Annotated in this window: 47 protein-coding genes and 1 pseudogene; 21 read left to right on the plus strand and 27 right to left on the minus strand. The window is 71.6% G+C overall.

What is annotated here, in order from left to right:
- Positions 1–188: 188 nt before the first annotated feature.
- The 7 genes from ACIQMX_RS01505 to ACIQMX_RS01535 form a co-directional block, all read right to left on the minus strand.
- Positions 189–1,835, minus strand: a complete 1,647-nt coding sequence (locus tag ACIQMX_RS01505; RefSeq protein WP_363066531.1) for an ABC transporter ATP-binding protein — start codon at positions 1,833–1,835, stop codon at positions 189–191.
- Positions 1,832–2,821 carry an ABC transporter permease gene (locus tag ACIQMX_RS01510; protein WP_402474328.1) on the minus strand — a complete coding sequence of 330 codons (990 nt, stop codon included), beginning with the start codon at positions 2,819–2,821 and terminating at the stop codon, positions 1,832–1,834. The genes ACIQMX_RS01505 and ACIQMX_RS01510 overlap by 4 nt, the downstream gene beginning before the upstream one ends.
- Positions 2,818–3,801, minus strand: coding sequence for an ABC transporter permease (locus ACIQMX_RS01515; RefSeq protein ID WP_402474329.1), 984 nt, complete (start codon positions 3,799–3,801; stop codon positions 2,818–2,820). The genes ACIQMX_RS01510 and ACIQMX_RS01515 overlap by 4 nt, the downstream gene beginning before the upstream one ends.
- 2 nt (positions 3,802–3,803) lie before the next feature.
- On the minus strand, positions 3,804–5,531 hold the full coding sequence (locus tag ACIQMX_RS01520) for an ABC transporter substrate-binding protein (RefSeq protein ID WP_402474331.1): 1,728 nt from the start codon (positions 5,529–5,531) through the stop codon (positions 3,804–3,806).
- Positions 5,532–5,758: 227 nt separating this feature from the next.
- Complete coding sequence (locus tag ACIQMX_RS01525; RefSeq protein ID WP_315986320.1) at positions 5,759–5,854, minus strand: Ms4533A family Cys-rich leader peptide; 96 nt, start codon at positions 5,852–5,854, stop codon at positions 5,759–5,761.
- Between the two features lie 146 nt (positions 5,855–6,000).
- Positions 6,001–7,509 (minus strand): DUF3152 domain-containing protein, encoded by a 1,509-nt coding sequence (locus ACIQMX_RS01530; protein ID WP_402474333.1) that lies wholly within the window; start codon positions 7,507–7,509, stop codon positions 6,001–6,003.
- Positions 7,494–8,459, minus strand: coding sequence for an alpha/beta fold hydrolase (locus ACIQMX_RS01535; RefSeq protein WP_402474335.1), 966 nt, complete (start codon positions 8,457–8,459; stop codon positions 7,494–7,496). The genes ACIQMX_RS01530 and ACIQMX_RS01535 overlap by 16 nt, the downstream gene beginning before the upstream one ends.
- A 109-nt stretch (positions 8,460–8,568) precedes the next feature.
- Between ACIQMX_RS01535 and ACIQMX_RS01540 the strand changes: the two genes are divergently transcribed.
- From ACIQMX_RS01540 to ACIQMX_RS01555, 4 genes are all read left to right on the plus strand, one after another.
- Complete coding sequence (locus tag ACIQMX_RS01540) at positions 8,569–8,784, plus strand: hypothetical protein (RefSeq protein WP_363066543.1); 216 nt, start codon at positions 8,569–8,571, stop codon at positions 8,782–8,784.
- 168 nt (positions 8,785–8,952) lie between these two features.
- On the plus strand, positions 8,953–9,594 hold the full coding sequence (locus ACIQMX_RS01545; protein ID WP_363066545.1) for a TetR/AcrR family transcriptional regulator: 642 nt from the start codon (positions 8,953–8,955) through the stop codon (positions 9,592–9,594).
- A gap of 132 nt (positions 9,595–9,726) precedes the next feature.
- On the plus strand, positions 9,727–9,954 hold the full coding sequence (locus ACIQMX_RS01550) for a DUF3107 domain-containing protein (protein ID WP_024490505.1): 228 nt from the start codon (positions 9,727–9,729) through the stop codon (positions 9,952–9,954).
- A 434-nt stretch (positions 9,955–10,388) separates the two neighbouring features.
- A complete protein-coding gene (locus ACIQMX_RS01555; RefSeq protein ID WP_363066547.1) occupies positions 10,389–10,658 on the plus strand; it encodes a hypothetical protein in 270 nt (89 codons plus the stop codon).
- 10 nt (positions 10,659–10,668) lie between these two features.
- Here the strand turns inward: ACIQMX_RS01555 and ACIQMX_RS01560 are convergent, their stop codons facing one another.
- Positions 10,669–11,403, minus strand: a complete 735-nt coding sequence (locus tag ACIQMX_RS01560; RefSeq protein ID WP_219572781.1) for a ferritin-like fold-containing protein — start codon at positions 11,401–11,403, stop codon at positions 10,669–10,671.
- 475 nt (positions 11,404–11,878) lie between these two features.
- Between ACIQMX_RS01560 and ACIQMX_RS01565 the strand changes: the two genes are divergently transcribed.
- On the plus strand, positions 11,879–13,792 hold the full coding sequence (locus ACIQMX_RS01565) for a DEAD/DEAH box helicase (RefSeq protein WP_363066548.1): 1,914 nt from the start codon (positions 11,879–11,881) through the stop codon (positions 13,790–13,792).
- A gap of 101 nt (positions 13,793–13,893) precedes the next feature.
- Positions 13,894–14,739, plus strand: a complete 846-nt coding sequence (locus tag ACIQMX_RS01570; RefSeq protein WP_363066549.1) for an alpha/beta hydrolase — start codon at positions 13,894–13,896, stop codon at positions 14,737–14,739.
- Positions 14,740–14,853: 114 nt separating this feature from the next.
- On the opposite strand, the gene ACIQMX_RS01575 is transcribed toward ACIQMX_RS01570, so the two are convergent.
- A complete protein-coding gene (locus tag ACIQMX_RS01575; RefSeq protein WP_363066550.1) occupies positions 14,854–15,741 on the minus strand; it encodes an NYN domain-containing protein in 888 nt (295 codons plus the stop codon).
- Positions 15,742–15,964: 223 nt separating this feature from the next.
- Between ACIQMX_RS01575 and ACIQMX_RS01580 the strand changes: the two genes are divergently transcribed.
- The gene (locus tag ACIQMX_RS01580) at positions 15,965–16,117 is read left to right on the plus strand and encodes a hypothetical protein (RefSeq protein WP_177328023.1); all 153 of its coding nucleotides are present in this window, start codon (positions 15,965–15,967) and stop codon (positions 16,115–16,117) included.
- Between the two features lie 93 nt (positions 16,118–16,210).
- On the opposite strand, the gene ACIQMX_RS01585 is transcribed toward ACIQMX_RS01580, so the two are convergent.
- The 3 genes from ACIQMX_RS01585 to ACIQMX_RS01595 all read right to left on the minus strand — a co-directional run bounded on the left by ACIQMX_RS01585 (position 16,211) and on the right by ACIQMX_RS01595 (position 18,559).
- Entirely contained in the window at positions 16,211–16,816 is a 606-nt protein-coding gene (locus tag ACIQMX_RS01585; RefSeq protein WP_402474338.1) for a MarC family protein, read from the minus strand.
- A gap of 157 nt (positions 16,817–16,973) precedes the next feature.
- Positions 16,974–17,840, minus strand: a complete 867-nt coding sequence (locus ACIQMX_RS01590) for a PHP domain-containing protein (protein WP_363066552.1) — start codon at positions 17,838–17,840, stop codon at positions 16,974–16,976.
- Positions 17,841–17,914: 74 nt separating this feature from the next.
- Positions 17,915–18,559, minus strand: a complete 645-nt coding sequence (locus ACIQMX_RS01595; RefSeq protein WP_363066553.1) for a DUF6758 family protein — start codon at positions 18,557–18,559, stop codon at positions 17,915–17,917.
- A 156-nt stretch (positions 18,560–18,715) separates the two neighbouring features.
- Here ACIQMX_RS01595 and ACIQMX_RS01600 point away from each other — a divergent pair, with 156 nt between their 5' ends.
- Complete coding sequence (locus ACIQMX_RS01600) at positions 18,716–19,948, plus strand: MFS transporter (protein WP_363066554.1); 1,233 nt, start codon at positions 18,716–18,718, stop codon at positions 19,946–19,948.
- Positions 19,949–20,017: 69 nt separating this feature from the next.
- Here the strand turns inward: ACIQMX_RS01600 and ACIQMX_RS01605 are convergent, their stop codons facing one another.
- A complete protein-coding gene (locus ACIQMX_RS01605; protein ID WP_363066555.1) occupies positions 20,018–20,602 on the minus strand; it encodes a suppressor of fused domain protein in 585 nt (194 codons plus the stop codon).
- Between the two features lie 411 nt (positions 20,603–21,013).
- Here ACIQMX_RS01605 and ACIQMX_RS01610 point away from each other — a divergent pair, with 411 nt between their 5' ends.
- Both ACIQMX_RS01610 and ACIQMX_RS01615 read left to right on the plus strand, forming a co-directional pair.
- Complete coding sequence (locus ACIQMX_RS01610; RefSeq protein WP_363066556.1) at positions 21,014–22,135, plus strand: magnesium and cobalt transport protein CorA; 1,122 nt, start codon at positions 21,014–21,016, stop codon at positions 22,133–22,135.
- A gap of 76 nt (positions 22,136–22,211) precedes the next feature.
- Complete coding sequence (locus tag ACIQMX_RS01615; protein WP_402474340.1) at positions 22,212–22,730, plus strand: hypothetical protein; 519 nt, start codon at positions 22,212–22,214, stop codon at positions 22,728–22,730.
- Here ACIQMX_RS01615 and ACIQMX_RS01620 read toward each other — a convergent pair whose 3' ends face one another.
- On the minus strand, positions 22,731–23,516 hold the full coding sequence (locus ACIQMX_RS01620; protein ID WP_402474341.1) for a hypothetical protein: 786 nt from the start codon (positions 23,514–23,516) through the stop codon (positions 22,731–22,733).
- Between the two features lie 204 nt (positions 23,517–23,720).
- On the opposite strand from ACIQMX_RS01620, the gene ACIQMX_RS01625 reads away from it, so the two are divergent.
- Genes ACIQMX_RS01625 through ACIQMX_RS01635 form a run of 3 tightly spaced genes read left to right on the plus strand, consistent with a single transcriptional unit; the run spans position 23,721 to position 26,717 of the window.
- Positions 23,721–24,995: a magnesium transporter MgtE N-terminal domain-containing protein gene (locus tag ACIQMX_RS01625; RefSeq protein ID WP_363066559.1), complete on the plus strand. Its 1,275-nt coding sequence runs from the start codon at positions 23,721–23,723 to the stop codon at positions 24,993–24,995.
- A complete protein-coding gene (locus ACIQMX_RS01630) occupies positions 24,985–25,539 on the plus strand; it encodes a DUF1003 domain-containing protein (protein WP_363066560.1) in 555 nt (184 codons plus the stop codon). Before ACIQMX_RS01625 ends, ACIQMX_RS01630 begins: the two co-directional genes overlap by 11 nt.
- Before the next feature lie 44 nt (positions 25,540–25,583).
- Positions 25,584–26,717, plus strand: a complete 1,134-nt coding sequence (locus tag ACIQMX_RS01635) for an Mrp/NBP35 family ATP-binding protein (protein ID WP_363066561.1) — start codon at positions 25,584–25,586, stop codon at positions 26,715–26,717.
- 278 nt (positions 26,718–26,995) lie between these two features.
- Here ACIQMX_RS01635 and ACIQMX_RS01640 read toward each other — a convergent pair whose 3' ends face one another.
- From ACIQMX_RS01640 to sigE, 5 genes are all read right to left on the minus strand, one after another.
- Positions 26,996–27,658: a hypothetical protein gene (locus ACIQMX_RS01640; protein WP_363066562.1), complete on the minus strand. Its 663-nt coding sequence runs from the start codon at positions 27,656–27,658 to the stop codon at positions 26,996–26,998.
- Positions 27,659–27,777: 119 nt separating this feature from the next.
- The gene (locus ACIQMX_RS01645) at positions 27,778–28,254 is read right to left on the minus strand and encodes a sec-independent translocase (protein WP_363066563.1); all 477 of its coding nucleotides are present in this window, start codon (positions 28,252–28,254) and stop codon (positions 27,778–27,780) included.
- Positions 28,255–28,354: 100 nt separating this feature from the next.
- Entirely contained in the window at positions 28,355–30,088 is a 1,734-nt protein-coding gene (locus ACIQMX_RS01650; RefSeq protein ID WP_402474342.1) for a S1C family serine protease, read from the minus strand.
- A 122-nt stretch (positions 30,089–30,210) separates the two neighbouring features.
- Positions 30,211–31,206: a zf-HC2 domain-containing protein gene (locus ACIQMX_RS01655; RefSeq protein ID WP_402474343.1), complete on the minus strand. Its 996-nt coding sequence runs from the start codon at positions 31,204–31,206 to the stop codon at positions 30,211–30,213.
- Positions 31,203–31,964, minus strand: a complete 762-nt coding sequence (sigE, locus tag ACIQMX_RS01660) for an RNA polymerase sigma factor SigE (RefSeq protein ID WP_363066566.1) — start codon at positions 31,962–31,964, stop codon at positions 31,203–31,205. Before sigE ends, ACIQMX_RS01655 begins: the two co-directional genes overlap by 4 nt.
- 182 nt (positions 31,965–32,146) lie before the next feature.
- On the opposite strand from sigE, the gene ACIQMX_RS01665 reads away from it, so the two are divergent.
- Positions 32,147–32,812: an O-methyltransferase gene (locus ACIQMX_RS01665; RefSeq protein ID WP_219574098.1), complete on the plus strand. Its 666-nt coding sequence runs from the start codon at positions 32,147–32,149 to the stop codon at positions 32,810–32,812.
- An 89-nt stretch (positions 32,813–32,901) separates the two neighbouring features.
- Here ACIQMX_RS01665 and ACIQMX_RS01670 read toward each other — a convergent pair whose 3' ends face one another.
- Positions 32,902–33,069 carry a DUF3117 domain-containing protein gene (locus tag ACIQMX_RS01670; protein ID WP_003966491.1) on the minus strand — a complete coding sequence of 56 codons (168 nt, stop codon included), beginning with the start codon at positions 33,067–33,069 and terminating at the stop codon, positions 32,902–32,904.
- 314 nt (positions 33,070–33,383) lie between these two features.
- On the opposite strand from ACIQMX_RS01670, the gene ACIQMX_RS01675 reads away from it, so the two are divergent.
- Positions 33,384–34,199, plus strand: a complete 816-nt coding sequence (locus ACIQMX_RS01675) for an enoyl-CoA hydratase-related protein (RefSeq protein ID WP_363066567.1) — start codon at positions 33,384–33,386, stop codon at positions 34,197–34,199.
- Positions 34,200–34,211: 12 nt separating this feature from the next.
- Here ACIQMX_RS01675 and ACIQMX_RS01680 read toward each other — a convergent pair whose 3' ends face one another.
- Positions 34,212–34,805: a DNA-3-methyladenine glycosylase I gene (locus ACIQMX_RS01680; protein ID WP_402474344.1), complete on the minus strand. Its 594-nt coding sequence runs from the start codon at positions 34,803–34,805 to the stop codon at positions 34,212–34,214.
- A complete protein-coding gene (locus ACIQMX_RS01685; protein ID WP_363066569.1) occupies positions 34,802–35,215 on the minus strand; it encodes a hypothetical protein in 414 nt (137 codons plus the stop codon). Before ACIQMX_RS01685 ends, ACIQMX_RS01680 begins: the two co-directional genes overlap by 4 nt.
- Positions 35,216–35,342: 127 nt before the next feature.
- Between ACIQMX_RS01685 and folP the strand changes: the two genes are divergently transcribed.
- On the plus strand, positions 35,343–36,215 hold the full coding sequence (folP, locus tag ACIQMX_RS01690; RefSeq protein WP_326658114.1) for a dihydropteroate synthase: 873 nt from the start codon (positions 35,343–35,345) through the stop codon (positions 36,213–36,215).
- A 76-nt stretch (positions 36,216–36,291) separates the two neighbouring features.
- Here folP and ACIQMX_RS01695 read toward each other — a convergent pair whose 3' ends face one another.
- Positions 36,292–37,077, minus strand: a complete 786-nt coding sequence (locus ACIQMX_RS01695) for a TIGR00730 family Rossman fold protein (RefSeq protein ID WP_363066570.1) — start codon at positions 37,075–37,077, stop codon at positions 36,292–36,294.
- A gap of 95 nt (positions 37,078–37,172) precedes the next feature.
- A complete protein-coding gene (gene dapE / locus ACIQMX_RS01700; RefSeq protein WP_363066571.1) occupies positions 37,173–38,252 on the minus strand; it encodes a succinyl-diaminopimelate desuccinylase in 1,080 nt (359 codons plus the stop codon).
- 142 nt (positions 38,253–38,394) lie between these two features.
- Here dapE and ACIQMX_RS01705 point away from each other — a divergent pair, with 142 nt between their 5' ends.
- Both ACIQMX_RS01705 and ACIQMX_RS01710 read left to right on the plus strand, forming a co-directional pair.
- Positions 38,395–39,339, plus strand: coding sequence for a hypothetical protein (locus tag ACIQMX_RS01705; RefSeq protein WP_402474346.1), 945 nt, complete (start codon positions 38,395–38,397; stop codon positions 39,337–39,339).
- Positions 39,340–39,624: 285 nt separating this feature from the next.
- Positions 39,625–40,029 (plus strand): ATP-binding protein, encoded by a 405-nt coding sequence (locus tag ACIQMX_RS01710; protein ID WP_363066573.1) that lies wholly within the window; start codon positions 39,625–39,627, stop codon positions 40,027–40,029.
- Positions 40,030–40,103: 74 nt separating this feature from the next.
- Here ACIQMX_RS01710 and dapC read toward each other — a convergent pair whose 3' ends face one another.
- Both dapC and fdxA read right to left on the minus strand, forming a co-directional pair.
- Positions 40,104–41,198, minus strand: coding sequence for a succinyldiaminopimelate transaminase (gene dapC, locus ACIQMX_RS01715; RefSeq protein WP_363066574.1), 1,095 nt, complete (start codon positions 41,196–41,198; stop codon positions 40,104–40,106).
- A 121-nt stretch (positions 41,199–41,319) separates the two neighbouring features.
- Positions 41,320–41,640 carry a ferredoxin gene (gene fdxA, locus ACIQMX_RS01720; protein WP_018956287.1) on the minus strand — a complete coding sequence of 107 codons (321 nt, stop codon included), beginning with the start codon at positions 41,638–41,640 and terminating at the stop codon, positions 41,320–41,322.
- A 117-nt stretch (positions 41,641–41,757) separates the two neighbouring features.
- Between fdxA and ACIQMX_RS01725 the strand changes: the two genes are divergently transcribed.
- Together ACIQMX_RS01725 and ACIQMX_RS01730 are read left to right on the plus strand one after the other, a co-directional pair.
- On the plus strand, positions 41,758–42,759 hold the full coding sequence (locus tag ACIQMX_RS01725) for a GNAT family N-acetyltransferase (RefSeq protein WP_402474348.1): 1,002 nt from the start codon (positions 41,758–41,760) through the stop codon (positions 42,757–42,759).
- A 4-nt stretch (positions 42,760–42,763) separates the two neighbouring features.
- The gene (locus tag ACIQMX_RS01730) at positions 42,764–43,603 is read left to right on the plus strand and encodes a tetratricopeptide repeat protein (RefSeq protein WP_402474349.1); all 840 of its coding nucleotides are present in this window, start codon (positions 42,764–42,766) and stop codon (positions 43,601–43,603) included.
- Positions 43,604–43,650: 47 nt separating this feature from the next.
- On the opposite strand, the gene ACIQMX_RS01735 is transcribed toward ACIQMX_RS01730, so the two are convergent.
- The gene (locus tag ACIQMX_RS01735) at positions 43,651–45,666 is read right to left on the minus strand and encodes a GTP-binding protein (protein ID WP_402474350.1); all 2,016 of its coding nucleotides are present in this window, start codon (positions 45,664–45,666) and stop codon (positions 43,651–43,653) included.
- 403 nt (positions 45,667–46,069) lie between these two features.
- On the opposite strand from ACIQMX_RS01735, the pseudogene ACIQMX_RS01740 reads away from it, so the two are divergent.
- Positions 46,070–46,435 (plus strand): annotated as a pseudogene (locus tag ACIQMX_RS01740) (hypothetical protein); the annotation flags it as partial.

Here is a 46,435-nt window from a genome sequence, read left to right on the forward strand (position 1 = left end):
CCCACCCCCCGCGCCCCCTGGGGCCGGCCCCGGGACGCCCCGCCTCCTCGCCGGGGCCCGCCGGTACGGGCTCCCGGCGGGGTGGCGGGGGCGGGTTGCCGGCCCCACCACCGAAAGGGGTGAACCGTCGTAACTTTCCAGCCCCGGTAGCGTTCTGTCGCGCTATAGAAGCAACCGGTCACACAGGGTCAGGCTGCGGCCAGCTCCTTGCGGGCCGCGCGGCGTACCGCCGCGAGCGCCGGATCGAGGGCGGGGACGGCCGCCAGCAACTGCCGGGTGTACGGATCGGCAGGGTCGTCGTACACCCGCTCCACCGGCCCCTCCTCGACGATCCGGCCCCGCCGCATGACGGCGACCCGGTCGCTGACCTGCCGGACCACGGCGAGATCGTGGGCGATGAACACCAGGGCGAGTCCCAGTTCCTGCTGGAGTTCGGCCAGCAGGGCGGTCACCTGGGCCTGGGTCGTCACGTCGAGGGCGGAGACCGCCTCGTCGCAGACGATGAGCTCCGGCTCGGCGGCCAGGGCCCGTGCGATCCCGACCCGTTGGCGCTGTCCGCCGCTGAACTCGTGCGGATAGCGGTCGTACTGCTCAGGGTCGAGCCCGACGCGCTCCAGCAGGTCGCGTACGCGTGCCCTGATCGCGCTCTCGTCGCGCTCCCCGCGCGCCCGCAGCGGGTCGGCGACGGACTCGCCGACGGAGCGTCGCGGATTGAGCGAGGAGACCGGGTCCTGGAAGACCATCTGCACCCGGGCCGCCCGGGCGATCCGGCCGGAGGTGGGCTCCAGCAGACCGACGAGCATCCGCCCGAGTGTGGTCTTGCCGCTGCCGCTCTCCCCGACGATGCCGAGCGTCTCGCCGCGGCGGACCGTGAGCGAGACCCCGTCGACGGCGGCCAGGGCGGACTTGCCCCGGCCGAACACCTGGCGTACGTCCGCGGCCTCGATCAGCACCTCGGCCTCTCCCGCGGTCCTCGTCGGCACCGCCGCCCGCGCCGCGGGAACGGCCCCCGAGCCCGCCGCCCCCGGCGTGGGAACGGTCCCCGATCCCGCCCGCGCCGCCGGAGCGATCCTCGGCACCGCCGCCAGCAGCGCCTTCGTGTACGGCTCGCGCGGCGCGCCGAGTACCTCGGCCACGGGTCCGCGTTCCACGGCGAGGCCCGACCGCATGACGAGCACGTCGTCCACCGATTCGGCCGCCACGCCCACGTCATGGGTGACCAGGAGCAGTCCCATGCCCGTCTCGCGGCGCAGCTCGTGCAGCAGGTCCAGGATCTGGGCCTGCACGGTGACGTCGAGCGCGGTCGTCGGCTCGTCGGCGATCAGCAGTTCCGGTTCGCAGGCGAGCGCCATCGCGATCAGCGCCCGCTGGCGCATCCCGCCCGAGAACTCGTGCGGCCGGGACCGGGAGCGGCGTACCGCGTCGGGGATCCCGACCCGGTCCAGCACCTCCACGGCCCGGGCCCGCGCGGCCCGTCGGGAGACGCGGTGGTGGACCCGGTACACCTGGGCGATCTGGTCGCCGACCGCGTCATAGGGGTCCAGCGAGGACAGCGGGTCCTGGAAGACCATCGCGGCCTTCGCCCCGCGCAGCGCCCGCAGTTCGGCGTCACCGGCGGCCTGGACGTCCACGCCGGCGACGCGTATCGAGCCGCCGACCTCCGCGCCGGTTCCCCGGTGCAGTCCGAGCAGGGCGTACGCGGAGGCGCTCTTGCCCGAGCCGGACTCGCCGACGACGCCGAGCGCGCCGCCCGCCTCCAGCGAGAAGGACAGTCCGCGCACCGCGTGCACGTCGCCGAACGAGATCGAGAGACCGGTGACCTCGACGAGACTCATGACAGCACCACCCGTCGGTCGGCCATCGCCTGGAGGATGTCCGCGACGGCATTGGCGAGGACGACGAAGAACCCGGTGACGAGCACCAGTCCGACGACGACCGGGAGATCCACCTGTTTGACGGCCTCGACGAGTTCACGGCCGACGCCGGGGATGCCGAAGAGGGATTCGGTCAGTACCGCGCCGCCGAACATCGAGCCGACGTCGAGTGCGCCCAGCGCGATCACCGGGGCCAGCGCGCCGCGCAGGGCGTGCCGTCCGACGATCGTCCGCTCGCCGACCCCGTACGCCCGGAACGTGCGCACATGGTCCTCGGCGAGCGTCTCCAGCATCGAGGCCCGGGTCATCCGGGCGTACGGGGCGGCGGAGATGAGCGCGAGCGAGATCCAGGGCAGCAGCAGGTTCCAGGCCCACTGCTCCGGGTTCTCGGTGAAGGCGACGTAGTCGGGGAACGGCAGGATCCGGAGCGCCGTGACGCAGATGATGATCAGCAGCAGCCCGATCACGAACACGGGCGTCGCCATGCCCGCCAGGGTGATCCCGGTGAGGACGCGTTCCGTGACGCGGCCGCGCCGCCATACCGAGAGCACCCCGGTGCCGACCCCGAGCACCATCCACAGCACGAAGGCGCCGACGGCGAGCGAGGCGGTGGCGGGCAGCTTGGCGACGATCAGCTGGGTGACCTGCTGACCGCTCTGGTACGAGAGTCCCAGGCACGGTGCCTGGCAGTGGACGACGCCGGTTCCGGTGGAGTAGTCGTGGCCTGCGACCAGGGCCTGGAGGAAGTGCGCGTACTGCACGTACACGGGGTCGCCGAGGTGGAGTTGTTCGCTGACCTGGGCGACCTGCGCGGGCGAGCAGCGCGGGCCGCAGGCGATCTGCGCGACGTCGCCGGGGGCGACGTAGAAGGCGGCGTAGACGACGACGCTGAGGGCGAGGAGGACGAAGAGCGCCCCGCCGAGGCGGCGCAGCAGGAACGGGATCATGCTCCGGCCTCCTTCTCGCGCCCGGTGCCGATCCGCAGCCGGGAGGCCGCGCGGGGGTCGAGCGCGGTGCGCACGCCCTCGCCGAGGACGGTGAGCGCCAGCACGGTGACGAAGAGCAGCAGGGCCGGGATGAGCAGATAGGTGGGTGCGGCCTGGTACCAGGTGTCGGCGTCGCTGAGCATCTGCCCCCAGGACGGTGTGGGCGGTTTGATGCCGACGCCGAGGAAGGACAGGGCCGCCTCGACGACGATGTTGCCGGGGAAGAGCAGGACGGCGTACGTGATGACGGGCGCGGCGAGCGACGGCAGCAGTTCGCGGCGGGCGATCTGCCAGGAGCCCCAGCCGCTGAGCCGGGCGGCCGCGACGTGGTCGCGCGACTTCAGGGACAGCGTCTGGGCGCGCACGATCTTCGAGATGCCGGACCAGCCGACCAGGCCGACGATCACGGCGATGAGTACCGGGCGGGGGAAGCCGGCCGGGACGACGGCGAGCGCGCCGAGCGCGGTCACCATGACCGGCAGAGCGACCACGACGTCGGTGACCCGGCTGAGCGCCTGGTCGACGAACCTGTTGCCGAGACCGGCCGAGAGGCCGACGACGACACCGATGGCCACCTGCAGCAGGGTCGCGCCGAGCGCGACACCGAGCGAGACCCGGGCACCGTACGCGACGCGGGCGAACAGGTCGCGGCCGGTGAGCGGTTCGACGCCGAGCCAGTGCTCGGCGCTGATGCCGCCGAAGGAACCGAGCGGGACCCCGCCGGTCGCGGAGTCGACGAGATCGGGGTGGTACGCGGTGGGGTTCTGGCCCTCGATGCCCGTGAGCAGCGGCGCGGCGAGCGCGAGGAGGACCAGCAGGGCGACGACGGCCGCCGCCACAAGGGCGGCGCGGCGGGCGCGCAGCCGCCGCCAGAACGGATGGGCCCCGGAGGCGGGGGCCCGGACGGCCCCCGCCTCCTTGACCAGCAGTGCTTCGGCCATGGTTACTTGACCGCGACCTGCGAGATGTCGAGCACGCCGGTCCAGTCGCTGATGACGACGTTCTTGACGGACTCGCCGTACAGGCGCTTGTACACGGGGTGGAACAGCGGCACGGTCAGCGCCTGCTCACCGACCTTCTTGTCGAGCGCGCCCCAGCGCTTCGCGGCCGCGCCGAGGTCGGTCAGCTTGTTGATCTCGTCGATCTCCTTGTTGACCGCGGGGTCGTTCAGCTGGGCCGAATTGAAGTTGTACCCGGCCTTGACGATCTGGCGTCCGTCGAAGATCGGGGCGAAGAACGGACCGCCGGAGGGCCAGTCGGCGCCCCAGCCGCCGAGGAAGAATCCGGGCTCGGTCTTCACGTTGTAGACGGTGTCCGAGTAGGCGTTGTCCTCCAGGCCCCGGAGTTTGACCGTGATGCCGGCCTGCTTCAGCGCCTCCTGGAGTGCGGTGGCGATCTCCGGGCTGGTGGCGAAGTTCTTGTCGTTGTTGTGTGTGAGGGTGACGGTCAGCCCGTCGGGGTAGCCGGCCTCCTTCAGCAGCTCCTTGGCCCTGGCCGCGTTGCCGTTCTTTCCTGCCGGGAAGGCGTCGTACGGCGTGTACCCGAAGGAGTCCTGGTCGGGCAGGAAGGTGGTGGCGGGCTCGGCGAGCGAGGAGCCGCCGGCGGCGTTGACCACGGAGGTGCGGTCGACCGCGTACGAGATGGCCTGGCGCACCTTCGGGTTGTCGAAGGGCTTCACCTTCGGGTTGAAGGCGATGTAGTTGGTGTAGCCGAAGTGGCCGGTGCCGACGCGGGCGGCGAGCTTCTTGTCGCCGGTGACCTTGGCGAGTTCCGCCGGGCCGAGGTTGGTGTCGGTGGTGACGGCCGCGGCGTCGGCGCCCTGGGAGGCGGACAGCCGCTGGTTGATGACGGCGGAGTCGAGCCCGGAGCGGACGTCGATCCGGTCGGGGTAGGCCTTGCGCTCCTCGTCGGTGGCGGCCGACCAGTGGGTGTTGCGCTCCAGGACCAGCCGCTCGCCGTCGCCCTCGTTCTTCACGACCTTGTACGGACCCGAGGAGAGCGGGTGCTCCTCGTACTTCGTACCGGTGTCCTTGGCCTTCGGCACGGGAGTGGTCTGCGTCTGGGTGGCCAGGTAGGGGAACTCGCCCTCGGGCTTGTTGAGGTGGAAGACGATGGTCTTCGCGTCGGGCGTCTCGATCGAGGCGAGGCCCTTCTTGTCCTTGTACGGGCCCTGGTAGCCGGCCCCGCCGATCAGCCAGTCGCGCAGGTAGGGCGCGCCGCCGGAGAGTTCGGCCGCGAAGGAGCGCTCGATGCCGTACTTGATGTCGGCGCTCGTGATCGCGGTGCCGTCCTCGTACTTCAGGTTGTCCTTGAGCGTGTACGTCCAGACGGTGGCGTTCTTGCTGGGCGTGCCGAGGTCGGTCGCCAGGTCGGGGACGACCTTCGAGCCGGCCGCGCCGTCCTCCCGGTTGCGGGTGGTGAGCGTACGGAAGACGAGGGAGGGGACGTTGCCGCCGCCGGAGGTGTAGAGCCGGGCGGGGTCGAAGTCCTCCTGCGGGCTGCTGTTCAGGACGGTGAGCGTGCCGCCCTTCTGGGGGGTGCCCGCCGCGCCGGAGGTGCCGGCGCTGTCCTTGCTGCTGCCCTCGGGGCCGCAGGCCGCGGCGCCCGCGGCCACGGCGAGGACTGCGGCGGCCGCTGCTGCGCGGCGCGATATGACGGACGGATGACGCATCGGAAGATGACCTCTCGGAGTACTGCCTGGATGAGGGAAACAGAAGTGATTCCGTGCAGGCGGCGACGCGAGAGGTGTGCACACGACCGGTCGGGACGGACAAAGGTGACCGGAACACTGGAACTGCCGCGCCTGCGGACGGATTACGCCCGGGCGCGGCAGTCGGGGAAGGGCGGTCCTGGCCCATCAGGGCTCGGACGGGGGGCCGACGTGCGCGCGGGCAGGCGTCAGCAACAGTCGATGTCGGCGACGCTGTGCCCGGTCACGCCGATGAGCGCCAGCTCGATGGCTGCGCGATCGGTGGTGACGGGGGTGCGTGACATGCCGAGAAATATGGGCGACGGCCTGCCCGATGTCAACGCGATATGAGACGACCGTCTCACCATCCGGACGATCGGCCCCGGAAGCCGCCGCCCGGGCCCGGCCCGGCGAGGCGCCCGGCCGGACGCCGCAGCCCTCCTTGCCGGGCTCAACCCTTGGGGTACACCCAGGCGTTGGGGAGGCACTTGATGCCGTTGAGGTCGAGCGACTTGGTCTGCTGCTGCATCACCGGAGCAAGCGCGCCCTTCGTGCCGCAGCTCACATGGTTGTGCCCCAGCCGGTGGCCGACCTCGTGGTTGATCAGCATCTGGCGGTAGGCGAAGAGCTTGTCCGGTCCGAAGGTGGACGATCCCTGGGCCCAGCGGTAGGCGTTGATCATCACCCGCTCGGTGGCGGCGGAATCACAGGAGACGTTGTCCTCCATCGTGTCCAGCCCCGACTTCTCGCACCATTCGCCCGTGGTCCCCGGACTCGCCAGCGTGATCACGAAATCCGGCTTTCCAGTGGAAATCCGTTCGAAGGTCATATCGCCGTCGTGGGCCCAACTCCGGTCATCATTCAGAGTTTTCTGGACCGCCTGGGCGAAGAGCGCGGAGTCGAGTCCGAGCCCGTACTCGACATCGATCCGATAGCGGTACTTGCGCCCCGTGCCCGGCGCCTTCGCCGTCCCGGCGACCGTCTGGAATTTCCCCGACGCGGTCAGCTTCGCGGCCAGCGGATAGGCCTTGGCCATTTTCTGCTCGTACGAAAGGGGCTTGGCCGCCATCTCGGGGCGAGGCGTCGTCCGGACGTCCGAACGCGAGGCGTCGCTCTCGCCCTCCCGGTCCACGCCCGCGGGCTGCGCGGCGGCGGACCGGCTGCCGCTGTCGTGGGCGACCTGGCCCGCCACGACCACCGCGAGCACCGTCGTCACGGCGGCCGCGGCGATCCCGGTAAAGGTGCGGCCCTTGCCGCCCCTGGCGCTCTTCGCGTCTCCGGGAGCCGCCGCGCGGTCGTCCACGTCCGGCGGGCGCTCGTCCCACTCGGTGACGGAGCGGTACGGGTCGGCCGGGCCGGAAGGAGTGCCGGCAGCCGGGCGACGGGGTGCGGGCGGGGCGTGCGGTTCGTCGAAGGCCTCGACGAACTCGCGCCGCGGTCCCGGTATCAGCGCCCCCACAGCGGTCTCCGGCGCACTCCGCGACGCCTGAGGCCCCCGCGAGCTCTGCGAGGCCTGCGGGTTCTGCGAGGCCTGCGGCCCTCCGGGCGCCTGGGACCGTGGCCCCTGCGGGTTCTGCGAGGCCTGCGGGTTCTGCGGCCGTCCGGGCGTCTGGGTCCGGGCCTGCGCCTGTGTCCGGCTGCCGGTGCGGCCCGGACCCTCGCCGTGCGGCGGGGCCGGGCGGTCGCCGTACCGTCCGAGGGAGCCGGTACCCCAGCCGCCGCCGGGTTCACGCTGTTCGGGATGGCCGCCGCGCACCTGGGGGGTGCCCTGGAACGGGGTGCCGCCGTCGGTGCCGGGAGCCGCTTCGCCCGGCCTTCTGCGCCGGCCGCTGCCGGCTGCGGGCCGGGCGTTCTCGCGCCCCGCTTCCGCGTTCGCCTCGGAGGGCCCGGTCTCGGGCGCGCTGGGCGCAGGGCCCCTTCGGCTGTGTCGTCCCACGCCCCGGATCAGCTCCCGCCGCATTCGTCGAGCAGTTCCCGGAACGCCTGGGCGACCGCCTCCGGGTACTCCATCATCGCCACGTGCCCGGCGTCGGGCAGTGTCAGCAGTCGCGCATCGCGGAAGGCCGCGGACGCCCTGCGTGCCATCCGGTACGAGACGAGCCGGTCCCGTCCGCCGTACACGAGCTGGACGGGTGCGAGCACCCGCTCGGCCTGACGCCACAGCCCGTGCTGCCCGCCCAGTGTGTAGGCGTCGACGATGCCACGTGCCGAGCGCGCCATCGCGTCCCAGAAGTACGGCAACGCCAGCCGCCGCTCCATTTCGGCCACCGCGTGACGGAAGGCGTCGGCGGAGACACGTGCCGGATCGCCGTAACAGAGTGCCATGACTCCGCGGGTGCGTTGTTCCGCAGTCCAGTCCCGGGTCATCCGGGCGAACAGGGACACGATCCCCGGAACGGCGAGCAGTGCCGTCGGGGCGGCCGACAGCTGCACCCGGATCTCGGGGAGCGCGGGCGAGATCAGGGTGAGGGTGCGCACGAGGTCCGGGCGGACCGCCGCGACCCGGGTCGCCACCGCGCCGCCCAGCGAGTTGCCGAACAGATGGACCGGGCCGCGGCCCCCGGCGTCGAGGAAGCGGATCACCGCACGCGCGTGGCCGGTGACCGAGTAGTTGCCGTCGTCCGGCGGCGGGGAGTCCCCGAAACCCGGCAGGTCGACCGCCTCGCTGTCCAGGACGTCCTGGAGCAGCGGCATCAGCGCCGACCAGTTCTGCGAGGAGCCGCCGAGTCCGTGCACGAAGAGCGCGGGCGGCAGTCCGGTCCGCTCCGGTGGCCGCGAACGGACGGCCAGCGTCAGCCCGGGCAGCGTGACGGAGCGAAGCCTCTCCCCCTCAGCGACCCTGACGGCGCTCACCGTGGGGGCCACCGCTGCGGCGGCGGCGCGGACTCCCGGCAGCTCGGTCGAAGACATGCGGCAATGTTACGAGACGATCACACCATGGTTCATGTGTTCGGCGTCACAGACCGCATGGCGGCTTCGGGGGGTACCTCCTAGGCTCGGAGCAAGGAAGGGAGTCACCATGACGGTCGACCCCGATGACCCGCAGACCTTCGAGGGCGTCCAGCCGGACGGCCCCGGCCCGGAGGTACCCGACGCCGACGCCGCCGAGCAGCAGGCGGATCTGCGCCCACAGGACGACGAACCGATGGCTGACGTCGACCGGGACGGTGCGAACGAGGCGGATGCGGCGGAACAGGCCCGTGTCGTCTCACAGGATGAGGACGATTACCGCTGATACGCCCTGCTATGAGCCAGGGCGTACGGAAACTGTGGCTACCGCAGCCGTCCGGTCCGTGAAATTCTGCGTCCGCGCCGCGCATACCCGGGTTACCCAAAAGTACGATGTCGGTATGGCGCAGCGTGCACCGAACTGCTGGGTCCGATCACAATTTTGGGAGGCGGCGTGACAGCCATCGAGCAGACCGAGGCGGCGCGCCCGCGGGGCACTCGCTTGCCCCGCCGCGCCCGACGCAACCAGCTCCTGGGTGCTGCGCAGGAGGTCTTCGTCGCGCAGGGCTACCACTCCGCCGCGATGGACGACATCGCGGAGCGGGCCGGGGTCAGCAAGCCGGTGCTCTACCAGCACTTCCCGGGCAAGCTGGAGCTCTACCTGGCCCTGCTCGACCAGCACTGCGAGGCGCTGCTCGTGGCGGTGCGCACGGCGCTGGCGTCGACGACCGACAACAAGCTGCGCGTGGCCGCGACGATGGACGCCTACTTCGCGTACGTCGAGGACGAGGGTGGCGCGTTCCGGCTGGTCTTCGAGTCGGACCTGACCAACGAGCCCGCCGTACGTGAGCGGGTCGACCGGGTCTCGCTGCAGTGCGCCGAGGCGATCTCGGACGTGATCGCGGGTGACACGGGGCTGTCCAAGGACGAGTCCATGCTGCTCGCGGTCGGGCTGGGCGGAGTGTCCCAGGTGGTCGCCCGTTACTGGCTCTCCAGCCGCTCCGCCATCCCGCGCGACACGGCGGTGCAGCTCCTCACCTCGCTGGCCTGGCGGGGTATCGCGGGCTTCCCGCTGCACGGCCTCGATCAGCACTGAGCGGGGCGGCCGGCTCCGGTGTTCGCTGCGGGCGTTTCCCGCGGCGCCCTGCCCGGTCCCTTCAGCGGGCTAATGTGTGCTGCGTACGGCGCGGTTCACCGCGCAGGGACTGACCGTCGGAGGGACATAGCCGTGGAGGTCAAGATCGGGGTGCAGCACACGCCCCGGGAGATCGTTCTGGAGAGCGGGCTTTCCGCCGAAGAGGTCGAGAGCGCGGTTTCCGAGGCTCTCGCCGGCAAGGCGCAGCTGCTCAGCCTCACGGACGAGAAGGGCCGCAAGGTCCTGGTGCCGGCCGACCGGATCGCCTACGTGGAGATCGGCGAGCCCAGCACACGACGGGTGGGGTTCGGCGCGCTGTAGCAGCACGCCCGGACGCACAGACCGCGGAAGCGGCCCGGTGGGAATTTCCTCCCCGCCGGGCCGCTTTTCGTTGCGCCCCGGGGCGGGGCGGCTGCCCGCAGGGAGTCTTCCCGGCCGCCGACCGCGCGCGCGGGCATCGAAGGGGCGGGGCACAGGAACCCGCCGAAGGGGCGGAGGCGCGGGGACCCGTCGAAGGGGGCGGAGGCGCGGGGACCCGTCGAAGGGGGCGAAGGCGCGGGCACTCCAGCCCACTCATGTGAGGAGGCTGGGCCCCGCTGGTGCGCGCCCGGGGCGGCCCGACGCCGTGCGCGCCGGCTCCGTTCCTGTGCGTCGGCTGAGCGAAGCCTGTCCCCGGGAGGGTTGCCTCGCGGCGGCCGGGGGTAGTACCGCCTACGACTGATTTGCCCGCCCTCCCACCTGCGAGGTGATCGTCTGTGATCTTGGAAACCCTGGGCTCCGTCGTGCTGGGACTCGCCCTCGCCTGGGCGGCCCTGCGCACCCTGTCACCCCGGCTCCCGTCCCGTCGCGCCGTGCTCGGCACCGGTGCGCTGGGAGCGCTGTTCGGTGCCGGTCTCACCCACTCGGTACTGGGGCCGGGCCACGCGGCGGCCACGCTGGTGGGCTCGGTGCTGATCTCCGCGGTGACGCTGTCCCTGCTGCTGAGGCCGCGCAGCCGCCGGCTGAGCCGGTCGGCGGCGGCCTGACGAAGCGCTCCTAGGCGGCCAGCCCCAGGGCGGCCATCCGCTTGGTGTGCGCCTCGGTGATCCGGGAGAACATCCGGCCGACCTCGGCCAGGTCGAATCCGTCGGCCACCCCGCCGACCAGCATGGTCGACAGCGCGTCACGGTCGGCCACCACCCGCTGCGCCTGCGAGAGCGCCTCACCCATCAGACGGCGCGCCCACAGGGCGAGCCGGCCGCCGAGCCGCGGGTCCGCCTCGATCGCGGCGCGCACCTTCTCGACCGCGAAGTTGCCGTGCCCCGTGTCGTCGAGCACGGCGAGGACGAGGGAACGGGTGTCCGAGTCGAGGCGGGCCGCGACCTCGCGGTAGAAGTCACTGGCGATCGAGTCGCCGACATAGGCCTTGACCAGGCCCTCCAGCCAGTCCGACGGCGCGGTCTGGCGGTGGAAGTCGTCGAGGGCCTTGGCGAACGGCTCCATGGCGCCGGTCGGCTCCACCTCGATCGCGGTCAGCCGGTCCGTGAGCCGCTCGAAGTGGTGGAACTCCGCGGACGCCATCTTGGCCAGCTCCGCCTTGTCGGCCAGCGTCGGCGCGAGTTTCGCGTCCTCGGCGAGCCGCTCGAAGGCCGCCAGCTCCCCGTAGGCGAGCGCTCCCAGCAGGTCGACGACAGCGGCCCGGTACTGCGGCTCGGCGGACGCGGTGGCCCAGTCCTGGTCGGCGATTCTGGTGGATGCGGGGGCTTCAGTGGCGTTGTCAGGCGTCTCCATGAACCGCAGAATAGCCCGCCCGCCGGGGGGCGGAAGGGTCCGGCCGCCGACTGACGTCACACCGTTCCGATGAATTCGCCCAACACAGATGCGCGAATCCGGGGTACAGTGGTATTGCGCCTACTGAGCATTTTGCAACTGCTCGTTGCGCGAAATTGAATGAGGATGCCCGGTCGGTGGCCCGATCGGCTCCGACCCGACAGCCCTCCACGCGGTGCGTGCGACACGTACGACCGCAGATGAGGGGCCCCCTCAGCGGCACGAGCGCTCGAGCGACGGCAGTGGTCCCGCGCCACCCGGCCCATCCACGGCCGGATGACCAACCCCGGCACGGTACGACCCCCTTCGTTCGCCTCGGACCGCGTTTCACAGAAGAGGCAGCACGCTGACTACGTTCCGAGACCTCGGGATCCTTTCCGAGACGGCCGAAGCCCTTGAGGCCGTCGGCATCACGTCCCCCTTCCCCATCCAGGAGATGACGCTCCCCGTAGCGCTCTCCGGCTCCGATGTCATCGGGCAGGCCAAGACCGGCACCGGCAAGACGCTCGGTTTCGGCCTGCCGCTGCTGGAGCGCGTCACCGTCCTCGCGGACGTCGAGGCGGGCCGGGCCCAGCCCGAGAAGCTGACCGACGCCCCGCAGGCGCTCATCGTCGTCCCCACCCGCGAGCTCTGCCAGCAGGTCACCAATGACCTGCAGACCGCCGGCAAGGTGCGTAACGTCCGCGTGCTCGCCATCTACGGCGGCCGGGCGTACGAGCCCCAGGTCGAGGCCCTCAAGAAGGGCGTCGACGTGATCGTCGGCACCCCGGGCCGCCTGCTCGACCTGGCCGGACAGCGCAAGCTGGACCTCTCGCGGGTCCGCGCCCTCGTCCTCGACGAGGCCGACGAGATGCTGGACCTGGGCTTCCTGCCCGACGTCGAGCGCATCATCACGATGCTGCCGGCGAAGCGCCAGACGATGCTGTTCTCGGCGACCATGCCGGGCGCGGTCATCAGCCTCGCGCGCCGCTACATGTCGCAGCCGACCCACATCAACGCCACGTCGCCCGACGACGAGGGCACGACGGTCAAGAACACCGAGCAGTTCGTCTACCGCGCGCACAACATGGACAAGCCCGAGATGGTCTCGCGCATCCTGCAGGCCAACGGCCGCGGACTCGCGATGATCTTCTGCCGCACCAAGCGCACCGCGGCCGACATCGCCGAGCAGCTGGAGAAGCGCGGTTTCGCCTCCGGCGCCGTCCACGGAGACCTCGGCCAGGGCGCCCGCGAGCAGGCGCTGCGCGCCTTCCGCAACGGCAAGGTCGACGTGCTCGTCTGCACCGACGTCGCGGCCCGCGGTATCGATGTCGAGGGTGTCACCCACGTCATCAACTACCAGTCGCCCGAGGACGAGAAGACCTACCTGCACCGGATCGGCCGGACCGGCCGCGCGGGTGCCAAGGGCATCGCGATCACTCTGGTCGACTGGGACGACATCCCGCGCTGGCAGCTGATCAACAAGGCCCTGGACCTGAAGTTCCCGGACCCGCCGGAGACGTACTCCACGTCGCCGCACCTGTACGAGCAGCTCGACATCCCGGCCGGCACCAAGGGTGTCCTGCCGCGTACGGAGCGGACCCGTGCGGGTCTGCGGGCCGAGGAGATCGAGGATCTCGGCGAGACGGGCGGCCGCGGCCGCAAGTCCGCCGCCGCGTCGGCCCCCGCGGTCCGCGAGGAGCGTCCCGCGCGTACGCCGCGCCAGCGCCGTCGCACCCGGGGCGGTTCGAGCGCGGAGGAGGGCGCCGTGACGGTGCCCGCACCCGCCGCGGAGATCGCCGAGGCCCCCGTGGCAACGGACGGCCCGTCCGAGCCCCGCACCCCGCGCCGTCGCCGGCGCAGCCGTGTCGGCGCCGCGGACATCGCCGCCGCCGAGGCAGCGGTCGCGGTGACGGAGGCTCCGGCCGTGGTCATCGACACCGAGCCCGAAGCCGCTCCCGAGCCGAAGAAGCGGACGAGGACCAGGGCCGCCAAGGCGGAGGTCGTGGTCGACACCGAGCCCGAGGCCGTTCCCGAGGCGAAGCCGCGCCGGCGCCGCGCCGCCCGGGTCGCCAAGCCCGCGGAGGAGGCCGACTTCCAGATCGCTCCCGTGGCCGAGCCCGCACCGGTCGCCGCGACGGTGACCAAGCCGCGCCGCCGCGCCCGGGTGATCAAGCCCGCCGAGGACGAGGTCGACTTCCAGATCGCCCCGATCTCCGAGCCCGAGCCGGACTCCCGCTCCCGCCGCCGCCCCCGTGCGGCAGCGAAGCCGAAGACGGAGGCCGTGGTTCAGGCACCGGCCGCCGAGGGCGAGGCCAAGCCGCGCCGCCGCCGGTCCCCCCGGACGGCTGCCGCCAAGTCCGAGGGCTGAGCACGCGTCGACGACCGCCCGGACGGGCCCGAGGGTTTCCCTCGGGCCCGTCCGGCGTTCCACGGCATGACGGAGCCCACGCACGGCCGTACCCTCGTGCCATGAGCAGGCCACCCACCTTCATCCCGCCGCCCTGCGCCCGCCCCCGCACCCTGCACACCGGGCGCGGGGACTTCGCCGTCCTGGACGCCGTCCCGCGTACGCGACCGCGGGGCACCGTACTCCTCCTGCCCGGGTTCACCGGCAGCAAGGAGGACTTCATCGCGCTGCTCCAGCCGCTGGCCGAGGCCGGCTACCGCGCCGTCACGATCGACGGGCGCGGCCAGTACGAGACGGACGGGACGGATCGTCAGGAGTCCTACGCTCAGGGTGAGTTGGCCCGGGATGTGCTCGCGCAGACGGCAGCGCTCGGTCTCGGCGAGAAAACGGCCGACCTGCTCGGCCACTCGCTCGGCGGGCAGATCGCGCGCGCTGCCGTACTGCTGGACCGCGCGCCGTTCCGTTCGCTCACCCTGATGTCCTCCGGTCCCGCCGAGGTCGTCGAGGCGCAGCAGGTCAAACTGAAGATCCTCGGTGACGCGCTCGCCACGATGAGCATGGACGACGTCTGGACCGCCATGCGCGCCCTCGACCCGCCGGCCGAGGCGGAGACGGGCGGCGAGGAACTGCGGCAGCGCTGGCTGCGCCACCGGCCGGCCCAGCTGATCGCCACCGGCCGGCAGCTGGCCACCGAGCCGGACCGGGTGGCCGAGCTCGCCGCCACGGGACTGCCGGTCCATGTGATCTCCGGCGAGCGCGACGACGTCTGGCCGGTGCCGCTGCTCGACGAGACGGCGGTACGTCTCGGGGCTCGCCGGACCCGGATCGAGGGCGCCGAGCACTCCCCCAACACGGACCGGCCGGAGCCGACGGCGGCCGCACTCGTCTCCTTCTGGGACAGCCTGTGAGGGACGCCCGGGACAGCGTCTGAGGGACGTCCGGGACCGCCTGCGAGCGGCGCCCGGGCCGGCCTGTGGGCGAGCGCGCGGACATGCGGGGCACCGCCCCCGGGCGGCCCGGCGTCAGTACTGCGCCTGGAGGTGCTGCCAGAAGCCGTCGCGCAGCGCCCGGCGCAGATGGGCGTGGCCGCGCAGCGAGTGCTGGAGCAGCCGCTCGGCCTCGACCAGCAGGTCCTGGTCGACGGAGCCCGGCAGATACGGGTGCCCGGGCAGCAGGTCGGCCAGGGACTCACGGCCGCGGGCGGAGAGCCAGGTGGCCGCGATCTGCGCCCCGACGAATCGGACGTCCTCGCGCGCGGGCGCCGGGCCGTCCTCCTCGTAGGTGGTGACGGGGCGTCTGGTCACGTACGGGCGGCAGAAGTCGAGGTCGAAGGTGCGCTGGCTGTCGACCTCCCAGAGCAGCGGTTCGGCCTGGTTGCGCCCTTCCCCGGCCTCGATGCCCCACAGGTGGACCCGGGCCCCGTATCCCTGCGCCGCCTCGACGGCCGACACCAGGTCCTCGTCGCCGCCGACCAGGGCGGCATCGCTGATGGCGCGGTGCCGGGCGAGGGATTCGAGGTCGGTGCGGATGAGTGAGTCGACGCCCTTCTGCTGGTTGTTGGCGTTGAGGTTGCCCAGCCTGACCTTGACGTCGGGGAGTTCGGCGATGGACTGCTGCTCGACGGTGTGGATGCGGCGCCTGGCTCCGTCGTACCAGTAGACGCGCAGCAGCCTGCTGTCCGCGAAGATGGTGCGGGCCTTGTCGATGAACGCCTCGATCAGCCCTTCGGCGTCGAGGTCGAAGGAGCGCCGGTCCTCGGTGCCGGTGACGAGCAGTCCGGCAGCGGCGTACACATAACCGGCGTCCACGAAGATCGCGTGGGTCGACGGGGTCTTCGACACCTCCGCGAGCACCCGCAGGAGCAGTTCGTTGGTGCGGTCCAGACGATCGGCGGTCTCTGCCTCGTTCATACGGACCTCGCCGCGGAGACCGTGGTCCGCGCCCGCTCGGTTACCTGCTGGTACTTAGACATCCAAAAAATTTCCTTAGCGTAGGGAATGATTGCAGGAGGCAAGCCGTTGTACCCACCGTGGGGCGCGGGACAGGGATGCCTGTGCGCTCCACATCCTTGCGGACGGGCCACCCGTCCTCCCAGTAGTTCTCCAGCAGGAGGATCAGACGAAGGGAAGCCGTATGCGCTTCGAGATCATGCGACTCGACGATGTCGACGGTACCGCCGTGGACAGCACCGTCGTGGACGCCGCCTCCGTCAACCGGATCGTGCAGCAGGCCGCAGCAATCGGCCAGCGCATCTATATCCGCCCGGCCGAAACCTCGGCTTCGTAACGCATTGCCGACGTAACAAAGACGCCGACGTACAAAGACGAAGCGCCCCCGCACGGAAGATCCGTGCGGGGGCGCTGTGGTGTCCGGGCCCGGTCAGGCGTCCTGGATGACCTGGGTGACGCCGTTGATGATCTGCTGGACGGCGATGGCGGACAGCATCATCCCGGCCAGCCTGGTGACCAGTACGACGCCGCCGTCCTTGATGACCCTGATGATCAGCAGCGAGTAGCGCATGGTCAGCCAGAGCACGACATGCATGACGATGATCGCCGTCCAGACCGAGACCTGGCCCGCGACGGTGTCGGCGTGCTGCACCGCGAGGATCACCGAGACGATCGCACCGGGACCGGCGAGCAGCGGCATCCCGAGGGGGACGAGTGCCACGTTGACGTCCTTGGTCTGCGTCGGCTCGTCGGTCTTGCCGGTCAGCAGGTCGAGCGCGATCAGCAGCAGGAGCAGTCCGCCCGCGATCATCAGCGCGGGAACGGAGACGTGGAGATAGTCCAGGATCTGCTGGCCGAGCAGACCGAAGACGGCGATGACACCGAAGGCGACGGCGACCGCCTGCAGCGCCATTCTGCGCTGCATCCGGGCGGGGCGGCCCGCGGTGAGTGCGAGGAAGATCGGGGTGATCCCGGGCGGATCCATAATCACAAAAAGGGTGAGAAAAAGGGATCCGAAGACAGCGACGTCGAACACAGTGAGCCTTGCGAGGAGAGAGCGGAAACGCGGTGGGGGGAGAGGCGCCGCACGACTGCCGGACCGGCCTTCGCGGCGCGGGGCGGGGACGAGCGGTGTCACGCGGACGCGGGGCAGCGCGGGCGTGAGCGGTGAAGGGTGGCGCGTGGGCCGTTGCTTACGGCGCGGCGGGTCCGCCGGCGCCCGGCACCGGGAAGGCTCCCGTGGCGCGCCGGGTGATCTCGCCGTAGATCTCCGGGTCGGTGGTGTACGCGCCGAGCGCCACGGTCTTGCGGCTGCCGTGGTAGTCGCTGGACCCGGTCGTGAGCAGGCCCAGCTCGCGGGCGAGTCCGCGCAGCCGGGCCCGGGTGGGCTCGTCGTGGTCCATGTGGTCGACCTCGATGCCGTCGAGCCCGGCGGCGGCGAGTTCCGCCATCGACGACTCGGGGACCACCTCACCGCGCTTGACGGCCGCCGGGTGAGCGAAGACGGTGACGCCACCGGCGGCCTTGACCAGCCGGATCGCGTCGAAGGGGTCGAGCTCGTGCTTCTCGGCGTACGCGCGTCCGCCGTCGGCGAGCCACTCGGGCGTGAAGGCGTCGGAGACGGTCTCCACGACGCCGAGCTCGACGAGCGCGGTGGCGATGTGAGGCCGCCCGACCGAGCCGTCGCCCGCGATCCGGGCGACCTGCTCCCATTCGACCGGGACGCCGAGCTCCTGGAGCTTGCGCACCATGGTCCGCGCGCGCGGCACCCGGTCGTCGCGCACCAGCTCGCGCTCGCGGGCCAGTTCGGGCTCGTCGGGATCGAAGAGGTACGCCAGCATGTGCAGCCCCACGCCGTCGATCCGGCACGAGAGCTCGGCGCCGGTGACCAGGGTGAGACCCTCGGGCAGTGCGGCCTTCGCCGCGGCGTGACCGCGGACGGTGTCGTGGTCGGTGAGAGCGACGACGTCGAGGCCTGCGGCGGCCGCGTTGCGCACCAGTTCCGCGGGGGTGTCCGTACCGTCCGACGCGGTGGAGTGGGTGTGCAGGTCGATGCGCACGACTCGTACTCCTGTGCTCGCGGCCGGGTGGGGGACGCTCAAGGATAACCGGCGCACCGGCCCGCCCCGGTCGCTCAGGGCCCCGTCAGCAGCCGGGGCGTGAGGGCGCCGCAGGGCACCAGGTCGACCTCTCCCCCGGCGTCGCGCAGGTCGGTCAGCACCAGCTCGTCGTACATCAGGAGTCCCGACTGCTCGGGCCAGACGATGGCCCACAGCCAGAGCCCTCGCGCCTCTCCGGCGAAGACCGCCCGGTCGGCGGGGGCGTCCTTCACGTGCCAGAGCGGGGTGGGGCGGCCGGCGGCGAGCACCTTGACGTCCGGCGGTCCGTCGACCCTCAGCAGCGGACCCGGATCCGGCCCGTCGATGCCCGCGTACCGCGCCCCGAGTCCGACACCGAGCTCCTCGGCGACGAGCAGCAGTTCACCGATCCCGCCGAGCGGCCCCGGTCCGGAACAGGCGACAGCGGTGGCCCGGCCGCCGCTGCGGTCGTCCCCGGCGGCCGCGACACCGGTGAAGAGCCAGCCCACCGGCAGCGGCCAGGGCATCCACACCGGCACCTGTGCGCGGTGGACCACCACCCCGAGCGCTTCGACGCTGGGCGGGATGACCGGCTGCATCGGGTGCACGCTGCCGTGTACGTCGCACTGCCAGGTGTCGTCGAAGAAACCGGGCGTCTTGACCCGGCCTCCGCACTTCGGGCAACTGGGTTCGCCCCTCATAGCGACCAACGGTCCTCCCCGGCCGCCCCCGCGTCAAGGACGATCACCCTTCCGCAGCGTGGCTCCGACCAGCAGATTTAGATGTAGTTTGCATTTATTAGACGCTCTAACTTATTCTGTGCACAACACACCGATCTAGTGGAGAGCGAGAGTCCCATGCAGGGAGAGGATCCGTTCGAACAGGGAACGGCGAGCATCCTGCGCCAGCCGAAGGCCGTCTGGGCCACAGCGGGCGCTTCCGTCGTCGCGTTCATGGGAATCGGCCTGGTGGACCCGATTCTCCCGTCCATCGCGAAGGGCCTCGAGGCGACGCCGAGCCAGGTGTCCCTGCTGTTCACCTCGTACTTCCTGATCACGGCCGTCGCGATGCTGGTCACCGGCTTCGTCTCCAGCCGCATCGGAGGACGCAAGACGCTGCTGGCCGGCCTCGCGCTCGTCGTGGTCTTCGCCGCGCTCTCCGGCACCTCGTCCTCCGTCGCCGAGCTCGTCGGCTTCCGGGCCGGCTGGGGCCTGGGCAACGCGCTCTTCGTCTCGACGGCACTCGCCGTGATCGTGGGGGCCGCCGCGGGCGGCAGCTCGGCGGCGATCCTGCTCTACGAGTCGGCGCTCGGCCTCGGCATGGCCTGCGGACCGCTGCTCGGGGCGCTGCTCGGTGACGCCAGCTGGCGCTACCCGTTCTTCGGCACGGCCGCGCTGATGGCGATCGGCTTCGTCTGCATCACGGCGTTCCTGAAGGAACAGCCCAGGCCGGCCCGCAAGACCTCGCTGCTCGACCCGCTCAAGGCCCTCGGCCACCGCGGGCTCGCCTCCGTCGCGACCTCGGCGTTCTTCTACAACTACGCGTTCTTCACGATCCTGGCGTTCACGCCGTTCGTACTGAACATGACGCCGTACAAGTCCGGCGCCGTCTTCTTCGCCTGGGGTCTGCTGCTGGCCGTCTTCTCGGTACTCGTCGCGCCGCGGCTGCAGAAGCGTTTCGGATCGCTCAAGGTGGTCGGCGCCTCCCTGGTGCTGCTCGCCGCGGACCTGGTGATCCTCGGGTACGGCAACCACACGACGGCGATCGTCTGCACCATCGTCTCCGGCGCCTTCATCGGCATGAACAACACCGTCTACACCGAACTGGCGCTCGGGGTCTCCGACGCGCCCCGCCCGGTGGCCAGCGCGGGCTACAACTTCGTCCGCTGGTTCGCGGCCGCCGCCGCGCCCTACCTGGCACCGAAGATCGAGGAGTGGAGCAACATCCACATCCCGTTCGTGGTCGCCGCCGTCGCCGCGGTCATCGGCGCGGTCGTCGTCTGGGCCCGGCGCTCGGCGCTGACGCACGAGGCGGAGGAGCTGGAGCCGGTCCACGCCACCGAGGACGGAGTCACGGTCTTCGCCGGCTGACCGCTCGCACCGCCCTCACGCCCCGCCCGCGGCCCCGGCCGCGGGCGGGGCCTTCGTGTTCCGTCCGTCTCAGTCCAGGGCGGCCGAGGCCCGCAGCGGATCACGCAGATCCGTCCCCTGCGACAGCCACCGCTCCTGGAGTTCCTGCGCCCCGCGGACCCGCTTCCAGGCCGCCTCGTTGTGCGTCATCGGCAGCAACGGCAGGAACCGGACGGGCTCCATGGGCTCGTCCAGTTCCAGATCCTCGACGAGCCCCCCGGGCTCGGCGACCAGCACCGAACCGAACGGCGCCCCGGGCCACAGGGGTTCGCCCACGTCCAGGGAGGCGCCCGGTGCCACGATCACCCCTTCCACCTGCGGAGAGGCCGCCAGCACCGCGAGCTTGCGCAGCACCTGGTCGGTGTCGGCGAGACCGACCCGCACCGAGAGGACCAGTTCGGCTCGCGGACCCTTCACCGGGTCCGCGAGCGTGGCCGTCGGATCGGCCATCGGCTGGGCGGACATCCCGAGGGTGGCGTACCTCACCACATCGCCGTCGATGAACCTGAGCACTTCGATCCGGTCCGTCCCGAGAAACGTCACTGCCGCGCGTGCGTCCGGTTCACCCAGGGCCGTCCGCAGACGTGCCTCGACCAGAGCAAGAATTTCTGCCATGCCGCGAGCATAGGACGCGTATGGAACGGGCAAAGTAAGGGATTGGCCCTGTACCGACTGCTAGCCTGGGGTGCCGGTCGGGACAGCACGCAGAAGCGTCGCTCTCAAGTCCCGACGAAACGTCATCCCCCACGGGGGACCGACCGGAGGAGGTGGGGCTGCGGTGGATCCAAGTCGACCGTGCAGTACCAACCGCTCTTCCGCTCGACACCTTTCCTCTGTGATCTGACGCCTTCTCGGTCAAGGCTCCTGGCATTTCGCACGACGGAAGAGCACTCCTTTTTTGCCTGTCTGTAGCGAACGCCGTCGTCGTGCCTCCGCGGTGCCGCCCGCTTTGCGGACGTGAGCCCACGTCCCCATTCCGGGCTGTTCCACGCCTGCGCAGACGGCCCCTCCGTGAAGGAGCCAGTCATGTCGATGATCCGTGACCTGCGCGCTGTGGTGCGCCCGTCCCTGCGCAAGACCAACCCCCTGCACAACGGTTACGACACCACGCGCGACCCGTCCGCCTCCAGCGCGGTCGTCGACTGCGCGGTCTACCGCGACGGCCGCCGCATCGCCGAGGAGGACGGCACCTGCCGTACGCCGCACGAGGCGATGCTGCGCGTCCGGGAGAAGGGCGGCTTCGCCTGGATCGGCCTCCATGAGCCGACCGAGGAGGAGTTCGCGGGGATCGCCCGGGAGTTCGGGCTGCACCCGCTCGCGGTGGAGGACGCCGTCCACGCCCACCAGCGGCCGAAGCTGGAGCGGTACGACGACACCCTGTTCACCGTCTTCAAGACGATCCACTACGTCGAGCACGCCGAGCTGACCGCGACCAGCGAGGTCGTCGAGACCGGCGAGGTGATGTGCTTCACCGGCCGGGACTTCGTCATCACGGTGCGGCACGGCGGCCACGGCTCGCTGCGCGCGCTGCGCCACCGGCTGCAGGACGACCCCGAGCTGCTCGCCAAGGGGCCGTCCGCGGTCCTGCACTCCATCGCCGACCATGTCGTCGACGGGTACATCGCGGTGGCGGGCGCGGTGCAGGACGACATCGACGAGGTGGAGATCGAGGTCTTCTCCACCCCGGACAAGGGCAGTCCCCGCGGTTCGGACGCCGGCCGGATCTACCAGCTCAAGCGCGAGGTGCTGGAGTTCAAGCGGGCCGTCTCGCCGCTGCTGCGCCCGATGCAGCTGCTCAGCGAGCGGCCGATGCGGCTGATCGACCCGGACATCCAGAAGTACTTCCGTGACGTGGCCGACCACCTGGTCCGGGTGCAGGAGGAGGTCATCGGCTTCGACGAACTGCTGAACTCGATCCTCCAGGCCAACCTGGCGCAGGCGACCGTCGCGCAGAACGAGGACATGCGCAAGATCACGTCCTGGGCGGCCATCATCGCCGTGCCGACGATGATCTGCGGGGTCTACGGCATGAACTTCAAGCACATGCCGGAGCTGCGCTGGACGTACGGGTACCCGATGGTGCTGGGCTTCATCGGCGTGGTCTGCTTCTCCATCCACCGCATGCTCAAGCGCAACGGCTGGCTCTGACCGCCCCGGGGCCGTCCTCCGGGCGACGGCGGAAGTGTGACGGCAGGGCTCGGCCGGCCGGTCTAAGCTCTGGCCCATGACTGCTGCTGACGCGCTGCTCGGACCCGCCCTCGTCGAGGAGGCCACCAAGAAGTCGGGCCTCATCTGGGTACGCGGCACCGGCCCCGCGCGGGCGTTGTGGCACGTGTGGCACGAGGGCGCGGCGCATCTCGTCGGGGACGGGCCCGGCGAGCAGCCGCTCCCGGCCGGGCTCGCCGACGGGGCCACCGCGGAGGTGACCGTACGCAGCAAGGACAAGGGTGGCCGGCTCGTCGCCTGGTCGGCCTCGGTGGCGCAGCTCGCCCCGCACTCCGAGGAGTGGGAGGCCTCGGTCGCCGAGCTCAAGGGCAAACGGCTCAACGCGCCGGATGCCGAGCAGATGCCCGGGCGCTGGGCGCGCGAGTGCCGGGTCCTCACGCTGACGCCGCTCGACTCCCGTACCGAACTGCCCGACACCTCGGGGGCGGCTGCCCCGCTGCCCACCACCGCGACCACCCGGCTGCCGGTGCCGGCCGGGCTGCCGCGGCTGCTGAAGAAGTCCCTGCGCGGGTCGTAGCTACGAGGAGGAGGAGGACGACTTCGGCAGCTGCTGCCCGTAGTCGACCGTCTCGTCCTCGGCCGGGGCAGCCAGAGCGAAGTCCTTGCCCCAGTCGGCGAGCGTGATGACGCCGCCCCCGCCACCGCGGGCGAAGCTCAGCGGGTACGGGGTGCCCTCCAGGGACACGTCCAGGGCGCCGCCCTCGCCCGCGCCGCCCAGGATCCGGATGGTGCGCACCCCGCCGGCCTTGTCGCGGTCGCCCTTGCCGACCTTGCCGTGCAGCGTGAGCAGCCCGTCGAGCAGCATCTTCTTGTCGGTGAAGCCGCGCAGCTGCTTGTACGTGGGGTCGTCCTCGGGGACCTTCACGTACTTGTCGTCCAGCTTGTCGGCGGCGGCTCCCCCCGCGTCGCCCGCCTGCCCGCCCGCCTTCTGGCCGTCGTCGTGGCTCCAGAAGCCGGCATCGGCCTTGAGATAGAGCTCGTCGCCGATCCGCAGCAGCTCGAAGGTGCTGTTCTTCGAGGTGACGGAGCCCACACCGCCCTTGTCCTTGAGCTTCATGTCGATCTTGTACGTGCCGCCCTTGCTCACCAGCGTGCCGGCCAGCCGGACCGCGTCCGCGGAGTCCGCCGCCGTCCGGGCCTTCTTCTCGATCTCCGGTCCGGTCAGTTTGCCTATGCCGTTGGTCCCCTTGTCCGGATCCTCACCCGCGCACGCGGTCAGGGCCGCGGTCAGCCCTGCGCAGAGCACGAGGGCGAGGGTGGCGGTCCGGCGGCGAGCCCGGACGGGCGGGACGGAAGAGGTCACAGGCGCACTGCCTCTCATCTGCATGGCGGGGGTGGCAGACGGCAGCGTACCCGTGTGGCCTACGTCTTCCGGCAGAGAGCCGTACGGACGGTTCGCCCGGGCGTCGCGGAGTGGTACGGGCTAGCCTGATCACGTCATAAGGGTGCAAGAGCTGTCGGAACAGACCGGTTGCGTACACGCGTCGGCGGAGAAGGAGGCGCACGCATGGCCCCAGGCACGCCCCGCGTCTTCGTCTCGCATCTGTCCGGCGTCCCCGTCTTCGACCCCAACGGCGACCAGGTGGGCCGGGTGCGTGACCTGGTCGCGATGCTCCGGGTCGGCGGCCGGCCGCCCCGGCTGCTCGGCATCGTCGTCGAGGTGGTGAGCCGGCGCCGGATCTTCCTTCCGATGACCCGGGTGACCGGCATCGAGTCGGGCCAGGTCATCACCACCGGCGTGGTCAACATGCGGCGGTTCGAACAGCGGCCCACCGAACGTCTGGTGCTCGGCGAGTTCCTCGACCGGCGGGTCAGTCTGGTGGAGACGGGCGAGGAGGTCACCATCCTGGACGTGGCCATCCAGCAGCTGCCGGCCCGTCGCGACTGGGAGATCGACAAGTACTTCGTCCGCAAGGGCCGAGGCGGGGCGCTGCGCCGCAAGGGCGAGACGCTGACCGTCGAGTGGTCGGCGGTCAGCGGATTCTCGCTGGAGGAGCACGGGCAGGGCGCGGAGTCGCTCGTCGCCACGTTCGAGAAGCTGCGCCCCACCGATGTGGCCAACGCCCTGCACCATCTGTCCCCCAAGCGCAGGGCGGAGGTCGCCGCCGCCCTGGACGACGACCGGCTCGCCGACGTCCTGGAGGAGCTCCCCGAGGACGACCAGGTGGAGATCATCGGCAAGCTGAAGGAGGAGCGCGCCGCGGACGTCCTGGAGGCGATGGACCCCGATGACGCGGCCGACCTGCTCTCCGAGCTGCCCGAGGCGGACAAGGAGCGGCTGCTGACACTGATGCGCCCGGACGACGCGGCCGATGTGCGGCGTCTCATGTCGTACGAGGAGCGGACCGCCGGCGGTCTGATGACCACCGAGCCGATCATCCTGCGCCCGGACGCGACGGTGGCCGACGCGCTCGCCCGGGTCCGCCAGTCCGACCTCTCCCCGGCGCTCGCCGCCCAGGTGTACGTGTGCCGGTCGCCGGACGAGACGCCCACGGGCAAGTACCTGGGCACGGTGCATTTCCAGCGGCTGCTGCGCGACCCGCCGTTCACCCTGGTCAGCTCGCTCGTCGACAGCGATCTGGTGGCGCTGCCCCCGGACACCCCGCTGTCGGTGGTGACGAGTTATCTGGCGGCGTACAACATGGTCTCGGTGCCCGTGGTGGACGAGAGCGGCTCGCTGCTGGGCGCGGTGACGGTCGACGACGTCCTGGACCACCTGCTGCCCGACGACTGGCGGGAGACCGACTTCCACGGCCGCGAGGGGGTGCCCGGTGACCGGTGAGGACCGCTCCAGGGCGTCGAACGGCTCGACGGCGCTGACCCGCACCCCCAGGAACCGGCTGGACCAGCCCAAGGCCCCACGCCGGCGGCTGCTGCCGGAGTACGACCCGGAGGCCTTCGGCCGGTTCTCGGAGCGCATCGCGCGCTTCCTGGGCACCGGCCGGTTCATCGTCTGGATGACGCTGATCATCATCCTGTGGGTGGTGTGGAACATCTTCGCGCCCGGGAACCTGCGGTTCGACGAGTACCCGTTCATCTTCCTGACCCTGATGCTGTCGCTCCAGGCCTCGTACGCGGCCCCGCTGATCCTGCTCGCGCAGAACCGGCAGGACGACCGCGACCGGGTCACCCACGAGCAGGACCGCAAGCAGAACGAGCGCTCCATCGCCGACACCGAGTACCTGACCAGGGAGATCGCCGCGCTGCGGATGGGCCTGGGCGAGGTCGCCACGCGCGACTGGATCCGGTCCGAACTGGAGGACCTGGTGAAGGACCTCGACGACCGGCGGGCCCTGTTCCCGGCCGAGAGTGACGAAGACCGCTGACAGGGCTACCCGCGCGTAGCGGCAAGCGCCGTAACATCGTCGGTATGGCTACGGAAGACGCGGTGCTTGAGGCACTGGCGACAGTGAACGACCCGGAGATCCACCGTCCGATCACCGAACTCGGCATGGTGAAATCGGTCGAGATCGATCCTGACGGTGTGGTCGCTGTCACGGTGTATCTCACCGTCTCCGGGTGTCCGATGCGCGAGACGATCACGAAGAACGTGACGGACGCGGTGGCCCGGGTCGAGGGGGTGTCCCGGGTCGAGGTCACGCTCGACGTCATGAGTGACGAGCAGCGCAAGGACCTGGCGGCCTCGCTGCGCGGCGGCACGGCCGAGCGCGAGGTGCCGTTCGCCAAGCCCGGTTCGCTGACCCGGGTCTACGCGGTGGCGTCCGGCAAGGGCGGCGTCGGCAAGTCCTCGGTGACGGTGAACCTCGCGGCCGCGATGGCGGCCGACGGGCTCAAGGTCGGGGTCGTGGACGCGGACATCTACGGGCACAGCGTGCCCCGGATGCTCGGTGCCGACGGCAAGCCGACCCAGGTCGAGAACATGATCATGCCGCCGTCCTCGCACGGCGTGAAGGTCATCTCCATCGGCATGTTCACCCCGGGCAACAGCCCGGTCGTGTGGCGCGGCCCGATGCTGCACCGCGCGCTCCAGCAGTTCCTCGCCGATGTGTACTGGGGCGACCTGGACGTCCTGCTGCTCGACCTGCCGCCGGGCACGGGTGACATCGCGATCTCCGTGGCCCAGCTGGTGCCGAACGCGGAGATCCTGGTCGTCACGACCCCGCAGCAGGCCGCCGCCGAGGTGGCCGAGCGGGCCGGCTCGATCGCCGTGCAGACCCATCAGAAGATCGTCGGTGTCGTCGAGAACATGTCGGGCATGCCGTGCCCGCACTGCGACGAGATGGTCGACGTGTTCGGCTCGGGCGGCGGCGCCCGGGTGGCCGAGGGCCTGACGAAGACGGTCGGTGCCGAGGTTCCGGTGCTCGGCTCCATCCCGATCGACGTACGGCTGCGCGAAGGCGGCGACGAGGGCAAGCCCGTCGTGCTCTCCGACCCCGACTCCCCGGCCGGCAAGGCCCTGCGCTCCATCGCCGACAAGCTGGGCGGCCGTCAGCGCGGCCTGTCCGGCATGTCACTGGGCATCACCCCGCGCAACAAGTTCTGAGAGTCCGGCCTCGCCGGCGTCGAGGCGGGGGTGGGGGGGGGCGCCCCCCCCCCCCCCCCCCCCCCCCCCCCCCCCCCCCCCCCACCCCCCCACCCCCCCCCCCCCCCCCCCCCCCACCCACCCACCCCCCCCCCCCCCCCCCCCCCCCCCCCCCGGGGCCCCCCCCCCCCCCCGCCCCCCCCCCCCGGGGGGGGCGCCCCCCCCCCCCCGCGGGGGGGGGGGGGGGCGGGCCCCCCCCCCCCCACCCCCGCACCTCGGACGCCCGCGGGACCTGAGATCTACGCGTCGTACGACGCGATGTCCTCGACGACCGAGAACCCCAGCCCGTACGCGCTCATCCCCCGCCCGTACGCCCCGATGTGCACGCCGTGCGCCGACCCCGCCAGTACCCAGCCGAACTCGGACTCGCGGTAGTGGAAGGGCACCGGCACACCGTCGACCGGCAGCGAGAGCGCGGACCACGCGGGGCCGTCCAGGTCGTCGGCGAGCTCGAACGCCGTCTCCGTCTGCTGGTCCAGCCAGTCGTCGCGCAGGGTGTGGTCCATCTGCGGGGGCCAGGTGTAGGCGAGCAGGCCGGAGCCGGCCAGCCAGGCCGCCGAGGAGACGGTCGTGGCGTCCAGGACCCCCGTGCCGTCACCGCTGCGCCGTACCGGGCTGCTGGCCACGGTGACGACCACCGCGAAGCGCTGTTTGTCCGCGCCCAAGTCGCCGCCCCGTACCGAGGGCTCGTCACCGTGACCGGTCGAACCGTGCTGCACGGTGCCGTCCGCCGCGGTGCCCACCTGCATCAGCCAGCGGCGCCCGGTGAAGGCCTCGTCCAGTCCGTACCACGGGAACGGCGCCTGCAGATAGCCGTCGACCGTGAGCCGGGCCGCCGGCACCCCCTCCGCCGTGGCTGTGTCCGGCGCACCATCCGCGCCCACCCGACTCGTTGTCTCCATCTGCCCGGCCGCCTCCTCGATCGTCAAGGTCCGGAGCGGCCCGCCCCCCGCGGGCGTAACTCACCACCGGACAGATGGAGAATAGCCATACCGTCCGGACGAGTCGGGATTGACGTGTGTCAGGTGGCGTCTGCGTCGAACGGCGGGTGGTCGGTCTTGGTGGGCTGCTCGCGCTTCTTGAGCAGGTCGGGAGCGCCTGCCGAGCCATTGGCCGCGGTGACCGCGGCAGCGCCCGACACGCCCGTCTTCGCCTCCGCGGCAGGAGTCTCGCGCCCGTTCACCGCGTCGGCGACCTCGGCGACCTCCTTGCGCAGGTCGAAGCTCTCCCGGATCTCCTTCAGCCCGAGGTCGTCGTTGCCGTCCATGAGCTGCTTGCGGACGAACGTCTTCGGGTTCAGGTCCTCGAACTCGAAGTCCTTGAACTCCGGGCCGAGCTCCGTACGGATGTCTTCCTTGGCGCTCTCCGAGAACTCCCGGATCTTGCGGATGAAACGCGAGGCGTCCTGGATGACCTTGGGGAGCTTGTCCGGGCCGAAGACGAGCACGCCGATGATGGCGAGCGCCACCAGCTCCAGTGGGCCTATGTCATTGAACACCTTGCGGCTCCTCGTGTTCTCCGCGACCAGGTCGGATGGGGGTCCGGACTCGGCCCACGGTACCCGGCGAAACTGTCCGGGCGGTAGCTCCTCGTGGCCGTCACGTGCCCGTTGCCGAGCCGAGTGTCAAAGTCATGGACAGGTCTTTACCACCGCGGGTCAGCTTGAGCTCCAACCGGTCGCCCGGCCGGTGCGAGCGGATCTTCACTATCAGCTCCTCGCCACTGTGCACCCGCCTGCCGTCCACTTCGGTGATGACGTCACCGGGCCGGATGCCCGCCTTCGCCCCGGGACCTCCCTCCGTGACCGAGGACTTGCCGTCGGCGCCCTCGGTCCCGACCTTGGCCCCGTCGCCCGTGTACTTCATGTCGAGGCTCACACCGATCACCGGGTGGGTGGCCTTCCCGGTGTTGATGAGTTCCTCGGCGACGCGCTTGCCCTGGTTGATCGGGATGGCGAAGCCGAGCCCGATGGAACCGGCCTGGCCGCCCTCCGTCGTCGAACCGCTGTCGGCGGCGCGGATGGCGCTGTTGATCCCGATCACGTGCGCGTCGGTGTCCACCAGCGGGCCGCCGGAGTTGCCCGGGTTGATCGGGGCGTCGGTCTGGAGCGCGTCGACGTAACTGATGTCGCTCCCGTCGCCCTTCTCACCGCCCGCGGTGATGGGCCGGTCCTTGGCGCTGATGATGCCGGAGGTGACGGTGTTGGACAGGTCGAAGGGTGCGCCGATGGCCACCACCGGGTCCCCGACCTGCACGTTGTCGGAGTTTCCCAGGGGCAGGGGCTTCAGCCCCGAGACCCCGCTGACCTTGACCACGGCCAGGTCGTAGCCGCTGTCCGTGCCGACGATCTCGGCGCTCGCCGTCTCGCCGCCGCTGAACGTCACGGTGATCTCGCCGGCGGAACCGGCCGGAGCGACCACGTGGTTGTTGGTCAGGATGTGGCCCCGGTCGTCCAGGACGAAGCCTGTTCCGGTGCCCGATTCGGTCGTGCCGCTGACGTGCAGGGTGACCACGCTGGGCAGGGCGCTCGCCGCTATGCCCGCGACGCTGTCGGGCGCGCGTCCGCCGCCGTTCCTCTCGTCCTGCGGCAGCTCGACCGCGGTGAAGCCGCCGTTGCGCTCGATGTAGGCGCCGATACCGCCGCCGATGCCGCCCGCCACCAGGGCGAGGAGCAGCGCACCGACGAGGACCGTCCCGCGCCGGCCCTGCCGCCGGCCTTCGGGGCCGAGCGGCGGCCCGGGCTGGGTGATGAGGGGCTGCCGGGGGGCGCCCCAGGGGTCGTACTGGAGCCACTGCGGCGACGAGGGCTGGGCGTGCTGCTGGGGCTGGGGGCCCTGGGGCTGCGGGGGCGGGGCCTGGAAGGCGGGTGCGGGAGCGGGCGGCAGCGTCATGCCGGAACCGTTCGTCCCCGCGTAGGGCGGGGGTACGGGGGTGCCGTGGGCCGGCGTCGGGCGCTGCACGGGAGGTGCGGGCGCCCACGGACCGGGGCCACCGTAGGGCGGGGTGCTGTACTGATCGGGCTCGTGGAGCGGCTGCGCGGCCTGCGGGGCGGGCGCCGGGGGCTCGGGGGTCCGGGCCGCGGGCAGCAGGGTCTCGGGCGATGGGATCTCGGGCGACGGGGCCTCGTGCGGCGCGGGCTCGGGTGCGGGGGCCTCGTACGGCGCGGGGGCCTCGTGCGGCGCGTCCTGGGGCGCCTCGTTCACGGCGGGTGCATCGGCCGGGGGCATCGCGTCCTGGACGGGCGGCTCCTGGGGCGCCGTGCGCGTACCGCGCCCCGGCGCGGGCCGGCTCCACCACTTCGCCTTCGGCGCGGTGGTCTTCCCGTCGTCCATGCTCTCCCCGCAACTGCCGTGACCGGCCTCTGCACGCCCCGACAGGAGCGTCCCTCCGGAAATCCTGCCGGAATTCAACCAGGTTTGCGGATGCCCTGCGCAGCCCCGTACGGAGACCTTCCTCAGCGACGGGGCGAAAGCGGCAGACCGTGCTGCGCGGGGGCCGGCACCGCGGCGGTCGTGGTGGGGCTCCGGGACGGGTCCGCGGAGGGCGCCGGGGTGGCCGGGGCCTGTCCGCTGCCGAGGGCCCGGGCGAACAGAGGGTTGCTTGCGTCGGGACGTATCAGGGACGGCGCGGACACGGTGGTGCGGCCGGTGAGCGCGAACAGGTTCTGGCCCGGAGCGCCGTTGCCGAGCAGGGCGGGCGTCGACGGGAACGCCAACGGCGCCGCGTTCACCGCGAGCGGGAACGGGCGGTCGGCGCCGGCCGCGGCGAGCGTGCCGTGGCTGCCGCCTCCGCGACGGCTGACGGTGCCTGCGGCCGCGCGGGCTTCGGCGTCGATCGGGGCCACGGCGCTGCCCGGGCCGTCGGCGCGCGTGGGGGTCTCGGTGCCGGAGTCCGTCGGCAGGGCGCCGCCGAGTGCGATGGCGGCCAGCGAGACGGCGCTGGCGGCGGCGAAGGCGAACCGTCGCCCGCGCCACGGTGAGCGCTCGCTCTCACGGCCGACCTCATGGATCCGGAAGACGGAACCGGCCGGAGCGGCGGGCATCACCGCCGTCGAGCCGTGCAGCGCCGGAAGGTAGCCGAAGGCGCCCGGCACGGGACCGTCCGAAGGTGATTCCGTGCGGCTGCCGTGGGGCTGCATCACGGGAAGAACACCGTCGCCGAAGAACCCCGGATCACCCAGGGGTCTTCCCCGACGGTCGTCGTCACCACCCGGTCCGCCGGGAAGGCCCTGGAGACGGGCAAGGAACCCCTCGGAGGGCGAGGGTGGGGCCGACTGTGCGAAGACACTCTTCAGGCGCCGCTGGGCGGCGGCCTCGGCCTTGCACTTGCCGCAGGTCGCGAGGTGGGCGAGCACCCGGTCGCGGGCGTCATGCTTCAGCTCGCCGTCGACAAGCGCGGCGAGGCGGTCCCCCAGGTGTTGTTCCGCGGAGGTCGGACCTGTGCCACTCACGCCGTTCCGCCCTCCCCTGCCACGAGGGCGCCCGCCAGGGAGCGCTGCTCGGCACGGGCCTCGGGCGAACGGTGCTGAAGCGCCTTGCGCAGGTGCGAGCGTCCGCGGTGGATACGGCTGCGCACGGTGCCGAGCTTCACGCCGAGTGTCGCGGCGATCTCCTCGTACGAGAGCCCCTCGATGTCGCACAGCACGACCGCGGCCCGGAATTCGGGCGCAAGGGTGTCCAGCGCCTGCTGGACGTCCGCGTCGAAGTGGGTGTCGTTGAAGACCTGCTGCGGCGACGGCTCACGGCTCGGCAGCCGCTCCGCGGCGTCGTCCCCGAGAGAGTCGAAACGGATGCGCTGCTTACGGCGGACCATGTCCAGGAACAGGTTGGTCGTGATGCGGTGCAGCCAGCCCTCGAAGGTGCCGGGCGTGTACGTCGAAAGCGAACGGAACACCCGGACGAAGACCTCCTGGGTGAGGTCCTCGGCGTCGTGCTGGTTACCCGTCAGTCGGTAGGCAAGGCGGTAGACACGACCGCTGTGCGTGCTGACGATCTCTTCCCATGTGGGCGGCGTCCACGCCTGGGATTCCGCATCCGAGGCGAAGGTCGCGGTCGTTGCGGAGGCGTTGGAAGAACGGTCAGCAATGTTGGTCACGGATTTCGGCTCACCCGCCGACCTGAGGAAGCGCCACAGCACTCCTCCCCGATCCACAGGCGCAGCCGCACCTCCCCTGTCGGCTCTGGTGGTGTCCAGTGGAGCCCCTACCATAGCCACCTCGCCCGTTAGCTCCGGATAAGCCTTTTTCCTGCTGGGGCCGGGGATCTCCCCGGGAACCGCCTGCCCGTCGGTCCCGGGCCCGGTCTGCGGGCCCGATCCACGTGCTCTCCCCTGTCCTTCCCTAACGCCCGGTCCCATCTGCGGGTTCCCGGGTGCAGCGGATACAGTCACCGTTGCGCCAACTACGGGGACAGGAGAGGGTCATCACCGCCAACCGGCAGACGAGCTGGGCGTTCGCCGACGCCTTTGTCGCCGAGGACGAAGCACTGCGCTGGGCCCGGGACCGGGCACGGGACGCGGGACTCCGCTCGGTGTCACCAGGCACCGGCGCAGCGCTGCGCCTTCTCGCTGCCACCACGGACGCCAAAGCGGTGGCCGAGATCGGTACCGGCACGGGCGTGTCCGGCCTCTACCTGCTGCACGGCATGCGCCCCGACGGGGTGCTGACCACGGTCGACCCGGAACCCGAGCGCCAGCAGTTCGCCCGCGAGGCGTTCCGGGCGGCGGGCTTCGCCGCCAACCGGGCCCGCTTCATCCCCGGCCGCGCCCTGGACGTACTTCCCCGGCTGGCGGACGGCGGTTACGACCTCGTGTTCTGCGACGGCGACCGGCTGGAGAGCCTGGACTGCCTCGCTGAATCGTTGCGCCTGCTGCGGCCCGGCGGCCTGGTCTGCTTCGAGGGCGTCTTCGCGGACGGCCGCACAGTCGACTCCGCCGCCCAGCCCGCCGAGGTGCTGCGCCTGCGCGAGCTGCTGCGGGCGGTCCGCGAGAGCCAGGAGCTGATGGCCACTCTGCTGCCGGTGGGCGACGGCCTCCTCTGCGCGGTACGCCGGGGCTGAGCCCCACCGGCACCGCGGCGCACCCCGGACGCACCACTGCCCCGGCACGGAGACCGTGACGGGGCAGTGGTGAAGTGTGGGCGCCTCTGTTAGCCGACGACCTTCTTGAGGGCATCGCCGAGTGCATCGGCCTCGTCCGGAGTCAGCTCCACGACAAGCCGACCGCCGCCTTCGAGCGGAACGCGCATGACGATGCCCCGCCCCTCCTTTGTCACCTCGAGCGGGCCGTCGCCCGTCCGCGGCTTCATGGCCGCCATGCTCGTTCCCCTTCCTGAAACCAGCTCATCGCAACCGGCGGCCCCATGACAGGCGCTGCCTCACCGGCATCGAACACATTGCTTCCAGGCCATTATCCCGCATCACAGACCCCGATGACCAACATCGCTCTGCATCGCTTGCGCAACGCGCTCTCTCAAAACCACCCAATTCGGCGATCCGACTGCGATACTCCGTCCCCGCGCCCCCCTCATCGCGGCGGAATCGTTAGACGCAGGTCACATGTTGGCCCTCGCCGAAGTCGGCCATGCTTGCCTGGACAGGCATGTTGAACGAGGTGCAAAGGGGACCGCACATGGCCGATCACGACGACTCCGTGCTCTACGAGGTGAGCGACGGGCTCGCGACGATCACGATCAACCGTCCGGACGCGATGAACGCCATGGACACCGCGGCCAAGGTGGGGCTGCGTGACGCCGTGCAGTCGGCCGGCGCCGACCCCGCCGTGCGGGCGGTGCTGCTCACCGCGGTCGGCGGGCGCGCCTTCTGTGTCGGCCAGGATCTGAAGGAGCACCTCTCCAAGCTGTCCGAGGTCCGCGCATCGGGCGGCGGCAACGCGCTCAGCACGGTGCGCGATCACTACAACCCCATCGTGCGGGCGCTGACGGAGATGCCCAAGCCGGTCGTCGCCGGGATCAACGGCGCCGCGGCCGGAGCGGGCTTCGGCTTCGCGCTCGCCTGCGACTACCGGGTCGCCGCCGACACCGCCTCGTTCAACACCTCGTTCGCCGGCGTCGCGCTCACGGCCGACTCGGGTGTGTCGTGGACGCTGCCCCGGCTGATCGGCCACAGCCGCGCCGCCGATCTCCTGCTCTTCCCGCGCTCCATCTCCGCGCAGGACGCCCACGACCTCGGCATCGTGAACAAGCTGGTGCCCGCCGCCGACCTCGCCGCCGAGGCCGCCGCGGTGGCCCGCGCCCTCGCGGACGGCCCGACGGTCGCGTACGCGGCGCTCAAGGAGTCCCTCGCGTACGGCGCCGGTCACACCCTGGGCGAGGCGCTGGAGAAGGAGGACGAACTCCAGACGAGGGCGGGCACGTCGCAGGACCACTGGATCGCGGTGCAGGCGTTCCTCGACAAGAACAAGTGGCCGAAGTACGTCGGGCGGTAGTCCGGCTCCCGGCTACGCCGCACGACCGCCGCCGCGGGCCACGCAGTCGGCGAGATGGTCGTCGACCAGGCCGCACGCCTGCATCAGGGCGTAGGCCGTGGTCGGACCGATGAACCGCAGCCCGCGCTTCTTGAGGTCCTTCGACAGTGCCGTGGACTCCGCGGTGACGGCCGCCACGTCCCCGAGGACTCGGGGGGCGGGGCGGCTCGCGGGATCGGGGGCGTACGACCAGATCAGTTCGTCCAGCTCGCCCTCCCGCCAGCCCGTCAGCACCTGGGCGTTGGCGAGGGTGGCGTCGATCTTCGCCCGGTTGCGGATGATGCCCGCGTCGGCGAGAAGCCGTTCCCGGTCCGCGTCGGTGAACGCCGCGACCTTCGCGATGGAGAACCCGGAGAACGCGCTGCGGAAGCCCTCGCGGCGGCGCAGGATCGTCAGCCAGGACAGCCCGGACTGGAACGCCTCCAGGCACAGCCGTTCGAAGAGGGCGTCGTCGCCGTGGACCGGGCGGCCCCACTCGGTGTCGTGATAGACGAGGTAGTCCTCGGTGGACAGGCCCCACGGGCAGCGCAGGCCGCCGTCCGCCGCCGCCTCGGCGCCGCCGCTCATCGTCCGGTCTCCTCGTCGGGCCGCGGGGCGTCGCCCGGCTGCTCCGGAGCCTCCCAGGGCGCGTGGGGGCGGTCCTCGGGCTGCTTCAGGAGATCGGCGCGGCCGGCTCTCGTGGCCTGGGCGCCGGCGAGCGCCGACTCCAGCTCCGCGATCCGGGCGTCCCGCTCGGCCAGCTCGGCACCGAGCCGGCCCAGCGCGTCGTCCACATCGGCCATCCGGTAGCCGCGCGCGGCCACCGGCAGCCGGAGCGCCTCGACATCCGCGCGGCCGACCGGGCGCGTCGCGGGCAGCGGATCCGTCAGTTGCTCGGGCGCCACGTCCTGCAGGATGGCGCTCTTCCCTCCGCCGACCACGGCAAGCGTGACCGCGGCAACCACCACCACCATCGCGAGCAGCAAGAACCAGAACACGCGTATCTCCCCGGGAGCGGAATTCGTCCGGGTCCGATCGTGCCATGCGGCACTGACAGTTAGGGTCGCAGTCGGCTCCGGCGGAGATCTGCTGGGCGGATTCAAAGGTTCGAAGGAGAGACACGGGATGCGAAGCGGTGCGCTCAGGCTGGGCCGGCGCGAGTTCGGTGCGCACGAGCCGGTGATCATGGCGATCGTGAACCGCACCCCGGACTCCTTCTACGACCAGGGCGCCACCTTCCTCGACGAACCCGCGCTCTCCCGGGTCGAGCAGGCGGTGGCCGACGGCGCCGCGATCATCGACATCGGCGGGGTGAAGGCAGGCCCCGGCGAGGAGGTCACCGCCGAGGAGGAGGCCCGTCGCACCGTCGGGTTCGTCGCCGAGGTGCGCCGCCGCCACCCGGACGTGGTGATCAGCGTCGACACCTGGCGCCACGACGTCGGCGAGGCCGTCTGCGAGGCCGGCGCCGACCTGCTGAACGACGCGTGGGGCGGGGTCGACCCGAAGCTTGCGGAGGTCGCCGCGCGGTACGGGGCCGGTCTGGTCTGCACGCACGCGGGCGGCGCCGAGCCGCGGACCCGGCCGCACCGGGCCGGGTACGAGGACGTGATGGCCGACATCCTGCGGGTGACCGTGGGGCTGGCCGAGCGGGCCGTGGAACTGGGGGTCCGGCCGGACGGGATCATGATCGACCCCGGTCACGACTTCGGGAAGAACACCCGGCACTCGCTGGAGGCGACGCGGCGGCTCGGCGAGATGGCGGAGACGGGTTGGCCGGTGCTCGTGTCGCTGTCCAACAAGGACTTCGTCGGCGAGACGCTCGACCGGCCGGTGAAGGAACGGCTGCTCGGCACGCTGGCGACGACCGCGGTGTCGGCGTGGCTGGGGGCGCGGGTGTACCGGGTGCACGAGGTGGCGGAGACGCGGGACGTCCTGGACATGGTGGCGTCGATCGCGGGGCACCGGGCGCCTGCGGTGGCGCGGCGGGGGCTGGCGTAGCCGAGGACGTGGGCGGACGGGTTGCGCCCGAAGAGGCGGGCTGTTCCCTGCCCGCCTCTTCGGGCGAGGCCGGGAGTCAGCGCCCGACCTCCTTCGTCACCAGGTTCACCGCCTCGTCCACGTCGTCCGTGACGTGGAACAGCAGCAGGTCCTTCGCCGACGCCTTGCCCTGGGCCACCACCGTGTCCCGCAGCCAGTCCACCAGGCCGCCCCAGTACTCCGTACCGAACAGCACGATCGGGAAGCGGGTGACCTTGCCCGTCTGGACGAGGGTGAGGGCCTCGAAGAGCTCGTCCAGGGTGCCGAGGCCGCCGGGCAGGACGACGAAGCCCTGTGCGTACTTCACGAACATCGTCTTGCGGACGAAGAAGTAGCGGAAGTTGACGCCGATGTCGACGTGCGGGTTGAGGCCCGACTCGAAGGGCAGCTCGATGCCGAGGCCCACCGAGACGCCCTTCGCCTCCCGGGCCCCCCTGTTCGCCGCCTCCATCGCTCCGGGCCCGCCCCCGGTGATCACCGCGAAGCCTGCCTCGACGAGCGCCCGGCCGATGCGCACACCCGCCTCGTACTCCGGCGCACCGGCCGGTGTGCGGGCGGATCCGAAGACGCTGATGGCACTCGGCAGTTCGGCGAGCGCGCCGAAGCCCTCGACGAACTCCGACTGGATGCGCATGACCCGCCACGGATCGGTGTGCACCCACTCGGAGTCGCCCTCGGAGTCCAGCAGCCGCTGATCGGTCGTGCCGGGCTGCACCTGGTCCCTGCGGCGCAGCACCGGGCCGAGCCGCTGTTCCTCGGGCCTGACCGCTCCCTCGGGGACCTCCGTGCCCTCAGGGATCCTTGCGTCCTCCGCGTTGCCCATGACTGCTCCCTACGCCGACGTCAGAGCCGCCCTGCGGCGCCCTGTCCCAGGCCAGCGTAGATCTCCGCAGGTTACGGACAGGGGAATGCCAGGGGTCAGGTCGTGAGCCAGGAGCGGAGCCGGTCCTCGCAGTGGGTGATCCGTTCGACCTTCACGTGCTCGTTGCGCTTGTGGGCGAGGACCGGGTCGCCGGGGCCGTAGTTCACCGCGGGAACGCCGAGGCCGCCGAAGCGTGCCACGTCCGTCCAGCCGAACTTGGGCCTGGCGGTGCCGCCGACCGCGTCCATGAAGGCCTTCGCCGCGGGATGGGACAGGCCCGGCATGGCCGCGCCGGAGTGGTCGTCGACGATGAATTCGGCGACGCCGCAGTCGGCGAAGACCTCGTGCACATGGGCGACGGCCTGCTCGGCACTGAGGTCGGGGGCGTAGCGGTAGTTCACGACGACGGTGCAGGCGTCGGGGATGACGTTGTTGGCGACGCCGCCCTCGATCCGTACGGCGTTGAGGCCCTCGTGGTACTCCAGTCCGTCGATCACCGGCTTGCGCGGTTCGTACGCGGCGAGCCTTTCGAGGACGGGCGCGGCGGCGTGGACGGCGTTGGACCCCATCCAGCTGCGGGCGGAGTGCGCCCGCTCGCCCTCCAGGCGCAGGAAGACGCGCAGGGTGCCCTGGCAGCCGCCCTCGACCTCTCCGTTGGAGCCCTCCAGGAGGACGGCGAAATCGGCCTTCAGCCAGTCGGGGTGGGCGGCGGCGATGTGCCCGAGGCCGTTGAGGTCGGCGGCGACCTCTTCGTTGTCGTAGAAGACGAAGGTGAGGTCGCGGTTGGGCTCGGGCACGGTGGCGGCGATCCTCAGCTGGACAGCGACGCCCGACTTCATGTCGGAGCTGCCGCAGCCCCACAGCAGGCCGTCCTCGTCGAGGCGCGAAGGCACGTTGTCGGCGATCGGCACGGTGTCGATGTGACCCGCCAGTACGACGCGCTCGGCACGTCCCAGGTTCGTCCGCGCCACGACGTTGTTGCCGTGCCGGTCGACGGTCAGGTGCGGAAGGGTCCGCAGCGCCGACTCGACTGCGTCGGCGAGGTCCTTCTCCTCCCCGCTGACCGAGGGGAAGTCGACGAGCCATGCGGTGAGCGCGGGTCCGTCCAGTGTCAGGTCAAGCGTGCTTTCGGCCATGGCTACGACCCTAGTGCCTGTCCGGAGCCCCCCGTCTGCGTCCCGACGCCCGGCACGCACGCACCGACCGCCGCTGCGCCCGCGCTCCGCGCGAACGACGGGGGACTCCGGACGGGCACCGTGCCTCGCGTACGGTGGCCCCGTGCCCCGGACCGTTGCCCCTGCCCGCCGACACACCGCCCGCAGCCGCCGTCTGCGCCTCACGGCGGCCTTTGCCGTGCTCATGGCAGTGGCCGGTTATCTGACCGTGCAGTACGTGACCGGCGGCAAGAGTTCCGACCAGTGCACCGTGGAGTCCGCCGACGGTTCGTCCGGCGAGGGACGGACGTACCGGCTGACCTCGGAGCAGGCGGCGAACGCCGCGACGATCTCCGCGGTCGGCACCACCCGCGGGATGCCGGAGCGCGCGGTGACCATCGCGCTGGCGACGGCACTGCAGGAGTCCGCGCTGCGGAACATCGAGCACGGCGACCGGGACTCGCTGGGCCTCTTCCAGCAGCGTCCTTCACAGGGCTGGGGCACCGAGAAGCAGATCATGGACCCCGTCTACTCGGCCGGGAAGTTCTACGAGCGCCTGGCCGAGGTGCCCGGCTACTCACGGCTGCCGCTCACCGTGGCAGCGCAGCGGGTCCAGCGCAGCGGCTTCCCGCAGGCGTACGCGAAGCACGAGCCGGATGCCGCGCTGCTGGCGGCGGCGCTGACCGGCCGGGCGCCGGCGGCCCTGAACTGCGATCCGCCGCGGAGCACGGCCGCGACGGGCGGGAGGGCGAAGGTCCGGGCCGCGCTGGTGCGCTCCTTCGGCAAGGACGTGCTGCCTTCCGAGGACGCGGCGGCGCAGCCCCCGGCCGCCGGTGCGGCAGCGGGCACGGGAAGCCTCTCGGTTCCGGTGCAGGCGGCCCGGAGGGCCGGCCAGGACGGTGTTCCGCAGCGCGGCTGGGAGCTCGCGCACTGGGCGGTCGCGCAGTCCGAGGCACTCGGCATCGACGAGGTCGCGTACGCCGGCAAGAAGTGGGCCTCCGGGGCGGGCTGGCGGACGGAGCGCAAGGAATCGGGCACGACCGCGGTCCGCATACGCCTCGCGCAGTAGTACGACCCATCACCCGCGCAGGGGGTCTGCCCCTTCGCTCCACGGGCTCCGCACAGGGGCCCGCGCACTGGTTTCCGTACGCACCCGTCCCCTTGCGGCCCAAGGGAAGTGACGGTTCGGCACAGGACCGTTCCCTGCCTGGTCCGCCCGGGTTTCTCCGTTGCGGATTATGTGACCCATGACCCGATCTTTACCTCGGCACACCGCAACCTCCCCCTCCCCCAAGACGGTTGTCATGGCGTCCCCCACGGACACCAGGTTTCCCCACCCCGTCGAAGGAGCATCATGTCCCTCCCCCTGACCCGTCGGATCGCCCGTACCGCGCTGCTGATCGCGGCGGGTGTGGCCCCCGTGGTCGGTGCGGCCGGTGCCGCGAGTGCCGCGGAGCTCTCGCAGGCTCCGGAGCTCGGCGGTCTCACCACCGTCGAGGGCGCCGGACTCGGCCAGGCCGTCGACGCGGCCCAGCCGGCCGCCGACACCGCGGGCAAGGCCGGCGGCAAGGTCGTCGGGACCACGCTGCCGGTGGCGGCCAAGACCCTCGGCGAGGCGGGCGGCAAGGCCGCGCCCGCGGCGAAGGGTGTCAGCAAGACCGCCAAGGGCGGCGCGAGCGACACCCTCGGCGACGCGACCGGTGCCGTGACCAAGGGCGGTCTGCCCACCGACAGCCTCGGCGGGCTGCCGATCGGCTGATCCGCACCACGCCCGTACGCGTGGAGGGGCCCCGGGAGTGCGCACTCCCGGGGCCCCTCCATGCGTACGGCGGCTCAGCCCAGTCGCTTGACCGCTGCCGCCACGCGCTCGTCGGTCGCCGTGAACGCCACGCGCACGAAGCGGTCGCCCGCCGGCCCGTAGAAGTCCCCGGGCGCCACCAGGATGCCCAGCTCCGCCAGGTACGCCACGGTGTCCCAGCAGGGCTCGTCGCGCGTCGCCCAGAGGTAGAGGCTCGCCTCGCTGTGCTCGATGCGGAACCCGTGGGCCTCCAGCGCCGTGCGCAGGGCCGTGCGCCGGTCCGCGTACCGGGTGCGCTGCTCGGCCACGTGCGCGTCGTCGCCGAGCGCGGCGACGGTCGCCGCCTGGACGGGGGCCGGCGTCATCATCCCGCCGTGCTTGCGGATCAGCAGCAGCTCGCTCAGCACGGCCGCGTCGCCCGCGATGAAGGCGGCGCGGTAGCCGGCGAGGTTGGAGCGCTTGGAGAGCGAGTGGACGGCGACGACGCCCTCGTACGTACCGCCGCAGACGTCCGGGTGGAGCACGGAGACCGGCTCGGCCTCCCAGCCCAGTTCCAGGTAGCACTCGTCGCTGAAGACCAGCACGTCGTGCTCGCGCGCCCAGGCCACGATCCGGGTCAGCTCGTCCTTGGCCAGGACGCGGCCGGTCGGGTTGGACGGCGAGTTGAGCCAGAGCAGCTTCAGTCCGGCCGGGTCGAGGTCGGTCGGGTCGTCGTAGACGACGGGCTCGGCACCGCACAGCCGGGCACCGACCTCGTACGTCGGGTAGGCGAGCCGCGGGTAGGCGACCCTGTCACCGGCGCCGAGGCCGAGCTGGGTCGGAAGCCAGGCCACCAGCTCCTTGGAGCCGACGACGGGCAGCACGTTCTCGTGCGTCACCGAGACGGCGCCCAGACGGCGTTCCACCCAGCCGGTCAGGGCGTCACGCAGCGCGGCCGTCCCCCACACCGTCGGATAGCCGGGGCTGTCCGCCGCGGCGACGAGCGCCTGCTGGATCAGCTCGGGCACCGGGTCGACGGGCGTGCCGACGGACAGGTCCACGATGCCGTCCGGGTGGCCCTGGGCCGTCGACTTGTAGGGCGCGAGCCTGTCCCAGGGAAAGACCGGGAGACGGGAGGAGACTGCGGACACGGATCTCTGCTTTCTCGTACGGGGTTCACGCAGGCGGCCCGGAGGAGCCGCGGGAAAACACCTCGGTCCCGCACGGTGACGAGCCGTACGGGACCGGGGCCACACAGGTGCCGGAGCGCTGCTACTGGTTCTGCGGCGGCAGCGCGGCGATGAACGCGTGGTCGCGCTCGATCAGACCCAGCTTGGAGGCTCCACCCGGCGACCCGAGGTCGTCGAAGAACTCGACGTTCGCCTTGTAGTAGTCCTTCCACTCCTCCGGGGTGTCGTCCTCGTAGAAGATCGCCTCCACCGGGCAGACCGGCTCGCAGGCTCCACAGTCGACGCACTCGTCCGGGTGGATGTACAAGGACCGCTGGCCCTCATAGATACAGTCGACGGGGCACTCTTCGATGCAGGCCTTGTCCTTCACGTCGACACAAGGCTGCGCGATGACGTAGGTCACGCTGTCGTTCCTCCTCGGTAGGGCGTTGGCTCTCGCGCGGGAGCGCGGCGTCGTCGATGCCCGCACCTAGTATCTCCGTTCCCGGGCACGATCCGAACAGGAGGGGCGGACAGAGCTGTGGAATTCACCATGGGCGGACGGCTGGAGGTCCGAATTGCACCGGCTGACGTGGGCAAACGGGTATCAGTCCGGCGTCTGACCGAGGACGGTCCCCAAGGCCCGAAATTCACCGACACGGTCGGTGTTCTCACATCCTGGGACACGGGTGTGCTGTCGGTCACACCGAAGAGCGGTGACTCCGTGCGGATCCCGGAATCGGCCCTGGTGGCGGGCAAGGTCGTGCCGGCCGCTCCGGCCCGCAGGCGCGGACCCGCCGCCTCCTTCACCGAACTCGCCCGGGTGTACGCCCGCGCCTGGCAGCCGGTGGAGAGCGAACCACTGGGCGACTGGCGGCTGCGCGCCGCCGGCGGGTTCACCCGGCGCGCCAACTCCGTGCTGCCGCTCGGCGATCCGGGCGTGCCGCTCGACGCGGCGCTCGGCCGGATCAGCCAGTGGTACGCCGACCGGGGCCTGCCCGCGTACATCCAGACCGCGACCGGTGCCGAGGGGGCGCAGGAGGAGTTGTGCGCGGCGCTGGAGGGCCACGGGTGGCGGCGGGAGGTGACGGCGGAGGTACGGATCGCCGCGCTGGCCCCGATCGGCGACCTGGCCGCGGAGGTGTCGCGGGTGCGGCTGGGCCGCACGGTGGACGACACATGGCTCGCCCGCTACCAGCGCGTCGGAACGCCGGGGCCGCAGGTGTCCGCGGTCCTGGGCAGCGGCCCGTCGGTATGGTTCGCGACCGTGCCGGGCGAGCCGGGGGACGAGGCGCCCGCCGCGATCGGCCGGTGTGTCGTGGACGGGCGGTGGGCCGGTTTCATGGCCGTCGAGGTGGCTCCCGGGCACCGCAGGAGAGGGCTCGCCACCGCCGTGATGACCGCGCTGGCGCGGCAGGCCATGGACGAGGGCGCGTCGGCGGCCTGGCTCCAGGTGGAGGCGGAGAACGAGGGCGCCCGGGCGCTGTACGACGGTATGGGCTTCGCGACGCACCACCAGTACCACCACTTCCGGGCGGCGTAGGGCGATGGCTCCCGAGAGGCATGACAAGGACGGGCTGCGCCGCCGGTTCGCCGAGGAGGCACGGGCGGAACGGCCGGACCTGGCCCTGCTCTGCCTGCTGGTGGGGGCGGAGGCCGATCCGGCACTGGACGCGAACGGTATGGACGCGGCCCAGATCGAGCTGGACCGGCTCGCGGGCCTGCTGCCGTACGGGCTGCGCGGCGGCCGCGCCTGGGCCTCGGCGCTGGCCGGACTGCTCGGTGAGCGGTACGGGTTCGAGGGCGCTTCGGCGGACTACCAGCGGCTGGAGTCGTCGCTGCTGCACGAGGTGCTGCGGCGGCGACGCGGGCTGCCGATCCTCTTGTCGGTGGTGTGGATCGAGGTCGCGCGGCGGGCCGGCGCTCCGGTGTACGGGGTGGCGCTGCCCGGCCACTTCGTGGTCGGTTTCGGGGATCCGGCGGAGCGGGTGCTGGCCGATCCGTTCGCCGGTGGGCGGCCGCTGACGGACCAGGACGCGGAACTCCTGGTGGCGGGCGCCACCGGGGGGCCGCTGGAGGCGTCGATGCTGGTGCCGGCGCAGCCGCTGGAGACCGTACTGCGGATCCTGAACAACATCCGGGCATGGGCGGCAGCCCGCCCGGAACGCAACGACGTGGCGCTGTGGGCGGTGGAGCTGTCCCTGCTCCTGCCGGCGCACCCGGCCCGGCTGCGTTACGAGCGGGCCCAGCTGCTGGTCCGGGGCGGGGAGTTCCTGCGCGGGGCGGCTGAGATGGAGGAGTACGCGCAGGTGGTCGCGGATGTCGATCCTGCTGCCGCGGAGGCGGTGCGCGGGAGTGCGCGGGCGGCCCGCGCGATGCTGAACTGACGCCCGCGCACGGCCGCTCACTCCTGTCCGCCGCCGCGCACGGCCGCTCACTCCTGTCCGCCGCCCGCCCGCCGGACCGTGTGCAGCAGGTACTCCTTCCGGTCGAGAGGGTTGTGGTCCGTGCGTGAGCGCTGCGGGACGGTGCCGGTGACGGGGCGGTGGGTGTCGAAGGCGGTCTCCAGCAGCCCTTCGCCGCGGGTCAGCCCCGGCAGCCGCTGCTGGAGTTCGTGCACCCGGGCTGCCGGGATCCCGCCCTCCAGCACACAGCGTGCGCCGTCGACGGACGGCGGGGACGGGACGGCCCGCAGACGGGCGAGGACCGGCAGGAGCGGCCCGAGCATGTCGGCCGGGAGCTCCGCCCGGAAGCGGTGCATCGGCTCGTACACCGTGGTGCCGGCCTGCCGGAGCGCGGCCATCAGGACCAGCGGGGTCAGATTGCGGAAGTCCCCGGCGGTGCTCGACATGGACTTGTCGAAGACGGCGTGTGCGTGGCTCTGCCGGGGCCAGTAGCCGGAGTGCGTCATCGTGACCGTGCAGTCGGTGACGCGCCAGCCGTACAGGCCCTGTCCGAGCGTTTCGGCGACGGTCTCCTCGACGGCTCTCATCAGGGAGTACGGCATCGAGCCGAGCTCCACCTCCAGCCGGTAGGTCACCCCGCTGCCGGGCGGGGCGGGGTCGACGCGCAGTCCGACCGTCGCGAGGAAGGGATTGTCGTCCTTGTCGATGATCTCGAAAGCCGATCCCGTGCCGGACGGCTTCTCCAGGCAGATCGTCGTGGTTCCGCTGAAGGTGACGTCGATTCCGAATTCTTCCGCGAGCGTCGCCTGGATGACCTCCTTCTGCACTTCGCCGTAGAGCGATACGGACACTTCCTTACGGATGTCGTCCTGGCGCAGATTGATCAGCGGATCCTGTTCGGCCAGCTGCGCCAGAGCGAAATGCAGTTCGCCCCGGGAGACGGGCGGAGCGGCCGCCACCACGGATTCGAGCGTCGGCGGGGCGAAGTGGTGCCCGGTGGCCGCCGCACGGATGTCGCCGACCGCGTCACCGATCCTGATGCCCCCGAGCCCCCGGAGTTTCGCGATCCGCCCCGGGCCCACGGACGCGGCGTCGGTGTCCGCGCCGTCGGCGAAGACCCGGATGCCGGTCACCTTGGCCTCGGACACGGCACCGGGGCCCTGCCCGAACACCAGCCGGTCGCGGGTACGCACGGTCCCGGAGAACATCCGGACCCAGGCCAGCTTCTCGCCGGCCCGGCCGCGTTCGACCTTGAAGACGGTGCCGGAGACCGGCCCGGCCGGGTCGCCCCCGGCCGCGGGCAGCAGCTCCCTGATCCCGTCGGTCAGGGCGGTGATGCCGGCACCCGTGACGGCCGAGCCGAAGTAGACGGGGTGGACCAGGGCCCGCCGGGTCTGCTCGGCCAGTGCCGCCTTGAGCCGGGCCGGTACGAGCTCCTCGCCGCCCTCGACGTACGCGGTCAGCAGGTTGTCGTCGTGCTCCGTGAGCAGATCGGCGAGCCGCTCCGTGTACCGGGGGTCGTCGTCGGCGTACGGCACGCTGCGGGCCTCACGGGTGCCGAGGCCGATGACGGCCGGTCCCGCCGCGACCGTGTGCGGGGTGAGCTTCTCCGTGATCTCGCGCAGCACCTGCGCGTACCGGGCTCCGGCCCGGTCGGTCTTGTTCACAAAGATCAGCGTGGGGATGCGCAGGCGCTGGAGCGTACGCATCAGCACCCGGGTCTGGGCCTGGACGCCCTCCACCGCGGAGATGACCAGCACGGCGCCGTCGAGCACGCTCAGGACCCGTTCCACCTCGGCGATGAAGTCCGGGTGGCCGGGGGTGTCGATCAGGTTGACGGTGACGTCGTCGAGGGTGAACGAGACGACCGCGGACTTGATCGTGATGCCGCGCTGCCGTTCGAGCGCGAGCGAGTCCGTCTGCGTGTTCCCGTCGTCGACGCGGCCGATCTCGTCGATGATTCCGGCGGCGTGAAGCAGCCGCTCGGTCAGACTCGTCTTACCGGCATCGACATGCGCCAGAATTCCAAGATTGAGCGTGTGCACAGAACTCCATGTGGTCAGCGGTGGGGTGAATTCCCGTCGAGACGAACATGTGAGATCCGCGCATCGTTTTCTCCTGGTCCTGTCGGCCGATGCGGCGAGTAGAGCAGTGGGCGGTCCGGCGCCGCAACTCAATTACCGGTGCCGTGCGCACTGCTGCGCGGTGAGGCCCCGTCAGCGAACGGGGGATCCGGCCGCGGCCAAACCTCTCTCCGGCGCGCCGTGCCGTCCAACGGGTGATTATCCGTTCCTCGCCACTCGATGAGCCCACTCCGTAGCTCCAATGCGGAGCTCCCCGATGGCGCGCCCCGGACTCCGGGCTGACGGTGGTTCACGTAGCAACTGCGCCACTCAGAGCCGACAGTCCGTCACTCTTCGCAGTCGCGACGAAAGGAAACGTGTTCAGATGCGCTCTGCCCGCACACTGTTCGCAACGGCCGCCGTCACGGCGGTCCTCACGATCACCGCTCCCTCCGCGTACGCCATGACCACCGGCGACTGGGAGCACGACAGCGGTTCGTCCTCCAGCAGCGAGGACGGCGGCTGGAAGAAGGACAAGCCGAACGGCGGCGTCCACACCGGCGGCGGCGCCCTCGCCTCCACCGTCACCAAGGAATGGCAGCCCGGCAAGGACGACGAGGGCGGCAAGTCCGACTGGAAGAAGGACAAGCCCAGCGGCGGCGTCCACACCGGCGGCGGCGCCCTCGCCTCCACCGTCACCAAGGAATGGCAGCCCGGCAAGGACGACGAGGGCGGCAAGTCCGACTGGAAG

Source organism: Streptomyces sp. NPDC091416 (genome assembly GCF_044756845.1).
In the GTDB taxonomy this organism is placed as follows: domain Bacteria; phylum Actinomycetota; class Actinomycetes; order Streptomycetales; family Streptomycetaceae; genus Streptomyces.

Coding starts and splice junctions, on each gene's coding strand:
- ACIQMX_RS01505 (WP_363066531.1), bottom strand. CDS start 1,835: ATGAGTCTCGTCGAGGTCACCGGTCTCTCGATCTCGTTCGGCGACGTG.
- ACIQMX_RS01510 (WP_402474328.1), bottom strand. CDS start 2,821: ATGATCCCGTTCCTGCTGCGCCGCCTCGGCGGGGCGCTCTTCGTCCTC.
- ACIQMX_RS01515 (WP_402474329.1), bottom strand. CDS start 3,801: ATGGCCGAAGCACTGCTGGTCAAGGAGGCGGGGGCCGTCCGGGCCCCC.
- ACIQMX_RS01520 (WP_402474331.1), bottom strand. CDS start 5,531: ATGCGTCATCCGTCCGTCATATCGCGCCGCGCAGCAGCGGCCGCCGCA.
- ACIQMX_RS01525 (WP_315986320.1), bottom strand. CDS start 5,854: ATGTCACGCACCCCCGTCACCACCGATCGCGCAGCCATCGAGCTGGCG.
- ACIQMX_RS01530 (WP_402474333.1), bottom strand. CDS start 7,509: ATGCGGCGGGAGCTGATCCGGGGCGTGGGACGACACAGCCGAAGGGGC.
- ACIQMX_RS01535 (WP_402474335.1), bottom strand. CDS start 8,459: ATGTCTTCGACCGAGCTGCCGGGAGTCCGCGCCGCCGCCGCAGCGGTG.
- ACIQMX_RS01540 (WP_363066543.1), top strand. CDS start 8,569: ATGACGGTCGACCCCGATGACCCGCAGACCTTCGAGGGCGTCCAGCCG.
- ACIQMX_RS01560 (WP_219572781.1), bottom strand. CDS start 11,403: ATGGAGACGCCTGACAACGCCACTGAAGCCCCCGCATCCACCAGAATC.
- ACIQMX_RS01565 (WP_363066548.1), top strand. CDS start 11,879: ATGACGCTCCCCGTAGCGCTCTCCGGCTCCGATGTCATCGGGCAGGCC.
- ACIQMX_RS01570 (WP_363066549.1), top strand. CDS start 13,894: ATGAGCAGGCCACCCACCTTCATCCCGCCGCCCTGCGCCCGCCCCCGC.
- ACIQMX_RS01575 (WP_363066550.1), bottom strand. CDS start 15,741: ATGAACGAGGCAGAGACCGCCGATCGTCTGGACCGCACCAACGAACTG.
- ACIQMX_RS01580 (WP_177328023.1), top strand. CDS start 15,965: ATGCGCTTCGAGATCATGCGACTCGACGATGTCGACGGTACCGCCGTG.
- ACIQMX_RS01595 (WP_363066553.1), bottom strand. CDS start 18,559: ATGAGGGGCGAACCCAGTTGCCCGAAGTGCGGAGGCCGGGTCAAGACG.
- ACIQMX_RS01600 (WP_363066554.1), top strand. CDS start 18,716: ATGCAGGGAGAGGATCCGTTCGAACAGGGAACGGCGAGCATCCTGCGC.
- ACIQMX_RS01605 (WP_363066555.1), bottom strand. CDS start 20,602: ATGGCAGAAATTCTTGCTCTGGTCGAGGCACGTCTGCGGACGGCCCTG.
- ACIQMX_RS01610 (WP_363066556.1), top strand. CDS start 21,014: ATGTCGATGATCCGTGACCTGCGCGCTGTGGTGCGCCCGTCCCTGCGC.
- ACIQMX_RS01615 (WP_402474340.1), top strand. CDS start 22,212: ATGACTGCTGCTGACGCGCTGCTCGGACCCGCCCTCGTCGAGGAGGCC.
- ACIQMX_RS01625 (WP_363066559.1), top strand. CDS start 23,721: ATGGCCCCAGGCACGCCCCGCGTCTTCGTCTCGCATCTGTCCGGCGTC.
- ACIQMX_RS01635 (WP_363066561.1), top strand. CDS start 25,584: ATGGCTACGGAAGACGCGGTGCTTGAGGCACTGGCGACAGTGAACGAC.
- ACIQMX_RS01640 (WP_363066562.1), bottom strand. CDS start 27,658: ATGGAGACAACGAGTCGGGTGGGCGCGGATGGTGCGCCGGACACAGCC.
- ACIQMX_RS01650 (WP_402474342.1), bottom strand. CDS start 30,088: ATGGACGACGGGAAGACCACCGCGCCGAAGGCGAAGTGGTGGAGCCGG.
- sigE (WP_363066566.1), bottom strand. CDS start 31,964: ATGGTAGGGGCTCCACTGGACACCACCAGAGCCGACAGGGGAGGTGCG.
- ACIQMX_RS01670 (WP_003966491.1), bottom strand. CDS start 33,069: ATGGCGGCCATGAAGCCGCGGACGGGCGACGGCCCGCTCGAGGTGACA.
- ACIQMX_RS01675 (WP_363066567.1), top strand. CDS start 33,384: ATGGCCGATCACGACGACTCCGTGCTCTACGAGGTGAGCGACGGGCTC.
- ACIQMX_RS01680 (WP_402474344.1), bottom strand. CDS start 34,805: ATGAGCGGCGGCGCCGAGGCGGCGGCGGACGGCGGCCTGCGCTGCCCG.
- folP (WP_326658114.1), top strand. CDS start 35,343: ATGCGAAGCGGTGCGCTCAGGCTGGGCCGGCGCGAGTTCGGTGCGCAC.
- ACIQMX_RS01695 (WP_363066570.1), bottom strand. CDS start 37,077: ATGGGCAACGCGGAGGACGCAAGGATCCCTGAGGGCACGGAGGTCCCC.
- dapE (WP_363066571.1), bottom strand. CDS start 38,252: ATGGCCGAAAGCACGCTTGACCTGACACTGGACGGACCCGCGCTCACC.
- ACIQMX_RS01710 (WP_363066573.1), top strand. CDS start 39,625: ATGTCCCTCCCCCTGACCCGTCGGATCGCCCGTACCGCGCTGCTGATC.
- ACIQMX_RS01730 (WP_402474349.1), top strand. CDS start 42,764: ATGGCTCCCGAGAGGCATGACAAGGACGGGCTGCGCCGCCGGTTCGCC.